Source organism: Cellulomonas sp. KH9 (assembly GCF_900114185.1).
In the GTDB taxonomy this organism is placed as follows: Bacteria; Actinomycetota; Actinomycetes; order Actinomycetales; family Cellulomonadaceae; genus Cellulomonas.
Genome location: NZ_FOSE01000003.1, coordinates 287,878 through 343,668, shown reverse-complemented (window position 1 = coordinate 343,668; position 55,791 = coordinate 287,878). Strand labels below are relative to the sequence as shown.

55 protein-coding genes and 1 tRNA gene (2 of these 56 cut by a window edge) are annotated in these 55,791 nt (G+C 74.8%); 24 read left to right on the top strand and 32 right to left on the bottom strand.

Going from position 1 to position 55,791, the window contains the following annotated elements; genetic code table 11:
- The 3 genes in view from BMZ16_RS11480 to BMZ16_RS11470 are tightly spaced (at most 37 nt apart) and all read right to left on the bottom strand, a layout consistent with a single transcriptional unit that may run on beyond the window.
- A protein-coding gene (locus BMZ16_RS11480) for an ABC transporter permease (RefSeq protein WP_089800553.1) crosses the window boundary here: on the bottom strand, positions 1-722 show its 5' portion. The gene continues 169 nt to the left of window position 1, outside the view; 722 of the gene's 891 nt are visible here — the first part of the coding sequence; its start codon is at positions 720-722; its stop codon lies off the left edge, out of view.
- Positions 719-1,699 (bottom strand): ABC transporter permease, encoded by a 981-nt coding sequence (locus BMZ16_RS11475; protein WP_089800551.1) that lies wholly within the window; start codon positions 1,697-1,699, stop codon positions 719-721. The genes BMZ16_RS11480 and BMZ16_RS11475 overlap by 4 nt, the downstream gene beginning before the upstream one ends.
- A 37-nt stretch (positions 1,700-1,736) precedes the next feature.
- Entirely contained in the window at positions 1,737-3,305 is a 1,569-nt protein-coding gene (locus BMZ16_RS11470) for an ABC transporter substrate-binding protein (RefSeq protein ID WP_177199673.1), read from the bottom strand.
- 199 nt (positions 3,306-3,504) lie between these two features.
- Between BMZ16_RS11470 and BMZ16_RS11465 the strand changes: the two genes are divergently transcribed.
- The 9 genes from BMZ16_RS11465 to BMZ16_RS11430 all read left to right on the top strand — a co-directional run bounded on the left by BMZ16_RS11465 (position 3,505) and on the right by BMZ16_RS11430 (position 11,280).
- A complete protein-coding gene (locus BMZ16_RS11465; protein WP_089801071.1) occupies positions 3,505-3,807 on the top strand; it encodes an urease subunit gamma in 303 nt (100 codons plus the stop codon).
- A 44-nt stretch (positions 3,808-3,851) separates the two neighbouring features.
- Positions 3,852-4,190: an urease subunit beta gene (gene ureB / locus BMZ16_RS19775; protein ID WP_255366579.1), complete on the top strand. Its 339-nt coding sequence runs from the start codon at positions 3,852-3,854 to the stop codon at positions 4,188-4,190.
- Positions 4,191-5,894, top strand: coding sequence for an urease subunit alpha (locus tag BMZ16_RS11460; protein ID WP_255366578.1), 1,704 nt, complete (start codon positions 4,191-4,193; stop codon positions 5,892-5,894).
- An 11-nt stretch (positions 5,895-5,905) separates the two neighbouring features.
- Positions 5,906-6,745, top strand: coding sequence for an urease accessory protein UreF (locus tag BMZ16_RS11455; RefSeq protein WP_255366577.1), 840 nt, complete (start codon positions 5,906-5,908; stop codon positions 6,743-6,745).
- On the top strand, positions 6,738-7,502 hold the full coding sequence (ureG, locus tag BMZ16_RS11450; RefSeq protein ID WP_089800548.1) for an urease accessory protein UreG: 765 nt from the start codon (positions 6,738-6,740) through the stop codon (positions 7,500-7,502). Before BMZ16_RS11455 ends, ureG begins: the two co-directional genes overlap by 8 nt.
- Before the next feature lie 41 nt (positions 7,503-7,543).
- On the top strand, positions 7,544-8,332 hold the full coding sequence (locus BMZ16_RS11445) for an urease accessory protein UreD (RefSeq protein WP_089800546.1): 789 nt from the start codon (positions 7,544-7,546) through the stop codon (positions 8,330-8,332).
- A 145-nt stretch (positions 8,333-8,477) separates the two neighbouring features.
- Positions 8,478-9,323, top strand: a complete 846-nt coding sequence (locus BMZ16_RS11440; RefSeq protein WP_089800544.1) for an urease accessory protein UreD — start codon at positions 8,478-8,480, stop codon at positions 9,321-9,323.
- 99 nt (positions 9,324-9,422) lie between these two features.
- Complete coding sequence (locus BMZ16_RS11435; protein WP_089800543.1) at positions 9,423-10,655, top strand: pyridoxal phosphate-dependent aminotransferase; 1,233 nt, start codon at positions 9,423-9,425, stop codon at positions 10,653-10,655.
- Between the two features lie 94 nt (positions 10,656-10,749).
- Positions 10,750-11,280 carry a hypothetical protein gene (locus tag BMZ16_RS11430; protein ID WP_089800541.1) on the top strand — a complete coding sequence of 177 codons (531 nt, stop codon included), beginning with the start codon at positions 10,750-10,752 and terminating at the stop codon, positions 11,278-11,280.
- Between the two features lie 82 nt (positions 11,281-11,362).
- Here the strand turns inward: BMZ16_RS11430 and groL are convergent, their stop codons facing one another.
- Complete coding sequence (gene groL, locus BMZ16_RS11425; protein WP_089800539.1) at positions 11,363-12,988, bottom strand: chaperonin GroEL; 1,626 nt, start codon at positions 12,986-12,988, stop codon at positions 11,363-11,365.
- Positions 12,989-13,218: 230 nt separating this feature from the next.
- On the opposite strand from groL, the gene BMZ16_RS11420 reads away from it, so the two are divergent.
- On the top strand, positions 13,219-14,733 hold the full coding sequence (locus BMZ16_RS11420) for a glycoside hydrolase family 15 protein (RefSeq protein ID WP_089800537.1): 1,515 nt from the start codon (positions 13,219-13,221) through the stop codon (positions 14,731-14,733).
- Between the two features lie 97 nt (positions 14,734-14,830).
- Here BMZ16_RS11420 and BMZ16_RS11415 read toward each other — a convergent pair whose 3' ends face one another.
- The 3 genes from BMZ16_RS11415 to BMZ16_RS11405 form a co-directional block, all read right to left on the bottom strand.
- Positions 14,831-15,034 carry a cold-shock protein gene (locus BMZ16_RS11415; RefSeq protein ID WP_089800535.1) on the bottom strand — a complete coding sequence of 68 codons (204 nt, stop codon included), beginning with the start codon at positions 15,032-15,034 and terminating at the stop codon, positions 14,831-14,833.
- Positions 15,035-15,199: 165 nt separating this feature from the next.
- Positions 15,200-15,814: a LytR C-terminal domain-containing protein gene (locus BMZ16_RS11410; protein ID WP_089800533.1), complete on the bottom strand. Its 615-nt coding sequence runs from the start codon at positions 15,812-15,814 to the stop codon at positions 15,200-15,202.
- Positions 15,815-15,916: 102 nt separating this feature from the next.
- The gene (locus BMZ16_RS11405) at positions 15,917-16,228 is read right to left on the bottom strand and encodes a DUF3263 domain-containing protein (protein WP_089800531.1); all 312 of its coding nucleotides are present in this window, start codon (positions 16,226-16,228) and stop codon (positions 15,917-15,919) included.
- A gap of 99 nt (positions 16,229-16,327) precedes the next feature.
- On the opposite strand from BMZ16_RS11405, the gene BMZ16_RS11400 reads away from it, so the two are divergent.
- Together BMZ16_RS11400 and BMZ16_RS11395 are read left to right on the top strand one after the other, a co-directional pair.
- Complete coding sequence (locus tag BMZ16_RS11400) at positions 16,328-17,002, top strand: uracil-DNA glycosylase (protein ID WP_089800529.1); 675 nt, start codon at positions 16,328-16,330, stop codon at positions 17,000-17,002.
- Positions 17,003-17,067: 65 nt separating this feature from the next.
- Positions 17,068-17,919 carry an SGNH/GDSL hydrolase family protein gene (locus tag BMZ16_RS11395; RefSeq protein WP_089800527.1) on the top strand — a complete coding sequence of 284 codons (852 nt, stop codon included), beginning with the start codon at positions 17,068-17,070 and terminating at the stop codon, positions 17,917-17,919.
- 32 nt (positions 17,920-17,951) lie between these two features.
- On the opposite strand, the gene BMZ16_RS11390 is transcribed toward BMZ16_RS11395, so the two are convergent.
- Positions 17,952-19,121 (bottom strand): sensor histidine kinase, encoded by a 1,170-nt coding sequence (locus tag BMZ16_RS11390; protein WP_089800525.1) that lies wholly within the window; start codon positions 19,119-19,121, stop codon positions 17,952-17,954.
- A gap of 80 nt (positions 19,122-19,201) precedes the next feature.
- Between BMZ16_RS11390 and BMZ16_RS11385 the strand changes: the two genes are divergently transcribed.
- Positions 19,202-19,873: a response regulator gene (locus tag BMZ16_RS11385; RefSeq protein WP_089800523.1), complete on the top strand. Its 672-nt coding sequence runs from the start codon at positions 19,202-19,204 to the stop codon at positions 19,871-19,873.
- Between the two features lie 40 nt (positions 19,874-19,913).
- Positions 19,914-20,675 (top strand): deoxyribonuclease IV, encoded by a 762-nt coding sequence (locus BMZ16_RS11380; RefSeq protein ID WP_218143351.1) that lies wholly within the window; start codon positions 19,914-19,916, stop codon positions 20,673-20,675.
- 13 nt (positions 20,676-20,688) lie between these two features.
- On the opposite strand, the gene BMZ16_RS11375 is transcribed toward BMZ16_RS11380, so the two are convergent.
- From BMZ16_RS11375 to BMZ16_RS19770, 4 genes are all read right to left on the bottom strand, one after another.
- Positions 20,689-20,765 (bottom strand) — tRNA-Thr (locus BMZ16_RS11375).
- 70 nt (positions 20,766-20,835) lie between these two features.
- Positions 20,836-21,756 (bottom strand): DsbA family protein, encoded by a 921-nt coding sequence (locus BMZ16_RS11370; protein WP_089800521.1) that lies wholly within the window; start codon positions 21,754-21,756, stop codon positions 20,836-20,838.
- Between the two features lie 59 nt (positions 21,757-21,815).
- Positions 21,816-22,325, bottom strand: a complete 510-nt coding sequence (locus BMZ16_RS11365; protein WP_089800519.1) for a hypothetical protein — start codon at positions 22,323-22,325, stop codon at positions 21,816-21,818.
- Positions 22,326-22,380: 55 nt separating this feature from the next.
- Positions 22,381-24,594, bottom strand: coding sequence for a serine/threonine-protein kinase (locus BMZ16_RS19770; RefSeq protein WP_255366576.1), 2,214 nt, complete (start codon positions 24,592-24,594; stop codon positions 22,381-22,383).
- A gap of 109 nt (positions 24,595-24,703) precedes the next feature.
- On the opposite strand from BMZ16_RS19770, the gene BMZ16_RS11350 reads away from it, so the two are divergent.
- The 4 genes from BMZ16_RS11350 to BMZ16_RS11335 all read left to right on the top strand — a co-directional run bounded on the left by BMZ16_RS11350 (position 24,704) and on the right by BMZ16_RS11335 (position 29,656).
- Positions 24,704-26,140, top strand: a complete 1,437-nt coding sequence (locus BMZ16_RS11350; protein ID WP_089800517.1) for an alpha,alpha-trehalose-phosphate synthase (UDP-forming) — start codon at positions 24,704-24,706, stop codon at positions 26,138-26,140.
- Complete coding sequence (otsB, locus tag BMZ16_RS11345; RefSeq protein WP_089800515.1) at positions 26,137-26,940, top strand: trehalose-phosphatase; 804 nt, start codon at positions 26,137-26,139, stop codon at positions 26,938-26,940. The genes BMZ16_RS11350 and otsB overlap by 4 nt, the downstream gene beginning before the upstream one ends.
- Positions 26,941-27,141: 201 nt before the next feature.
- The gene (locus BMZ16_RS11340) at positions 27,142-28,266 is read left to right on the top strand and encodes an ABC transporter ATP-binding protein (RefSeq protein WP_089800513.1); all 1,125 of its coding nucleotides are present in this window, start codon (positions 27,142-27,144) and stop codon (positions 28,264-28,266) included.
- Between the two features lie 100 nt (positions 28,267-28,366).
- A complete protein-coding gene (locus tag BMZ16_RS11335; protein WP_089800512.1) occupies positions 28,367-29,656 on the top strand; it encodes a DUF4032 domain-containing protein in 1,290 nt (429 codons plus the stop codon).
- Positions 29,657-29,731: 75 nt separating this feature from the next.
- Here BMZ16_RS11335 and rlmB read toward each other — a convergent pair whose 3' ends face one another.
- The 4 genes from rlmB to BMZ16_RS11315 are packed head-to-tail and all read right to left on the bottom strand — an operon-like array spanning position 29,732 to position 34,191.
- Positions 29,732-30,733, bottom strand: coding sequence for a 23S rRNA (guanosine(2251)-2'-O)-methyltransferase RlmB (rlmB, locus tag BMZ16_RS11330; RefSeq protein ID WP_089800510.1), 1,002 nt, complete (start codon positions 30,731-30,733; stop codon positions 29,732-29,734).
- Positions 30,733-32,172: a cysteine--tRNA ligase gene (gene cysS / locus BMZ16_RS11325; RefSeq protein WP_089800508.1), complete on the bottom strand. Its 1,440-nt coding sequence runs from the start codon at positions 32,170-32,172 to the stop codon at positions 30,733-30,735. Before cysS ends, rlmB begins: the two co-directional genes overlap by 1 nt.
- Positions 32,173-32,230: 58 nt before the next feature.
- Positions 32,231-33,481, bottom strand: coding sequence for an alanine racemase (locus tag BMZ16_RS11320; RefSeq protein ID WP_177199672.1), 1,251 nt, complete (start codon positions 33,479-33,481; stop codon positions 32,231-32,233).
- A complete protein-coding gene (locus tag BMZ16_RS11315; protein WP_089800506.1) occupies positions 33,478-34,191 on the bottom strand; it encodes a TetR/AcrR family transcriptional regulator in 714 nt (237 codons plus the stop codon). The genes BMZ16_RS11320 and BMZ16_RS11315 overlap by 4 nt, the downstream gene beginning before the upstream one ends.
- 142 nt (positions 34,192-34,333) lie before the next feature.
- On the opposite strand from BMZ16_RS11315, the gene BMZ16_RS11310 reads away from it, so the two are divergent.
- Positions 34,334-35,680, top strand: coding sequence for a D-arabinono-1,4-lactone oxidase (locus BMZ16_RS11310; RefSeq protein ID WP_089800504.1), 1,347 nt, complete (start codon positions 34,334-34,336; stop codon positions 35,678-35,680).
- Positions 35,681-35,790: 110 nt separating this feature from the next.
- A complete protein-coding gene (locus tag BMZ16_RS11305; protein ID WP_177199671.1) occupies positions 35,791-36,711 on the top strand; it encodes a quinone oxidoreductase family protein in 921 nt (306 codons plus the stop codon).
- On the opposite strand, the gene BMZ16_RS19285 is transcribed toward BMZ16_RS11305, so the two are convergent.
- The 4 genes from BMZ16_RS19285 to BMZ16_RS11290 all read right to left on the bottom strand — a co-directional run bounded on the left by BMZ16_RS19285 (position 36,701) and on the right by BMZ16_RS11290 (position 38,902).
- On the bottom strand, positions 36,701-36,838 hold the full coding sequence (locus BMZ16_RS19285; RefSeq protein ID WP_177199670.1) for a hypothetical protein: 138 nt from the start codon (positions 36,836-36,838) through the stop codon (positions 36,701-36,703). The two genes, BMZ16_RS11305 and BMZ16_RS19285, sit on opposite strands and share 11 nt — an antisense overlap.
- Positions 36,839-37,099: 261 nt before the next feature.
- The gene (ispF, locus tag BMZ16_RS11300; protein ID WP_089800501.1) at positions 37,100-37,588 is read right to left on the bottom strand and encodes a 2-C-methyl-D-erythritol 2,4-cyclodiphosphate synthase; all 489 of its coding nucleotides are present in this window, start codon (positions 37,586-37,588) and stop codon (positions 37,100-37,102) included.
- Positions 37,585-38,328, bottom strand: a complete 744-nt coding sequence (ispD, locus tag BMZ16_RS11295; protein WP_089800499.1) for a 2-C-methyl-D-erythritol 4-phosphate cytidylyltransferase — start codon at positions 38,326-38,328, stop codon at positions 37,585-37,587. Before ispD ends, ispF begins: the two co-directional genes overlap by 4 nt.
- A 91-nt stretch (positions 38,329-38,419) precedes the next feature.
- Entirely contained in the window at positions 38,420-38,902 is a 483-nt protein-coding gene (locus tag BMZ16_RS11290) for a CarD family transcriptional regulator (protein WP_046530074.1), read from the bottom strand.
- Positions 38,903-39,340: 438 nt separating this feature from the next.
- Here BMZ16_RS11290 and BMZ16_RS11285 point away from each other — a divergent pair, with 438 nt between their 5' ends.
- The gene (locus BMZ16_RS11285; RefSeq protein ID WP_089800497.1) at positions 39,341-39,913 is read left to right on the top strand and encodes a hypothetical protein; all 573 of its coding nucleotides are present in this window, start codon (positions 39,341-39,343) and stop codon (positions 39,911-39,913) included.
- 117 nt (positions 39,914-40,030) lie between these two features.
- Here the strand turns inward: BMZ16_RS11285 and pstB are convergent, their stop codons facing one another.
- From pstB to BMZ16_RS11255, 6 genes are all read right to left on the bottom strand, one after another.
- Complete coding sequence (pstB, locus tag BMZ16_RS11280; protein ID WP_089800495.1) at positions 40,031-40,810, bottom strand: phosphate ABC transporter ATP-binding protein PstB; 780 nt, start codon at positions 40,808-40,810, stop codon at positions 40,031-40,033.
- A gap of 34 nt (positions 40,811-40,844) precedes the next feature.
- Positions 40,845-41,909 carry a phosphate ABC transporter permease PstA gene (gene pstA / locus BMZ16_RS11275; protein ID WP_089800493.1) on the bottom strand — a complete coding sequence of 355 codons (1,065 nt, stop codon included), beginning with the start codon at positions 41,907-41,909 and terminating at the stop codon, positions 40,845-40,847.
- A complete protein-coding gene (gene pstC / locus BMZ16_RS11270) occupies positions 41,909-42,910 on the bottom strand; it encodes a phosphate ABC transporter permease subunit PstC (RefSeq protein WP_089800491.1) in 1,002 nt (333 codons plus the stop codon). Before pstC ends, pstA begins: the two co-directional genes overlap by 1 nt.
- Before the next feature lie 126 nt (positions 42,911-43,036).
- The gene (gene pstS / locus BMZ16_RS11265) at positions 43,037-44,149 is read right to left on the bottom strand and encodes a phosphate ABC transporter substrate-binding protein PstS (protein ID WP_089800489.1); all 1,113 of its coding nucleotides are present in this window, start codon (positions 44,147-44,149) and stop codon (positions 43,037-43,039) included.
- Positions 44,150-44,323: 174 nt separating this feature from the next.
- Positions 44,324-45,034, bottom strand: coding sequence for a response regulator transcription factor (locus tag BMZ16_RS11260; RefSeq protein WP_089800487.1), 711 nt, complete (start codon positions 45,032-45,034; stop codon positions 44,324-44,326).
- A complete protein-coding gene (locus tag BMZ16_RS11255) occupies positions 45,031-46,290 on the bottom strand; it encodes a sensor histidine kinase (protein WP_177199669.1) in 1,260 nt (419 codons plus the stop codon). The genes BMZ16_RS11260 and BMZ16_RS11255 overlap by 4 nt, the downstream gene beginning before the upstream one ends.
- Before the next feature lie 151 nt (positions 46,291-46,441).
- Between BMZ16_RS11255 and phoU the strand changes: the two genes are divergently transcribed.
- Positions 46,442-47,116 (top strand): phosphate signaling complex protein PhoU, encoded by a 675-nt coding sequence (gene phoU, locus BMZ16_RS11250; RefSeq protein ID WP_089801064.1) that lies wholly within the window; start codon positions 46,442-46,444, stop codon positions 47,114-47,116.
- Between the two features lie 90 nt (positions 47,117-47,206).
- Here phoU and BMZ16_RS11245 read toward each other — a convergent pair whose 3' ends face one another.
- The 5 genes from BMZ16_RS11245 to BMZ16_RS11225 all read right to left on the bottom strand — a co-directional run bounded on the left by BMZ16_RS11245 (position 47,207) and on the right by BMZ16_RS11225 (position 52,566).
- Positions 47,207-47,947 (bottom strand): phosphoglyceromutase, encoded by a 741-nt coding sequence (locus BMZ16_RS11245; protein ID WP_089800483.1) that lies wholly within the window; start codon positions 47,945-47,947, stop codon positions 47,207-47,209.
- A 156-nt stretch (positions 47,948-48,103) separates the two neighbouring features.
- Positions 48,104-49,438, bottom strand: a complete 1,335-nt coding sequence (locus BMZ16_RS11240) for a glycosyltransferase (protein ID WP_089800481.1) — start codon at positions 49,436-49,438, stop codon at positions 48,104-48,106.
- 76 nt (positions 49,439-49,514) lie between these two features.
- Positions 49,515-50,015, bottom strand: a complete 501-nt coding sequence (locus tag BMZ16_RS11235) for a pyridoxamine 5'-phosphate oxidase family protein (RefSeq protein WP_143082807.1) — start codon at positions 50,013-50,015, stop codon at positions 49,515-49,517.
- Complete coding sequence (locus tag BMZ16_RS11230) at positions 50,012-51,106, bottom strand: lactonase family protein (RefSeq protein ID WP_089800477.1); 1,095 nt, start codon at positions 51,104-51,106, stop codon at positions 50,012-50,014. The genes BMZ16_RS11235 and BMZ16_RS11230 overlap by 4 nt, the downstream gene beginning before the upstream one ends.
- 122 nt (positions 51,107-51,228) lie before the next feature.
- Complete coding sequence (locus tag BMZ16_RS11225; protein ID WP_255366575.1) at positions 51,229-52,566, bottom strand: ROK family transcriptional regulator; 1,338 nt, start codon at positions 52,564-52,566, stop codon at positions 51,229-51,231.
- A 100-nt stretch (positions 52,567-52,666) separates the two neighbouring features.
- On the opposite strand from BMZ16_RS11225, the gene xylA reads away from it, so the two are divergent.
- Both xylA and xylB read left to right on the top strand, forming a co-directional pair.
- Positions 52,667-53,857 (top strand): xylose isomerase, encoded by a 1,191-nt coding sequence (xylA, locus tag BMZ16_RS11220; RefSeq protein ID WP_089800475.1) that lies wholly within the window; start codon positions 52,667-52,669, stop codon positions 53,855-53,857.
- Between the two features lie 147 nt (positions 53,858-54,004).
- Positions 54,005-55,444: a xylulokinase gene (gene xylB / locus BMZ16_RS11215; RefSeq protein WP_089800473.1), complete on the top strand. Its 1,440-nt coding sequence runs from the start codon at positions 54,005-54,007 to the stop codon at positions 55,442-55,444.
- Positions 55,445-55,529: 85 nt separating this feature from the next.
- Here xylB and BMZ16_RS11210 read toward each other — a convergent pair whose 3' ends face one another.
- Positions 55,530-55,791, bottom strand: the 3' portion of a protein-coding gene (locus tag BMZ16_RS11210) for a histone-like nucleoid-structuring protein Lsr2 (protein ID WP_089800471.1). 86 nt of this gene lie beyond the right edge of the window; 262 of the gene's 348 nt are visible here — the last part of the coding sequence; the start codon falls outside the window, past its right edge; its stop codon occupies positions 55,530-55,532.

Below are 55,791 nucleotides of genomic sequence, written 5' to 3'. Positions count from 1 at the left end.
ATGCCCAGGAACCCGAGCGTCGCCTCGAACAGGATCAGCGCCGCCATGTCGAGGACCGCCAGCACCGCCAGCGGCGCCAGGGCCGCCGGCAGCAGGTACTTGCGCAGCACCCGCAGGTTCCCGCCGCCGAGGATCTTGATGCCCTGGACGTAGTTCGCGTCCTTCTCCAGCCGCGTGGAGCTGCGCACCGCCCGGGCGTACGCCGGCCACACCGCCAGGCACAGGACGAGCGTCAGGGAGACGTAGCTGGGCTCCGCGATCGACAGGATCATCACGGCGAGCACGATGAACGGCAGCGCCATCTGGACGTCGGTGAGCCGCATGAGGACCGTCTCGACGGCGCCCCCGTAGTAGCCGGCCACCAGCCCGACCAGCAGGCCGATGCAGATCGCCGCCGCGACGGCGGATCCGGAGATGAGCAGCGACGCGCGCAGGCCGCCGGCCACCCGCAGCAGCATGTCCCGCCCGATCTGGTCGGTCCCCAGCAGGTGCCCGTCGCTCAGCGGCGGCAGGTACGCCCGGCCGGGGTCCACGCGGCCCGCGTCCTCGGGCGCCAGCAGCGGCACCAGGAAGGCGAGCGCCGCCGTGGCGAGCACCACGCCGTACCCGGTGAGCAGCAGCGCGCTCTGGCGCCGCCACCAGCGGACGACGGGGTGCCGTCGCGGTGCCGTCGTGCCGGCCGGCGACGTCGCCGGCGATCGCGTGCCCACGTCCGCGGTCATGCTGCGCTCCCTCCTGCCGTCGCGACGGTCGCCGTCGCGCGCGGCGCACGTGCCGGCCGGCGACGCGCCGGCCGCATCCGGGGGTCGAGGTACCCGTGCGACAGGTCGATGACCAGGTTGAGCAGCACGAAGACCAGCGCCGTGGTGATCGTGATCGCCTGGATCAGCGGGTAGTCGCGGCGCAGCACGGCGTTCAGCGTGAGCAGCCCCAGACCCGGGTAGTTGAAGATGTACTCGATCACCACGGCCCCGCCGAGCAGGAAGCCGAGCTGGACCCCCAGCAGGTTGGTCACGGACACCGCCGAGAGGCGTGCGCCGTGGCGCAGGATGATCTGCCAGACCGACGCACCCCGGGACCGCAGCGCCTCGGTGAGGCTCCCGTCGAGCGTCGTGACGAGGTTGTTGCGGATGCTCTGGGTCAGCAGACCGACGAGCGAGACGGCCAGCGCGATGCTCGGCAGGACGAGCGAGACCGGACCCACGTACCCGACGGTCGGCAGCGACAGCGCCGACGCCAGGACCGTGATCCCCAGGAGCGCGATGAGGAAGTTCGGCGTCGACTGCGCGACGATCGAGAAGCCGAGGACCGCACGGTCCGTGACGGCCCGGCGGTGCCGCGCCGCGAGCGCGCCGAGCGGCATCGAGACCAGCAGACCGAGGACGAGCGCCGTCACGACGAGGTACAGCGTGTACGGCAGGGCGTCGCCGATCAGCCCGAGCGTGCTGCCGTCGAAGAAGTAGGACGTCCCGAAGTCCCCGGTGACGAGGTCCCGCAGGTAGGTGAGGTACTGCACGCCGAGCGGCTGGTCGAGCCCGAGGGAGCGCCTGACCTCGGCCTGCACCTCCGGCGAGCTGGTGGGGGCGATGACCCGCGCGGGGTCCCCGGGGATCAGACGCAGGGCGAAGAACACCAGCGTCGCGACCCCGAGGAGCACCACGAGGGTCTGCCCGACGCGTCGGGCGATGGATCTCAGCATTCGACAGATCTCCTTTGATCCTTCGAGGTGCGGCGGCTCACTTCGCGAGGAACGCGTCCTCGATGCGGTGGTACGAGGTGGGGGGCACCTCGAGGTCGCGGACGTTGCGGGAGTAGGCCGTGATGAGCTCGCTCGTGAACATGGGGAACTCGAGCATCGACTCGTCCAGCGCGGACATCAGCTGCTCGTCGATGAGCTGCTGCCGCTCGGTCCCGTCGAGGGCCGCCATCTGCGCGGCGAGCGCGTCGTCCACGTCGGGGTCGTTCACCGAGGTGACCAGCGCGTTGCCGAAGAGCGACATCATCACGCTGTTGGCGTCGTACGAGCCGAGGAACCAGCCGTGGTCGTACAGGTCGCCCATCTCGGGGTCGAACAGGCCCTGGTTGTACCGGGCCGTCTCGAGGGTCGTGAGCCTGACGTCGATCCCGACGTCGGCGAGGTTCTGCACGATGACCTCCCCGTACTCCTTGGTCATCGGGTAGAAGCCGACGGAGACCATGAGGTCCAGCGTCCGGAGCCCCTCACCCCCGGGGTACCCCGCCTCGGCCAGCAGCTCGCGTGCCCGCTCCGGGTCGTACGTCGGGAAGGTGGGCGAGTCGCTGTGGAACTCGTGGCTCGGGGAGAAGTACGACGTGTTGACGGTCCCGCTGCCCTGCAGGACCACCTCGACGATCTGCGGCACGTCGATCGCGTGGGCGATCGCCCGACGCAGCAGGGCGTTGTCCATCGGCGGCTTGGCGGCGCGGAACGCGAGCCACTTCGACTCGACCGTCGGGGTCCGGGTGATCGCCAGGCGCGGGTCGCTCTCGACGTCCGCGACCTGGTGCGGCTCGACCCGGTCGATGATGTCCGCCTGCCCGGAGCGCAGGGCGGCGAGCCGGGTCTGGCTGTCCCCCACGTACCGGAAGACGTAGTCCTTGATCTTGGGCTCCTCGCCCCAGTAGTCCTCGTTGACCGTGAGGTGGACGCCCTTCGCCTCGCTCTCGTACGACACCCAGCGGTACGGCCCCGTGCCGACGAACTTCTCGTCGAGCCGACCCGCCTCGATGAGCTCGGACGGTGCCACGACACCGGCGGCACCCGTGGCCAGCAGGCCCGCCATGGGCGCGAACGGCTCCCCGGTGTGGATGTCGACCGTGTGGTCGTCGACCACGTCGGCGGTGAACGGGCGCGGGAACGCCAGGGACCAGGCGACCTCGGGGCTGGACACGTACTCGATCGACGCCTTGACGTCCTCGGCCGTCATCGGGGTCCCGTCGTGGAACGTGACGCCCTCGCGCAGCTCCAGGCGCCACGTCGTCGGTGCGATGTTCTCCCAGCTCAGCGCGAGGCCGGGCTGGAAGGCGCCGTCCTCGTCGACGCGGACCAGCGTCTCGTACGCGGCCCGCTGCAGCCGGTCCTGGGCGAGGATCGTGTGGTCGAAGGGGTCCCAGTCGCCGGACAGGTTCTCCGCCGACAGGAAGGTCACCTTCCCCTCCGGCTCGGCCGGCGGCGCCGCGTCCGCGGGTGCCACCGCCATGTCCTGCGCGGGGGCGCAGGCCGTGACGACGAGGGCCGCGACGGCGGCGAGGCAGGACAGACGGATGCACCGACGACTCAGATTCACCATTGACTCCGAAGTTGGGTTTTGGGATCCCATCTGCCAGGAGTATGTCCGACGTACGTGACGTACGCAACACCCGCCCCGCCCGGATCAGGACCGAGGTCCCTCGACGCGGTGCGCCCGAGGCACCCGGTGTAAACATTCCGTTTCGGCTGTATACGTCTGCGGATACCGCGTCGCGCGGGGACCTAGGGTGCCCGTCATGAGGCTCACCCCCGCCGACACCGAGAAGCTGCTGCTGGCCGTGGCCGGCATGGTCGCGCGCGACCGGTTGGCCCGCGGCGTCCGGCTCAACCACCCCGAGACCGTCGCGCTCCTGAGCACCTGGGTGATCGAGCGCGCCCGCGACGGCGTGGGCGTCGAGCAGCTCATGACCGACGGCAGGTCCGTGCTGCGCCGCGACCAGGTGATGGCGGGCGTGCCGGAGATGCTGCACGACGTGCAGGTCGAGGCGACGTTCCCCGACGGCCGCAAGCTCGTCACCCTGCACGACCCGATCGCCTGACGGCACCGGCCCTCGACCACGCGCACCCACCCCGGAGGACACACATGGCAGGCACGTCCGGCGACGGCCCCGGTGCGGTGCGCACCCGCGAGGGCACCGTGGTGCTCAACGGCGACCGAGCGGAGCACGAGCGCCTCACCCTCGTCGTCGAGAACACCGGTGACCGACCCGTGCAGATCGGCTCGCACCTGCACCTGCCGGACGCGAACGCCGCACTCGCGTTCGACCGTGCGGCCGCCCACGGGTACCGGCTGGACGTCCCGTCCGGGACGTCGCAGCGGTTCGAGCCGGGCGCGTCGCGGACCGTCGACGCCGTGGCGATCCGCGGGGCGCGGCGCGTGCCGGGGCTGCAGCGCGGCAAGACGGACGGGGGTGCGCTCTAGATGGTCGCGATCCCCCGCGCCCGCTACGCGGCGCTGTACGGCCCGACGACCGGCGACCAGGTGCGCCTGGGCGACACCGACCTGTGGATCGAGGTCGAGGACGACCTGACGGTCGGCGGCGAGGAGGCCGTCTTCGGCGGCGGCAAGTCGATCCGCGAGTCCATGGCGCAGGGGTCGACGACCCGCGCCGAGGGTGCGCCCGACACCGTGATCACCAACGCCCTCGTCCTCGACTGGTGGGGTGTGGTCAAGGCCGACGTCGGCATCCGCGACGGGCGCATCGTGGCGCTGGGGCGCGCGGGCAACCCGGACGTCGCCGACGGCGTGCACCCGGACCTGCGCATCGGCCCGTCGACCGACGTCATCAGCGGCGAGGGGCGCATCGTCACCGCGGGCGGCATCGACGTGCACGTGCACTTCCTGTCCCCGTCGCAGGTGCACGAGGCCCTGGCGACGGGCCTGACGACGCTCGCGGGCGGCGGGACCGGGCCGTCGGAGGGGTCCAAGGCGACCACCGTGACGCCCGGCGCGTGGCACCTGCGGGCGCTGCACCGCGCGCTCGACACCACGCCGGTCAACCTGCTGCTGCTGGGCAAGGGCAACACCGTCAGCGCCGAGGGCCTCGCCGAGCAGGCCCTGGCGGGCGCCGGCGGGTACAAGGTCCACGAGGACTGGGGGTCCACACCCGCCGCGATCGACGCCGCGCTGCGTGCCGCCGACGACTGGGGCCTGCAGGTCGCGCTGCACTCGGACTCGCTCAACGAGGCCGGGTTCGTCGAGTCGACGATCGGCGCGATCGCGGGCCGGTCGATCCACGCGTTCCACGCCGAGGGCGCCGGCGGCGGGCACGCCCCCGACATCCTCACGGTCGCGTCGCTGCCCCACGTCATCCCGGGGTCGACCAACCCGACGCTCCCCCACACCGTCAACACCGTGGCCGAGCACCTCGACATGCTCATGGTCTGCCACCACCTCAACCCGGCCGTGCCGGAGGACCTCGCGTTCGCCGAGTCCCGCATCCGCGCCACGACGATCGCCGCGGAGGACGTCCTGCACGACATGGGCGCGCTGTCGATCACGTCGTCGGACGCGCAGGCGATGGGCCGCATCGGCGAGGTGATCACCCGCACGTGGCAGGTCGCGCACGTCATGAAGCACCGCCGCGGCCCGCTGTCCTCGGCGCTGCCCGCGGACAACGAGCGCGCCCGCCGGTACGTCGCGAAGTACACGATCAACCCGGCCGTCGCGCACGGCATCGACCACGTCGTCGGGTCCGTCGAGGTCGGCAAGATGGCGGACCTCGTGCTGTGGGACCCGCGGTTCTTCGGCGTCCGGCCCGACGTCGTCGTCAAGGGCGGGTCGATCGCCTGGGCGGCGCTGGGCGACCCGAACGCGTCGATCCCCACGCCGCAGCCGGTGCTCATGCGTCCGTCCTTCGCGGACGCGACGGGCGCGGACGTGTCGGTGTCGTTCGTCGCGCCCGCCGCCCTCGAGGACGGGCTCGCGGACCGGCTGGGCCTGCGCCGCCACCTCGAGGCGATCCGCCCGACGCGTGACGTCGGCAAGGCGCAGATGGTGAACAACGACGTCCTGCCCCGCATCGAGGTCGACCCGGAGACGTTCACGATCCGCGTCGACGGCGACGTCGTCGAGCCCGCGCCCGCCGACGTCCTGCCGCTGGCCCAGCTCTACTCGATGTTCTGACCGGACCCGTCGTGAGCACACCCCCCGCCACCCCGCCCGGGCCGGCGCCCTCGCGCCCGCACGCACCGCCACCCCCGGCGCGAGAGGTCGACCCGGCCACGGGCCCGGCGGCGCTCCTGGTGCTCGCGATGCTCGCGGACGCCCGCCTGCCGACGGGCGCCCACGCCCACTCGGCCGGTCTCGAGCCCGCCGTGCAGGCGGGCCTCCTCACCACCACCCACCCGCGAGAGGTCGATCCCGCCCCGGGCTCGAACGACCCCTCGGCGAGGATGAGAGGGCGGGCCGGCGCCGAGGACGTCACCCGCGTCCCCGCGCTGGCGCGCACGCGGCTGCGGACCGTGACCGCGACCGAGGCGGGGGCGGCGGTCGTCGCGCGTCACGTGTGGCTCGACCGTGGCGACCTGCGGCCGGTCGAGGACGCGTGGGCCGCGCGCACGCCGAGCCCGGCGGTGCGGGACGCCGCACGGCGGCTCGGCCGCGGGTACCTGCGGCTCGCGCTCGCCCTGTGGCCGGACGCCCTGGCGGGTGCGTTCGTGCCGCGCACCGCTCCCCCGCGCCCGCTCGTCGCGGGCGCGATCGGCGCCGTGACCGGCCTCGACGCGCTGCAGGTGGCGCTGCTCGTCGGGTACGACGACGTGCAGACCATCGCGTCGGCCGCGCTCAAGCTCGCCCCGCTGGACCCCGCGACGACGACCCGCTGGGTGCTCGACCTGCACCCCGACGTCGCCGACATGGCCCGCGGCGTCGCCCACCTGACCGACCCGGACGACATCCCGTCGGCCGGGGCACCGATGACCGACGCGTGGGCGCAGGCCCACGCCCGCACCACCCGGAGGCTGTTCCATGGCTGAGCCCGTCACCACCACCCCGGCCCGCGCGTTCCGGCTGGGCGTCGCGGGGCCCGTCGGCACCGGCAAGACGTCCCTGATCGCGCTGCTGTGCCGCGAGCTCGCCGACGAGATCGAGATGGGCGTCGTCACCAACGACATCTACACCGACGAGGACGCGCAGATCCTGCGCGCGGCGGGCGTGCTGGAGATCGACCGCATCCGCGCGGTCGAGACCGGCGCCTGCCCGCACACCGCGATCCGCGACGACGTCACGCCCAACCTCATCGCCGTCGAGGACCTCGAGGCCGACCACGGTCCGCTCGACCTCGTGCTCGTCGAGTCCGGCGGCGACAACCTCACCGCGACGTTCTCCCCCGCGCTCGTGGACGCGCAGATCTTCGTGCTCGACGTGGCCGGCGGCGGCGACGTGGCGCGCAAGGGCGGGCCGGGCATCGCGCGCGCCGACCTGCTGGTGGTCAACAAGACGGACCTCGCGCCGTACGTGGACGTCGACGTCGCGCGCATGCTGCGGGACGCGTCGGCGGCCCGCGAGGGCGGGCCCGTGATCGGCCTGTCCCGCCACGACCCGGCGTCGGTCGACGCGCTCACGGACTGGGTGCGCCGCATGACGGCGGCGGTCCGCGAGGGCCGGCACACGCCCGTGGACCCCGGCCCGATGGCCCCGCACAGCCACGCGGACGAGGACGGCCACGTCACGGTCCACAGCCACGACCACGACCACGGCCACGACCACGGCCACGAGCACGCCGTCCGCTGAGCGGCGCGGGCACGGGGACGCCGGGCACGGGGACGCTGGGCATGACGGCTGCAAGGGCGCGAGGCACCGGCCGGGACGGCGGCACGCGGGTGGCCGTCGCGCGCGCGGCCGACGGTCGGGTGCGCGTCGACACGGCCGGGGGGCTGCTCGCCTGCCGCCGGCTGCCCGACGAGGACCGCACGGTCCGTGTCGCCCTGGTCGCCACCGAGGCGCTGCTGCTGGCCGGTGACGACGTGCGGGTCACGGTCGACGTCGGCGACGACCTCGCGCTCGAGGTCGTCGAGGTCACCGGCACCGTCGCCTACGACATGCAGGGCGGGTCGGCGACGTGGGCGGTCGACGTGCGCGTCGGCGCCGGGGGTCTGCTGGTGTGGGACGCGCTGCCGTTCGTCGTCGCGACGGGTGCCCACGTGCACCGGACGGTGACGGTCGACCTGGCGGAGCGGGCGGGCGCGGTGCTCCGCGAGACCGTCGTGCTGGGCCGCACGGGCGAGGTCGGCGGTCACCTGACGACCACGACCCGCGCGCACCTGGCGGACCGGCCGCTGCTGGTCGAGACGCTGGTGGTGGACCCGGCGGCGTGGGCCGACCCGGCGGTGCTGGGCGGCAACCGGTGCCTCGACACGGTCACGGTGCTGGGTGCCCGGCTGGACGGCGACGACCTGCCCGGTGCCGACGACGTCCCCGGGCGCGACGTCCTGCAGCTGGGCCGCCCGGGCACCCTGGTGCGGGCGGTCGGCACGCGCGCGCACGCGGGTGACCTCGCCGAGGTGGTGACGCTCGCACGGCGCGCGGCGACCCGCGGGCGCCCGGCGCTCGGGGCGGCCTGAGCGCACCACCCCACCGCTGCGGGCCGCCGTACCCCGGGGCGTGCGGCCTGCGCACCGGTGCCGCCCCTGCGATGGCGGGACCCCGGGCCCTCGGTGACCATGGCGCGAGCCCGACGCCCGGAGGCGGCGGCACCGGCACCCGGGGGTGGACGTCCTGCAGGCCACGACACGCACGCACCCCGACGCCGGGGCGACGCGCACCCGCGTCGTCGTCACCGGTGACGGCGACGTCGAGCTCGACGGCGACGTCGCCCGCGCACGCCGGCTCCCCGACGAGCACGGCCGCGTCCGCGTGGCGCTCCTCGGCCCCGCCGGACCGCTCGGCGCCGGGGGCGACGTCCGCATCGCGGTGGACGTGGCACCCGGCAGGTCCCTCGAGCTCGTGGAGCTCACCGGTGCGGCGGCGCACGACATGGCCGGCGGCCGGGCCACCTGGATGGTCGACGTGCGCCTCGGCGCCGACGCCGTCCTGCTGTGGCCGAGCCTGCCCTTCCTCGTCGCCGACGGTGCCGACGTCCTGCGGCTCACCCACGTCGACCTCGCGCCGGGCGCCCGGGTGGTGCTGCGCGAGACCCTCGTGCTGGGCCGCCCCGGGGAGCGGGCGGGCCGGGTGCGGACCACCGTGCGGGCGCGGCGGGCGGCGCAGCCGCTCCTGGCGGAGACGGTCGTGCTGGAGCCGGCGCCGGCGCTCGACCCGCTGCTCGCCGACGGGGGACGTCACCTGGACACCCTGCTGCTGCTGGGCGCCCGCCTCGACCTGCCGGGTGCGCTGCAGCTGGAGGGTGAGGGCACCATGGTCCGCACGGTCGGCGGGCCGGCGACCGACGCGCACCTCGCGGGCGCGCTGACGGCCGCCGTGGGGGTCGTGTCGTCGGTCGTCCCCCCGCGGTCGCGCAGCACGGCCCACGACGCCCGTCGGCACAACGCGGCGCCGGGCCGCCCGCGGGCGTGGGACACGGACCGGCCCGAGGTCGCGCACCACGGCGGCTGACCGGACCCACCCGCCGGCCCGCGGGCGCCCGCCCGACCAGGCCACCTCCCCCCAGGTGGCCGCTCCGCGCACCCAGCGGCCGGGTTTACGCTGCAGGGCATGACGCTGCGCCCCCTCGACCAGTCCGCCAAGCTCAAGGGTGTCCTCTACGAGATCCGCGGCAAGGCACTGGACGAGGCAGCACGCATGGAGGCCGAGGGCCGCCGCGTCCTCAAGCTGAACACCGGCAACCCGGCGGCGTTCGGGTTCGACGCACCCCACCAGATCGTCGCCGACGTCATCGCGGCCGTCCCGTACGCGCACGGGTACACCGAGTCCCGCGGCATCCTGCCGGCGCGGCGCGCGATCGTCACCCGCTACGAGACGGTGCCGGGCTTCCCCACGTTCGACGTCGACGACGTGTACCTCGGCAACGGCGTCTCCGAGCTCATCACCATGACGCTGCAGGCGCTGCTCGACGAGGGCGACGAGGTGCTCATCCCGTCCCCCGACTACCCGCTGTGGACGGCCATGACGAGCCTGTCCGACGGCCAGCCCGTGCACTACCGCTGCGACGAGTCGAACGGCTGGGAGCCGGACGTCGAGCACATCCGCGAGCAGATCACGCCGCGCACCAAGGCGATCGTCGTCATCAACCCGAACAACCCGACCGGTGCGGTGTACCGCCGCGAGGTGCTCGAGCAGATCGCGGACATCGCCCGCGAGCACAGCCTGCTCGTCCTCGCCGACGAGATCTACGACCGGATCCTCTACGACGGCGCGCAGCACATCCCGATGGCGAGCGTCGCACCGGACCTGCTGTGCCTGACGTTCAACGGGCTGTCGAAGACGTACCGGGTGGCGGGCTACCGCGCCGGGTGGGTCGTCGTCACCGGGCCGCAGGCGCACGCCAAGGGGTTCCTCGAGGGCATGACGCTGCTCGCGTCGACCCGGCTGTGCCCCAACGTGCCCGCGCAGCACGCGATCCAGGCGGCGCTCGGCGGCGTCCAGTCGATCGACGCGCTCATCGCGCCCGGCGGCCGGCTGCACGAGCAGCGGCAGGTCGCGTGGGAGGGGCTGAACGCCATCCCCGGCGTCTCGTGCACCAAGCCCGACGGCGCCCTGTACCTGTTCCCGCGCCTCGACCCCGAGGTCTTCGGCATCGTCGACGACGCCCAGCTGGTCTACGACCTGCTCGTCAGCGAGCAGATCCTGCTGGTCCAGGGCACGGGGTTCAACTGGCCCACCCCGGACCACCTGCGCATCGTGACGCTCCCCGAGGCCCGCGTGCTGGCCGAGGCGGTCGAGCGCATGGGCAACTTCCTGTCGTCGTACCGGCAGACGCCGCGCTGAGACCGCCCCCGGTCCGACGCCCCGGACGGCGGCAGCCGTCCGGCCCGGCCGGGCGGTAGCCTTCCCGCGCCCACAGGCCCGAGAAGGAGCATCCATGCACACCGGCACGTACGACTACTCGACCTACGACACGGGCCCCGGTGCCGGGGAGGTGGTGGGGATCGTCCTCGTGGGCGCCCTGTACGTCGCCGTCCTGCTGTTCGGCATCTACCTGTACATGCGGGTCGCCCGCAAGGCGGGGTGGACGATCTGGCACGGGCTGCTCATGCTGGTGCCGCTGGCGAACGTGGTCTTCATCATCATGTTCGCGTTCACGGAGTGGCCGGTGGAGCGGCGGCTGCGCGAGGCCGAGGCCCAGCTCGCGCTGGCCACCGGCGAGATGCCCGGCGACGGCACGGCCGGCTACCCCGGCGCCGCGCCGTACGGCTACGGCGGCGGCTACGGCACCGGCTACGGCGCCCCTGCCCCGGCGTACGGCGCCACCACCCCGGCCGCCCCGGCCTACGGCGCCCCGACACCCCCGGCGTCCCCCTACGACCCCTCCCCCGCCGGCCCGGTCCCGCCGGCCCCCGGCGCGTCGCCGTGGGAGCCCCCGGCCGCGCCGCACGCACCCGGGGAGCGCTGAGCGCACCGGGCAGGAACGCCGACGGCCGGCCACCCCAGCGGGGTGACCGGCCGTCGGACCGTTCAGGTGGTGCTCAGCCGCGTCAGAAACCGCCGCCGAAGTCCTCGCCACCGCCGGGGCCGGCCGGGGCCGACTTCTCCGGCTTGTCGGCCACGACGGCCTCCGTGGTGAGGAACAGGGCCGCGATCGACGCCGCGTTCTGCAGCGCGGAGCGCGTGACCTTCACCGGGTCGTTGACGCCCGCGGCGAGCAGGTCCTCGTACACGCCGGTCGCGGCGTTGAGGCCCTGGCCGGCGGGGAGGTTGCGCACGCGCTCGGCGACGACGCCACCCTCGAGACCGGCGTTGATGGCGATCTGCTTGAGCGGGGCCTCGATCGCGTACTTCACGATGTTGGCACCGGTCGCCTCGTCACCCTCGAGCTCGAGCTTCTCGAACGCGACCTTGCCGGCCTGGATGAGCGCGACGCCACCACCGGCGACGATGCCCTCCTCGACGGCCGCCTTGGCGTTGCGCACGGCGTCCTCGATGCGGTGCTTGCGCTCCTTGAGCTCGACCTCGGTGGCCGCGCCCGCCTTGATGACGGCCACGCCGCCGGCGAGCTTGGCGAGGCGCTCCTGGAGCTTCTCGCGGTCGTAGTCCGAGTCCGAGTTCTCGATCTCGGCGCGGATCTGGTTGACGCGACCGGCGATCTGGGTCGCGTCGCCGCCACCCTCGACGATCGTGGTCTCGTCCTTGGTCACGACGACCTTGCGCGCGGTGCCGAGGACCTCGAGGCCGACCTGGTCCAGCTTGAGGCCGACGGTCTCGGACACGACCTGGCCACCGGTGAGGACGGCCATGTCCTGCAGCATCGCCTTGCGGCGGTCGCCGAAGCCCGGCGCCTTGACGGCGATGGACTTGAAGATGCCGCGGATGCGGTTGACGACGAGCGTCGCCAGCGCCTCGGACTCGACGTCCTCGGCCACGATGAGCAGCGGCTTGCCGGACTGGATGACCTTCTCCAGCAGCGGCAGCAGGTCCTTGACGTTCGAGACCTTGGACTCGACGAGCAGGACGTACGCGTCCTCGAGGACCGCCTCCTGGCGCTCCGGGTCGGTCACGAAGTACGCCGACAGGAAGCCCTTGTCGAAGCGCATGCCCTCCGTGAGCTCGAGCTCCAGGCCGAGGGCGTTCGACTCCTCGACGGTGATGACGCCCTCCTTGCCCACCTTGTCGAGGGCCTCGGCGATGAGCTCGCCGATCGCGGGGTCGCCGGCGGAGATGGCGGCCGTGGCGGCGATCTCCTCCTTCGTCTCGATCTCCTTGGCCTGGGCCAGGAGCTGCGTCGTGACGGCCTCGACGGCCTTCTCGATGCCCTTCTTCAGGGCGATCGGGTTGGCACCGGCGGCCACGTTGCGCAGACCCTCGCGCACCAGGGCCTGGGCCAGGACGGTCGCGGTCGTCGTGCCGTCACCGGCGACGTCGTCCGTCTTCTTCGCGACCTCCTTGACGAGCTCGGCGCCGATCTTCTCGAACGGCTCCTCGAGCTCGATCTCCTTGGCGATGGAGACGCCGTCGTTGGTGATCGTCGGCGCGCCCCACTTCTTGTCGAGCACGACGTTGCGGCCCTTCGGGCCCAGGGTGACCTTGACGGTGTCGGCGAGCACGTTGAGCCCGCGCTCCATGCTCCGCCGGGCCTCCTCGTCGAAGGCGATGATCTTGGCCATGGGGCTGTGATCCTTCTTCCGGTTCGTGGGTGGCCGGTCGGTGCCCGCGACGGACGGACCGTCACGGGCGCTCACGTCACGCCCACGACGACCCTCACCTGACGGCCGGTTGTGATTCTGTCACTCTCACCTGGAGAGTGCTAACTCCATGGTTAGCACTCGACCCCTCCGAGTGCAAGCAGCTGGGGGGACCTGGACATCCGCCCTGGGCGAAGCCCTAGTGTTTCGGTGTGCCCGACGCCGTCGTCGTGAGCCGCGCCCGGCGCCTGCGCGCCCGCGCGGTGCTCGTGCTGGCCGGGGCGCTGCTCGGCGCCGCCGCGAGCACGGGCGCGCCCTCGGCCGCGCGACCGCCGGCGCCGACGGACGCGACCCGCCTGGACGCCACCGGATCGGGGGCCGTGGGCGGGGTCGGCGCGGGGGTGGGCCGCACCGCGGTCGACGTGACCGCCACCACGGCCCACGCCCGGATCGCCCTCTACCAGCAGGCGGTCTCGGTGCTGCCGGGCGGCGCCCGGGCGGAGGTCCCCGCCGACGCCCTCGCCGTCTTCCTGCCCGGCACCCGCGTCCCGGACCCGGCCGCCGCCGTCCTGGCCGGGGCCCTGGGTGCGACGCCGACCACCGTCGCCGCCCTGGGCCCCCGCGCCGCCACGGACGCCGCCGGTGCGCAACGCACCTGGCTGGCGACGGGTGACGTCCCCGGTACGGGCGGCCCGTACGAGGAGCTGGCCCGCGCGGCGTTGCTGGACCTGCACTCGTTGACCGTGGGCGAGGGCGTGGTCGTGGCCGGCTGGTCGGAGAAGTGGCGGTACGTGTGGCCGCGCGACTCGTCGTTCGTGGCGGTGGCGCTGGCCCGCACCGGGCACGTCGAGGACGCCCTCGACGTCCTCGACTTCCTGGCGCGCGTGCAGGAGGCGGACGGGTCGTTCGAGGCGCGCTACCTGCCCGACGGGTCGGGGCCGCCCGACGGCCGCGGCCTGCAGACCGACGGCACCGGCTGGGCCATGTGGGCGGCCGGGCTCGTGCTGGCCGAGGTACCGGGCGACCGGCGCGCCGCCACGGCCGAGCGGCTCGCCCCGCTGGTGGAGCGCTCGGCCGGGCGCGCGCTCGCCCTCGTGGCCGGCGGGCTGCCGCCGGCGTCACCGGACTACTGGGAGGTCCCCGAGGACGAGGTCACGCTGGGGACCGCCGCACCGCTGGTCGCTGGGATGGAGCAGGCCGCGGTCGTCCTCGACGCCGCCGGCCGCCCGGGCCCCGCCGCCGACGCCGCCGCGGGGGCCGGGCGCGCGCGGCAGGCGGTGGTCGACGCGTTCGGGCCGACCGGGTACGGCCGCTACGCGACGCGGGGCGTGCCCGACGCCGCGAGCGCGTTCGTCCTCACGCCCTTCTGGTCGACCGCCCCGCACGAGGGCGCCGCGGCCTGGCGAGGCTCGGTCACGTCGATGCTGCGCCCCGCGGCCGGTCTCGCGCCGGGCGGGGCCTGGCGTCGTGACGGGGTGTCCTGGACGCCGCAGACCACCCTGTACGCGTGGGTGGCGGCCGAGCAGGGCGACGTCGCCGGGGCCCGGCGGTGGCTCGACGTCGTCGACCGCCACCGCACGTCGTCGGGCGCCATCCCGGAGAAGGTGCTCGCCGACGGCAGCCCCGCCGCCGTCGCGCCGCTGGGGTGGAGCGCGGCGTGCGTCCTGCTGGCGATCGACGCGCTGGAGCACGCGAGCACCGAGCCGGTGCCGCGCCGCGGCACCTGACGTCGCCGCGCGACCTGACGTCGTCGCGCCGGGCCTGCGACGACGTCAGGCCCCGCCGGCGGACGCGGCCGAACGGGTCGGCTACGCCTGCCGCGGGTCAGACGGGGCGCACCTGCTCGGCCTGCGGGCCCTTGGTGCCCTGGCCGACCTCGAAGTCGACGGCCTGACCCTCGTCGAGGGTCCGGTACCCGTCGACCTGGATCGCGCTGTAGTGGACGAAGAGGTCCTGGCCACCGCCCTCCGGGGTGATGAACCCGAACCCCTTCTCCGCGTTGAACCACTTGACCGTGCCCTGGGCCATGCCGCGCTCCTCGACGTCCTGGTGACCGGGACGCTCCGCTGGCACCCGGTTGCGAGGGAGCCTAGCCGCGCGGGCCGACGCTCGAAAGGGTCTGCGCAGGAGGGACGTGCGGCGGGCGGACCGACCCCGGGACGGCCCGGCCGGGTCGGCTCGGGCCCCGGCGGCTCAGGCGTCCGGGTCGGTGACGAGCAGGACGACGATGCCGCCGCCGGCGCGGTCGGGCGCGACCTCGACGGTCGGGACGTCGATGGTGGCCGCGACGAGCTCGGCCGTCGGCCGCAGCTCCTCCGACGCGACGTACACGGTGGACTCCGCCGGCAGCGCGCTGGACGCGTTGTCCGGTGTCACGTCGGTGAAGCCCGCCGCGGTGAGCTCGTCCGCCACCCGGCCCGCCAGGCCGGACACGCGCGCACCGTTGAGCACCGCCACGGGCGTCGTCAGGACCGGCTCGGGTGCGGGTGCGGTCTCCTCCACGGGAGGCTCGGCCTCGCCGCCGGGCTCCTCGGTGCCGTCACCGGCACCCTCACCCGCCGCCGGGTCCTCCTCGGCGGGGACCTCCGGCTGCTCCTGCGCCGTGCCGCCGCCGGACTGCGGCAGGTCACCGGTGCGCGACAGGTACTCGACGGCGCCGTACGCCAGCACCGGCACGACCAGCAGCACCAGGAGGAAGGGCCACCACCGGCTCCACGCGGACCGGGGCGCACGGTGGACGCCGGTCGGCGCGTCGGGCGAGATCGCGTCGAACTCGTCCTCGGGGTAGGGGTAGTCGGCCTTGCTCACGGCCGCAAGGCTAACGGCTCGTCACACCGGCCCGGGCGCGCCCCGCCGCCGGGCGTGCCGGAACCCGCGCCGTTCCGGGACGTACCGGGCACCCGGGGCGACTCAGGCCTCGGCGCCCAGGCGACGGGCGGTACGCGCCCGCTGACGGGACGAGCGCATCCGACGCAGCCGCTTGACGAGCATCGGGTCGTGCGCGAGCGCGGCGGGGTCGTCGATCAGCGCGTTGAGCAGCTGGTAGTAGCGGGTGGCCGACATGTCGAAGAGCTCGCGGACCGCCTGCTCCTTGGCGCCGGCGTACTTCCACCACTGCCGCTCGAACGCCAGGACCTGCCGGTCCCGCTCGCTGAGTCCGTCGGTGCCGCGCTCGTCGTCGCGCAGGTCGCCCGCGACCGCGTGGGTGGCCGTGCCGTCCATGGCTCCTCCTCGTCGCGCCGTGCCGTCGGTGCTCCGCCCGGCATCGTACGCGGCGAACCACACGGGTGTCATTCGACCGCGCGGGTAGCGTGCCACCCCGTGGAGGCACCTCTGGACGACCTCGTCGCGCCCGACTGGGCGCGCGCCCTGGCCCCCGTCGAGCCCGCGCTGCGCGCCGCGGGACTGTTCCTGCGCGAGGAGGTCGCCGCCGGGCGCGGGTACCTGCCCGCGGGGGACGACGTGCTGCGCGCGTTCCGCCGCCCGCTGGCCGACGTGCGCGTGCTGGTCGTCGGGCAGGACCCCTACCCCACCCCCGGCCACGCGATGGGCCTGTCGTTCTCGGTGCAGCCGGACGTCCACCCGCTGCCGCGCTCGCTGCAGAACGTCTTCCGCGAGCTCGTGGCGGACGTCGGTGTGCCGCAGCCCACCAGCGGCGACCTCTCCCCCTGGGCGGACCGCGGCGTCATGCTCCTCAACCGCGTCCTCACCGTCCGGCCCGGCGCCCCCGCGTCGCACCGCGGCAAGGGCTGGGAGCAGGTCACCGACCGCGCGGTCGCGGCTCTGGTCGAGCGGGGCGGACCGCTGGTGGCGGTGCTGTGGGGGCGCGACGCGCAGCAGCTGCGGCCGGCGCTCGGTGACGTCCCGGTCGTCGCCGGCCCGCACCCGAGCCCGCTGTCGGCGTCCCGCGGGTTCTTCGGGTCCCGTCCCTTCTCCGCGGTCGACGCGTTATTGCGCGAGCAGGGGGCCGAGCCCGTGGACTGGCGGCTGCCCTGAGCGGGCGCGACGGTGCGCAGGCCGATCCGACCTCCCCGCCGCCCGGTCCGTCGCATGATGGGGGGATGACGTCCGCACCCGACGCGTCCGACCCGCCCACGACGCCCCACCCCCCGACCCCACCCGCGGACGCACCCCGGTGGACGCGCTACGTCGCCTGCGGCGACTCGTTCACCGAGGGCCTGTGGGACGCACCGGCGGGGCCCGAGGCACCGCTGCGCGGCTGGGCGGACCTGCTGGCCTCGCACCTGTCGCGGCGCCGCACCGCCGCCGGGCTCGCGCCGCTCGAGTACGCGAACCTGGCCGTCCGTGGCCGCCTCATGCGCCCGATCCTCACCGAGCAGGTGCCCGCGGCGCTCGCCATGGAGCCGGACCTGGTGAGCATCGTCGGGGGCGGCAACGACATCCTGCGCCCGGCCGTGGACGTCGACCGGGTGGCCGCCGACCTGGAGCGCGCCGTCGCGGCCGTCCGCGCCCAGGGCGTCGACGTGCTGCTGAGCACGGGCTTCGACGCCCGCGAGAGCCCCCTGGTCCGCGCCACGCGGATGCGGGCCGGCGTGTTCAACGCGCACGTGTGGTCCATCGCGCGGCGCCAGGGCGCGTACGTGGTCGACCCCTGGGGCATGCGCAGCCTGCTGGACTGGCGCCTGTGGTCCGAGGACCGGATCCACCTCACCACCGACGGGCACGCCCGCGTCTCGCAGGCGGCGCTGGTCGCGCTCGGGCTGCCGCCCGACCGGGAGGACTGGGACGACCCGCTCGCCCCGCTGCCGCCCGTGCCGCGCATGGTGCAGGCCCGCGCCGACGCCCGCTGGCTGCGCGAGTACGCGTACCCGTGGGCGACGCGACGCCTGCGCCGCACGTCGTCGGGGAACCTTCGGGTGCCGAAGAGACCCGAGCTGGCCCCCGTGGAGTGAGGTCCCGCCGGCTCCGGGACGCGGGGGACGGATCAGCCGCCGTCCGGGGGCAGGACGCCCAGCGGCAGGGCGGCCTCCACGACCGCTCCCGTCGGCTCGCGCCGCGACACCGCCAGCCGCCCGCCCGCCAGCCGCAGCCGCTGGTCCAGGCGCGACGTCCCGGAGACCGGGTCGCGCACCGCAGGCGGCTCGAACGGGGCGCCGTCGTTCTCCACCCGCACGAGCAGCTCGTGGTCCACGACGTCGAGCCGCACCTCCACCGCGGACGGCGGACCGTTCTTCAGCGCGTTGGTCACCGCCTCCTCCACCACCCGCACCGCGAGCAGCCGCTCCGCGATCGTGAGCCCGACGAGCGAGGGGTCGTCGACCTCCCGCAGCCCGGCCCCGACGTCCAGGCGGGTCGCGATGGTCGCCGGCAGGCGGCTGAGCAGCGCGCGCACCGCCGGCGCGACACCCATCTCCAGCCGCTCGGGGTACAGCAGGCGGCTGACGCGCCGCACGTCGCGCTCGCGGGACTCCGCCAGCTCGGCGCGCGCCCACCCGATCTCGTCCGCGACGGACGGCACGCTCTGCGAGGCGGCGTCCTGAGCGGCCGCCAACCGTGCGTCGACGAGCAGCAGCCGCTGCTGCACCGTGCCGTGCAGCCCTTCGGCGACCTGGCGGCGGACCCGGATCTCCTCGGCCTCCAGCGCACGCAGCGCGAGCTCCACGCTCATCGCCTCTCGCTCGGCGGCCCGCGCCGATGCCCGGGCCCGGCGGCCCGCCACCATCGCCCAGGCGCCGGCGGACCCGGCGATCACCGCGATGACCGCACCCGTGACCAGCTCGGCGCTCAGGGACCGCACGCCGTCGGCCGGGTGCACGCCGAGCAGCACCTGCAGCACCGTGCGCAGCCACGCCATGGTGGCCGCTGCGATCACCAGGCGTGCCGCGATCGTCGGCAGCCCTCGGACCCGGTGCACCCCCAGCACGGCGAGCGCCCCGACGAGCCCGACCACGGCGACGCCGTTGGCGGCCAGCCGGCGCCACAGCTGCACGTCCGCCCAGTCCGGCACGAGCTCCGCGTAGATCCAGGCGCTCTGCACGGACGCACCGACGGCGTACCCCAGGGCGATGACGCCGGCGCCGCGCAGGAGAGTCCCCCGGTCGGCCGCCTCGTCCTGCTCGCGCACGCCGGCAGGCACGTCACGGACCACCGCCATCTGCCCCCCTCCGGTCCCGCGGGCGGACCGCGTCGCGCGTCGTCGGTCACGGCGGCCCCGCCGTGACCATACTGGTCACGATGATGCCGACCTCCCAACGCCGCCTGCGCGTCGCCCTCGTCGAGGACCAGCCGCTCTTCCGCTCCATGCTCGAGCGCACGCTCACGGACTCGGGCGACCTCGAGGTGGTGGCCGCCGTCGGCACCGTGACCGAGGCCCGCCGCGTGCTGACGCCCGGCACGGCCGACGTCGTGGTGCTCGACATCGACCTGCCCGACGGCAACGGCATCGCCCTGGGCGTCGTGCTGCGCCGCTCGCAGCCCGACCTGGGTGTGCTCCTGCTCTCCGCGCACGACGCGATGGAGCTGCTGCTGGACCTGCCGCGGGACGTGGCGCACGGCTGGTGCTACCTGTCGAAGACGAGCACCACCAGCGAGTCCGCGCTGCTGCACGCCGTCCGCGCGGCGGCCGTCGGGGAGACGGTGCTCGACCCCGCGCTGCTGGAGCGTGTGTCGCCCCGCGCCGGGTCGGCGGTCGCACGGCTGACGCACCGGCAGTACGAGGTGCTGCGCCTGCTCGCGCAGGGGCTGTCGAACGCGGGCATCGCCGAGCGGCTGAAGATCACCGAGAAGTCGGTGCAGAACCACGTGTACGCGGTGTACTCGACGCTCGGCATCGACGCCGCGCCGTCGCTGAACCCCCGGGTGAGCGCGGCGCTGCGTCTGCTGGAGGAGACCGGTCCGTCCCTGTGACCGCCGCGCACGAGCGGTGCGCGGCACGAAGGAGGCTCTCGTGGTGCTGATCGGGGCGCACGTGCGCGGCGAGGAGCCGCTGGTCGAGGCCGAGCGCGTCGGCGCGGACGCGGTCCAGGTGTTCCTCGCCGACCCCCAGGGCTGGAAGAAGCCGGTCCGCCGGCCGGACGCCGACGACCTGGTCGCCTCCGGGCTGGGGATCTACGCCCACGCGCCGTACCTCGTGAACGTCGCGTCCACCAACAACCGGATCCGCATCCCGAGCCGCACCATGGTCGCGCAGCACGCCGCGGCCGCCGCGGACCTGGGCGCGCGGGGCCTGGTGGTGCACGGCGGGCACGTCGGCGACGGCGACGACGTCGCCACGGGCATCGACAACTGGCGCAAGACGTTCGAGCGCGCCACGTTCCCGGTGCGCGTGCTGGTGGAGAACACCGCGGGCGGGGAGAACGCGTGCGCCCGCACGCTGGACCGCTGGGCGATGCTGTGGGACGCGATCGGCGGCTACGACGTCGGCGTGTGCCTCGACACCTGCCACGCCTGGGCGGCGGGCGAGGACCTCGAGACGATCGTCGAGCGCCTGACCGCGATCACGGGCCGCATCGACCTCGTGCACGCCAACTCGTCGCGGGACCCGCAGGGGTCGAGCCGGGACCGGCACGCCGGCTTCGCCGACGGCACGATCCCGCCCGAGCTGATCGCGCACGTCGTGCGGGAGGCCGGCTGCGACGCCGTCGTCGAGACGCCCTCGCAGACGCAGGCCGACGACATCGCACGCCTGCGCGAGGCGCTCGGGGCGTGACGCCCCGAGCCCGTGGAGCCCCCTGTCGGATTCGAACCGACGACCTGCTGTTTACAAGACAGCTGCTCTGGCCAGCTGAGCTAAGGAGGCGAGGCGGCCAGGGTACCGGCCGGGACGCGACCGGCGCCCGCCCCGCAGGACGGGCGCCGGTGGCGTGCGGTCAGCCCTTGGCGGCGACGGCCTCGAGCACGGCCTGCGTGAGCGGGCCGGGCGTGTACAGGTCGCCCTCCCACTTCTTGCCGTCGATGAGGACGGTCGGGGTGCTGAGCCCGCCGAGGTCGGTCGCGGCCTGCTGGGTGGCCGAGGCGACGAACGGCGCGTACCGGCGCCACGTGCCTTCGCGCTCCTCGGTCGCGTCGTCGGACGTCGCGACCTGGTAGGTGCCGTCGACCGTCTCGGTGAAGGTGTCGGCGACCTTCTGCGGCACGCCGACCTCGACCGCGATCTCCGCGAGGCGGCTGTCCTTGATGCCGGCGGTGCCCTCCTGGGGCTCCTCCTCGAAGACGGCGGTCACGAAGTCGCTGTAGTGCTCCGGGTCCTCCGCCGCGACGACGGCCGCGGCGTTGGCGGCACGGGTCGAGAAGAACGTGCCCTGGGACTGGCCGTCGAGGAACGCGATGTTCTTGTAGACGACCGTGACGCCCTCGCCGGCGGCCAGCGCGTCGAGCTCGCCCGAGTTGGCGCGGTCGAACTTCCCGCACCACGGGCACATGAAGTCGAAGTACACCTCGACGACGACGTCGTCCTCGCCCGCCTCCCCGACGCCGGCGGCGCTGATCGGGATGCCACCGGCGGCGTCGGCGGCCTCCGGGGCGTCGACGTCCTCGGGTGCCGGGACCACGGTGTCCTGGGTGCCGGCGGCGTACACGACGTCCGCGTAGGCCTCGGCGTTCGCCTGGCCCTGGCGGACGATGGCGAAGATGACGGCACCGAGGACGAGCACGGCGGCGACCAGGCCCGTGATCGCGATCATGCGGGTTCGCCTGGCCTTGCGCTCCTGCTCCTGGCGCATCGCGAGCGCCTTGGCGCGGGCGTCGTCGCGGCGCTGCGACTTGGTGGGACGGGGGGCGTTGCTGGGCATGGGTGCTCCTGGGTTCGGGGGGCCGGGACGTCCCGGCCGGGGGTGCGGGCGAGGGCGCGTCAGTGCGCCGGCGGCCCGCGCCGGGGACGTGCGGGGTCGTGGCGGCGGTCGTGCCGGACCCGTGCGGGCAGGGCCGGGGGCACCGCCGCGACCCGGCCGGCGAGCACCGGCAGGCCCGCCGTCGCGGGACCCGGCAGCAGGCGTGCTGCCACCCGGGCGGCAGCGCGCAGACCGCGGCGCGCCACGACGCCGAGGCCGAGGCCGGCGGCCGTCAGCAGCAGGTGCGCCGCCACGACGGGCGCCGCGACGCTGAGCAGCAGGACCGCGCCGTGCGACGCGGGACCGAGGCCGAGCGTGCCGTCGGGGCACTCCACCGCCGAGCGCAGGACCGCGAGCCGGACGCCGAGCGACGCGAGAGGGCCGTCGGCCGTGACGCACTGGTGCAGCAGCACCCGCCCGTGGACCCCGAGCACGACCGACGCGAGCGCCACCGCCGCACCGAGCGCACCCGTCACGCGGGCGCGCGCGTGCAGGCCGGCGGCCGTCCGCAGGTCCGAGGTCACGTGCACGCGACCCAGGGTAGAGGCAGGTACCCGGCCCGGACCCCCGCGAAAGGTCCCGGGCTCAGCCGGCGGGCAGGCGCGGGGCGTCGACGGGCCACCAGCTGATCGGCCGGACGTCGAGCACACCGTCGGCCAGCAGCAGCGCACCCACCAGCGCCAGCACGACGACGACCAGGGCACCGACGGGGCCGGGCGCGACCACGGCCAGGGTCCGCCGCGCCCCGGTGCGCGTCATGCGCGACAGCGGGCCCCACCACAGCAGGACGACCGCGAGCACGACCAGCGCGCCGACGACCAGCATCGCCGTGTGCCCCTGCGGCTCCGCACCGGGCGGCGAGCCGCCGATCTCCCAGCGCCCCGACCCCAGCAGCCACCACCCGATGCCCGCGACGATGACCACGACGGCGCCACCGACGAGGACCGCGGGCAGCACGCCCAGCACGGCGCGCAGCAGGTACCAGGGCGTCCCCATGAGGGCGACCGGCACGTCGGAGCGCCGCACCCCGCGGCGCTCGCGCCGGGTGTGCATCGCCTCGACGGCCGTGCCGACCGTCCGGACCACCACCACCAGGACCAGCACGACGGCCAGCGTGAGCAGCGGCGCGCGGGTGCCCGCGAGCGCGACCACCAGACCGAGGGCGAGCAACGACCCCCAGCGACGACGCGCGGGCGGGCGGGCGTACCCGGACCCCTCGCCCTCCGGGCCCTCCGAGCGGTCGAGGTCGTCCTCGAGCCACCCGACGCCGTCCGGGTCCTGGACGCCGTCGTCGCCCTCGTCCTCGAGGTCGTGGCCGTCGGGCTCGTCGTCCCCCCTCGGGGGCGGCACGGACGCGGGACGGCGCACCGGCACTGCCACGGTGTGGCCGTCCCGCACCGGCGCCTCGGCGGGCGCGACCAGCGGCGTCGTGGCCGGCGGCACCGTGGTGGTCGCGGCGGCCCCGCCCGCGTTGGCGACGGCCACCGTGCGCAGCGTGTCCTGCGGCGACGGCCGCTGCGCCACGAGCTCCGTGGCGAGGTCGTCCTCCTCCCACCGCTCCTCGTCGTCGGGGTCGTCGTCCAGGTCGTCGTCGTCCAGGTCGTCGTCGTCCAGGTCGTCGTCGGCGTCGACGGTGCCGCCGTCGGCTTCCAGGTCGTGGTCGTCGTCGAGGTCGGCGAGGTCGTCGTCGTCGAGGTCGTCGTCGTCGAGGTCGTCGTCGTCCAGGTCCTCGTCGGCGAGGTCGTCGTCGGCGTCGGGGGCGACGTCGCCCGCGTCGACGTCGTCGGCCGCGTCGTCGTCGGCCGCGTCGGTGCCGTCCGCGTCCTCGGTGTCCGCGCCATCGTCGGCCGCATCGTCCGCGTCCGTCCCCGTGCCGGCGACCGCCACCCCCGTCGCACCGGCGACGGCCGCGGCGACGGCGGCACCGCCGAACGCCCCGTGCCCGCCGGCGGGCACGACTGCGGCGGCCGCGCCGGCGGGCAGGTCACCCTCGGCGACGACGGTCCGCAGCGCGGCCACCACGTCGTCCGGGGCCGTCCGGTCGGCCGGCTCCGGGCGCAGCGCGCCGGCGATCGCCGCCGCCGTCAGCGGCCCGACGCCCTCGAGGTCCACCTCACCCGACCGCGCACGTGCCAGCACCGCCTCGACCGGCCGCGAACCGAACGGGTCACGGCCCGTGGCGGCGAACGCGAGCAACGCGGCCCAGCCCCACAGGTCCGTCGCCGGACCGGCCTCGCCGCCGTCGAGCAGCTCGGGCGCCAGGTACCCGGGCGTCCCCAGCACGAAGCCCGCCGAGGTGAGGTCGGCGTCGTCGTCGACGCCCTGCGCCAGGCCGAAGTCGATGAGCACCGGGCCGCCGTCGGTCACCAGCACGTTGGAGGGCTTGAGGTCGCGGTGGACCACACCGGCCGCGTGCACGGCCGCGAGCGCCGAGCGCAGCCCCTCGGCCAGGGTCAGCAGGTCCCGCGGACCCAGCGGCCCGTGCTCGCGCACGTGCTCGGTCAGCGTGTCGCCGGCCACCAGCTCGGTGACGAGGAAGGCCTCGGTCGAGTCCGCCTCGGCGTCGAGCACGGCCGCCACGGCGGGGTGCCGCAGCCGCTGCAGCGCGGCCACCTCCCGCATGAGCCGCGCCCGCACGACGGCGTCGGACCCCACGTGGGGGTGCAGCATCTTCAGCGCGACGCGGGTGCCACCGCCGTCCACCGCCCGGTACACCGTCCCCATGCCGCCGGAGCCCAGCGGCGCGACGATCGTGTACCCGCCGACCTCCGACCCCGGCGTCAGACCGATCCGCTCCATGACGCCGAACCTAGCCGGTCGGCGGGCGAGACGGTGGGGCCCCACCCCGAGCGTGTCACCCCTGGGACGACTAGGGTCGTTCGGCGAGACCCTGCAAGGAGTTGATCTGGTGCCCATCGAAGCACCGCGCGACGGCCAGGAGCTGGTCGTCGTCGCGAACCGCCTGCCCGTCGACGTGACCCTGGACGAGGAGGGCGAGCCGAGCTGGACCCGGTCGCCCGGCGGGCTCGTCACCGCGCTCGCCCCCGTCATGTCCCGGACCAGCGGGGCCTGGGTCGGGTGGGGCGGGTCCCCGGGGCTCGAGCTCGAGCCGTTCGAGGTGGACGGCACCGAGCTCGTGCCGGTGATGCTCACGGAGACCGACGTCGAGCGGTACTACGAGGGCTTCGCCAACGACACGCTGTGGCCGCTGTACCACGACGTCATCGCACCCCCGCAGTTCCACCGGCAGTGGTGGGACGCCTACCGGCGCGTGAACGAGCGGTTCGCGCAGGCCGCCGCGGCCAACGCGGCGCACGGCGCGACGGTGTGGGTGCACGACTACCAGCTGCAGCTGGTGCCGGCGTACCTGCGGGCGCTGCGCCCGGACCTGCGCATCGGGTACTTCCACCACATCCCGTTCCCCCCGCTGGAGATCTTCGCGCAGCTGCCGTGGCGCAAGCAGGTCGTCGAGGGGCTGCTCGGTGCGGACCTCATCGGCTTCCAGCGCGGTGGCGACGCCGCCAACTTCGTGCGGATCGTGCGGCGGCTGACGGACCTGACGACGCGGGGGCAGATGATCACGGTCGACGAGGGCACGCCCGACCAGCGCCACGTCCGCGCCGCCGCGTTCCCGATCTCCATCGACTCGCACGCGTTCGACCAGCTCGCGCGCACCGAGGCGGTGCAGCGGCGCGCGAAGGAGATCCGCAGAGAGCTGGGCGACCCCGAGCACCTGCTGCTCGGCGTCGACCGCCTCGACTACACCAAGGGCATCCGGCACCGCATCAAGGCGTACGGCGAGCTGCTGGAGGACGGCCGGCTGTCGGCGACCTCCACGACCCTGGTGCAGGTGGCGAGCCCGAGCCGGGAGAACGTCGGCGCGTACCAGCAGCTGCGTGACGACGTCGAGCTGCTGGTGGGACGCATCAACGGCGACCACGGTCAGGTCGGCCACGCCCCCGTGCAGTACCTGCACCAGTCGTTCCCGATGGAGGAGATGGCCGCCCTGTACCTGGCCGCGGACGTCATGCTCGTCACGGCGCTGCGCGACGGCATGAACCTGGTCGCCAAGGAGTACGTCGCCGCGCGGTCCGACGAGCGCGGGGCGCTGGTGCTCAGCGAGTTCACGGGCGCCGCGGACGAGCTGGTCGGGGCGGTGCTGGTCAACCCGCACGACATCGACGGCATGAAGGACGCGATCACGTACGCCGTGCACATGGACCCGCGCGAGTCCCGCAAGCGCATGCGCCGGCTGCGGCGCCGGGTGCTGACGCACGACGTCGCCGCGTGGTCCGAGCAGTTCCTCGCGACCCTGACCGCCGTCCCCGTGCGGGACGACGCATGAGCGGCGGCGTCCCGACCGACCTGCTCGACCGGCTCGCGGCGGTGGCGGGCGACCCCGCCGCGCGCCCGCTGCTCGTCGCGCTGGACTTCGACGGCACCCTGGCACCCCTGCAGGACGACCCGACCGCGTCGCGCATCCTGCCCGGGGGCGTCACGGTGCTCGCCGCCCTCGCGGCCCGGGACGACGTCGCGCTCGCGCTGGTCTCCGGCCGGGCGATGGGCGACCTGCACCTGCTGGCCGAGGTCCCCGCCGGCACGTTCCTGGTGGGCAGCCACGGTGTCGAGCGCGCCCGGACCACGCAGTTCGGCCTGGACCGCGACGTGGTGGAGCTCAGCCACGAGCAGGCCGACCTGCTCTCCGCGCTGGGGGCGCGCGCCGCGGCGGTCGCCCGCGGGCGCGACGGCGTCTGGGTGGAGACCAAGCCGACCGCCGTCGTGGTGCACACCCGGCTCGCCGAGCCGGTCGACGCGGAGCCGGCCGAGGCGGAGGCCATCGCCCTGGGCACCGAGCTCGGGGTCGGGACGCTGCACGGCAAGGACGTCGTCGAGCTGACCGTCCTGGCGGCCGACAAGGGCACGGCGCTGCAGTCCCTGCGCCACGAGCTCGGGGCACCCGTCGTGCTGTACGCCGGCGACGACGTCACCGACGAGCACGCGTTCGAGGCGCTCGACCCGACGGACGTCACGGTCAAGGTCGGTGCCGGACCGACGGTGGCGCGCCACCGCGTGGCCGACCCCGCGGCCGCCGTGGCGGCGCTCGAGGCGCTGCTCCGGGCGCTGGACGAGGCCGACGGGACCTGAGCCGGACGGGCGACGGGAGTGTCGGGACCGGACAGCTCCTTGTGCCATACTGGCCGCGACCGAGGGAGGCCCGATCGGACCCCCCTCGTTCCGTGTCAGCGGAGACACAAGGGCTCAGCAGCGCCGCGTCCCCGCGGTGCTGCGTTGACACTCTTCACGACGGATCGTCCGGCACGTACCTGCCGGTGAAGGGACTGAACCATGGCTACGGTCACGTTCGACCACGCGACCCGGATCTACCCGGGGACCGAGCGCCCCGCGGTGGACGCGCTCAACCTCCACATCGAGGACGGCGAGTTCCTCGTCCTCGTCGGCCCCTCGGGCTGTGGCAAGTCGACCTCCCTGCGTATGCTCGCGGGTCTCGAGGACGTCAACGCCGGGCGCATCCTCATCGGTGACCGCGACGTCACCGACGTGCAGCCCAAGGACCGCGACATCGCGATGGTCTTCCAGAACTACGCGCTGTACCCGCACATGACGGTCGCCGACAACATGGGCTTCGCGCTCAAGATCGCCGGCACGCCGAAGGCGGAGATCCGTCAGCGCGTCGAGGAGGCTGCCAAGATCCTCGACCTCACCCAGTACCTGGACCGCAAGCCGAAGGCCCTCTCCGGTGGCCAGCGTCAGCGCGTCGCCATGGGCCGCGCCATCGTGCGTCAGCCCCAGGTGTTCCTCATGGACGAGCCGCTGTCGAACCTCGACGCCAAGCTCCGCGTCCAGACGCGTACGCAGATCGCGTCGCTGCAGCGCCGCCTCGGCGTCACCACGGTCTACGTCACGCACGACCAGACCGAGGCCCTGACCATGGGTGACCGCATCGCGGTCCTCAAGGACGGCATCCTGCAGCAGGTCGGCACGCCGCGTGACATGTACGACACCCCGGCCAACGTGTTCGTCGCCGGCTTCATCGGCTCGCCGGCCATGAACATCGGCACCTTCCCGGTGCTCGAGGGCGCCGCGTCGGTCGGCCAGTCCCGTCTGGCGCTCCCCCGCGACGTCATCACGCGCCTGACGGACGACGACAAGGGCCACGTCACGGTCGGCTTCCGCCCCGAGTCGCTCGACGTCGTGCCGCAGGGCACGCCGGACTCGTTCCCGGTCGAGGTCAACATCGTCGAGGAGCTCGGCTCGGACGCGTTCGTCTACGGCTCGCTGACCAACGACTTCGGCCAGGCCAGCCAGGTGCACTCCGGCGCCGGCGACGCGCAGATCATCGTGCGCGTCGACCCCCGCCAGGTCCCGCCGAAGGGCGGCACCATCTACGTGCGCATCCGCCCCAACGAGCAGCACCTGTTCCACGCGGGCTCCGGCGAGCGCATCGCCTGACGTCCTGCACAGCGCGACGAGGCGGGTCCGGCACGTCCGGGCCCGCCTCCCGCGCGTCCGGGGTTCGTCGGATGTCGGCTGCACCTGAGAGGATCCGGCCATGAGCGGTACGGCACAGCGTCTGCAGATCACGGCAGCCAACCCCGATCCGGCGCTGCTGGACCTGCCGTGGCACGTGCCGCTGGAGGAGTGGCCGGCGGAGACCCTCGCGGCCCTGCCCCGCGGCATCTCCCGGCACGTCGTGCGGTTCGCCCGCATGTCCGGGCGGGTCGTCGCGATCAAGGAGATCGGCGAGACGGTCGCGTACCGGGAGTACGAGCTGCTGCGCCAGCTGCGCAAGCTCGACGTCCCCAGCGTGGAGCCGGTCGGTGTCATCACCGGTCGGCGCGCCCCCGACGGCGAGCCGCTCGAGGCGGTGCTCATCACGCAGCACCTGCAGTTCTCGCTGCCCTACCGCGCGCTGTTCAGCCAGGCGCTGCGGCCGGACACCGCGACGCGCCTCATCGACGCCCTCGCGGTCCTGCTGGTCCGCCTGCACCTCGCGGGCTTCTACTGGGGCGACGTCTCGCTGTCGAACACGCTGTTCCGGCGCGACGCCGAGACGTTCGCCGCCTACCTCGTCGACGCCGAGACCGGCGACCTGCACGACCGCCTCACCCCCGGTCAGCGCGGGTACGACCTCGAGGTCGCGCGCGTCAACATCATCGGTGAGCTCATGGACCTGCAGGCCGGTGAGTTCCTCGACGAGGCCGAGGACGCCGTCGCCATCGGCGAGGCGCTGGTCGTGCGGTACGAGGAGCTGTGGCGGGCGCTGACCGAGACCGAGTCGTTCGGGTTCGGTGAGCGGTGGCGGGTGCAGGCCCGCATCGACCGCCTCAACGACCTGGGGTTCGACGTCGGCGAGCTCGACATCACCACCGACCTCGACGGCACGTCCGTGCGGATCCAGCCCAAGGTCGTCGACGCCGGGCACCACTCGCGTCGCCTCATGCGGCTCACGGGGCTGGACGTCCAGGAGAACCAGGCCCGCCGCCTGCTGAACGACCTCGACGAGTTCCGCGCCGCCACCGACCGGCAGGCCGACGACGAGGCGTTCGTGGCGCACGACTGGCTCACCGACGTCTTCGAGCCCGCCGTGCGCAGCGTCCCGCGCGAGCTGCGCGGCAAGCTCGAGCCCGCGCAGATCTACCACGAGCTGCTCGACCACCGCTGGTTCCTGTCGCAGCAGCAGCACCGCGACGTGCCCATGCCCGAGGTCGCCGCCGGCTACGTGCGGGACATCCTCCCGACCCGCCCCGACGAGCAGGCCGTGCTCGGCACCCGCGCGGAGGACCTGCGCGACGGCGACGGTGGCGAGGACGACGTCGACCTCGACCAGATGATCGGCTGACGCGCCGGGAGCCCCGGTGCGGCGGCGCCCGCCGAGCGGCGGTGCCCGCAGGGATCCCTGCGGGCGCCGCTGCCGTCAGACGGCGCGCTGGCGCGCGACCTCGTACAGCGCGATGCCGGCGGCCACGCCCGCGTTGAGCGACTCGACGGCCGACGCGATGGGGATCGAGACGATCGCGTCGCACTGCTCGCGCACGAGCCGGGACAGCCCCTTGCCCTCGGAGCCCACGACCAGCACCAGCGGGTCCGCCGCGAACGGCAGCTCACCGAGCGGCACGTCGCCGCCCGCGTCGAGACCGACGACGAACACGCCGGCACGGCGGTAGTCCTGCAGCGCACGGGTGAGGTTGGTCGCGCGCGCCACGGGCACGCGGGCGGCCGCACCGGCCGAGACCTTCCAGGCGGAGGCCGTGACACCGGCGGCACGCCGCTCGGGGACCAGCACGCCGTGCGCGCCGAACGCCCCCGCGGACCGCAGCACCGCACCCAGGTTGCGGGGGTCCGTGATGCCGTCGAGCGCGACGACGAGCGGAGCCGTGCCCGACGCCTCGGCGGTGTCCAGCAGGTCGTCGGGCTCGAGGTACTCGTACGGCGGCACCTGGATCGCGACACCCTGGTGGACGCTGCCGTCCGTCAGCCGGTCGAGCTCGGCACGGCCCACCTCGAGCAGCGGGTAGCCCGCGTCCGCGGCGGTCGAGATGATCTCGCGCGTGCGGTCGTCGGCCTCCAGGCGCGACGCCAGGTAGACGGTCGCCACCGGGATCCCGGCACGCAGCGCCTCGACCACGGAGTTGCGGCCGGAGACGATCTCGTGCGTCGAGGAGGTGCGGCCCCCGCGGGAGCCGGACGCCCCGCGGGCGGCGCGCGCCGACGGGCGGCCCGACGCGCCGGACGCGCCCGTGCCCTTCTCGGCCGCGACCTTGCGCTTGTGCGCGACGTGGTACGGGCGGTCCTCCGCCTTGGGCGTGGGCCCCTTGCCCTCGAGCGCGCGGCGGCTGTGCCCGCCGGTGCCGACGCGGGCGCCCTTCTTGCTCCCCGGCTTGCGGGTCGCGCCTCGGCGCTGGGAGTTGCCGGCCATCAGTCCTCCGTGGTGTGGGTCGCGGGCGCGGCGAGCGTCCAGCGCGCACCCGTCGGGGAGTCCTCGACGACGACTCCCGCAGTGGTCAGCCGGTCGCGGATCGCGTCGGCGGTGGTCCAGTCGCGGGCGGCACGTGCCGCCGCGCGCGCGTCGAGCTCGGCGCGCACCAGCGCGTCGAGAGCCCGCGCGGTGCGCCCGTCACCGGCCGCCGTGCTCCACTGGGGGGAGCCGGGGTCGAGGCCGAGCACGTCGAGCATGCCGCGCAGCGCCACCATCGCGGCGCGCGCGGCGGCGTCGTCACCCGCTGCGAGCGCGCTGTTGCCCGCGCGCAGCGTCTCGTGCACGGCCGCGAGCGCGGCGGGCACGTTGAGGTCGTCGTCCAGCGCGGCGGCGAAGGCCGCGGGCAGGTCGACGTGCGCCACCTCGTGGTCCGACGCAGGCCCCACACGCTCCGCGGCCCGCTGCACGAACCCGGCGAGCCGGTCCCACGTCGCCTCGGCCTCGGCCAGGGTGTCGTCGGTCCACTCGAGCATCGACCGGTACTGCACCGCGGTGAGCGCGTAGCGGACGACGGCCGCCGGGGCCTTCTCCAGCACCGTCGTCACGAGCAGCCCGTTGCCGAGCGACTTGCTCATCTTGGCGCCGCCCTGCGTCACCCAGCCGTTGTGCAGCCAGTACCGCGCGAACCCGTAGCCCGCGGCGCGCGACTGCGCCTGCTCGTTCTCGTGGTGCGGGAAGCGCAGGTCGAGACCGCCGCCGTGGATGTCGAACGACTCGCCCAGGTACCGGTGCGCCATGGCCGAGCACTCGAGGTGCCAGCCGGGCCGACCCCGCCCGTAGGGGGTGTCCCACGACGCGGTCGCGGGCTCCCCCTCCTTCGGGGCCTTCCACAGCGCGAAGTCGTGCGGGTCGCGCTTGCCGGTGCCCGCGTCCTCGGGGACGTCGGTCATGTCGTCGACGCGCTGGTTGGTCAACGAGCCGTACTCGGACCAGGAGCGCACGTCGAAGTACACGTCGCCGGAGCCGGCGGCGTAGGCGTGGCCGCGCGCGACGAGCCGGTCCATGAGGTCGAGCATCGCCGGCACGTGCCCGGTCGCCCGGGGCTCGTAGTCCGGCGGCAGCACGCCCAGCGCGTCGTAGGCCGCCGTGAACGCCCGCTCGTTGGTCAGCGCCCAGGCCCACCACTCGCTGCCGGCGGCGGCGGCCTTGGCCAGGATCTTGTCGTCGATGTCGGTGACGTTGCGGACCAGCGTGACGCGCACGCCCTTGCGGCGCAGCCAGCGGACCAGCACGTCGAACGCCACCGCGGAGCGGACGTGGCCGATGTGCGGCGGCGCCTGCACGGTGGCACCGCACAGGTAGATGCCGACCCGACCCTCGACGAGGGGGACGAAGTCGCGCACCGCCTGGGTGCCGCTGTCGTACAGCCGCAGGTTCACCGCCCCAGGTTACCGGGGCGGGCTGCCCGCGCCCGACCGGCACGGTGGGGCGCGGCGCTCAGCCTGCGCAGACGCCCTCGCCGCGGTAGGTGGGGACGGTCTCCTCGACGCGGTCACCGCGCACCAGGTGCACCTCGGAGAAGCGCTCCATGACCTCGCCGGCCTTGGCGTGACGGAACCACACGCGGTCACCGATGCGCAGGTCCGCGCGGGCGGGGACGCGCAGCGGCGTCTGGACCTCACCGGCGCCCTCGCGTGCCTCGAGCCGCAGCCCTGCCGGCTGCACGGGCCGGGGCAGGCGACCCGGCCCCGGCGGCCCGGACGCGACGTAGCCGCCCCCGAACACCGTGGCCCACCCGTCGGCCGGCAGGCGCACCACGTCGAGACCGATGTAGGCGGCGGGCCGCGGCGTGAAGGCGCGGTACCCGTCGAACAGCGTGGGCGCGAACAGGCCCGACCCCGCGGTCACCTCCGTGACACCCGGTGCGGCCGCGCTGACCTCGAGCGAGCCCGTCCCCCCGGAGTTGACGAGGTCGGTCGGACGTCCCGTCGCCTCGGTCACGGCGGCCACGACGTCGGCCCGGCGGCGGGCCAGCTCGCGCGCCGACACGGCCTTGAGCAGCCGCACGCCGGCGGACGTGTCCGGCAACCCGGCGATCTGCGCCTCGTAGAGCATGACGCCGCGGACGTCGAGGCACCCGCGGCGTTCGACCGCGCGGGCCAGCGCCGCCGCGTCGGCGGGCGTGCGCACCGGTGAGCGGCGCACGCCGACGTGCACTGTCAGCGGGCCGCGTCCCAGCCGCAGCGACGCGTCCACGTCCAGGCAGACCCGCAGCCGGCGGCCGTGACGGCGGGCGGCAGCGGCCAGCAGGTCGGCCTGGACCGTGTCGTCGACCATGAAGGTCACCGCGTCGGCGGCCTGCGGGTCCGCGGCGACGGCGTCCACCGCGGCCGCGTCGACGGTCGGGTACCCGAGCAGGACGTCGCGCACGCCGTGACCGGCGAGCCAGCGCGCCTCCGAGGCCGCGTACGCCATGACCCCGGCGAACCCGGGGCGCGCCAGCACCTGCTCGAGCACGTGACGCACCCGCACGGACTTGCTGGCGACGCGCACGGGCGTGCCGCCGGCCCGCCGCACCACGTCCGTCGCATTGGCCTCGAGAGCATCGAGGTCCACCACGACGAGCGGTGCGGACAGGCCGGCGGTCGCCGTGTCGAGCCGCTCCCCCAGCGTGCGTGTCACCGCACCCGTGGACGACGCCGCGCCGGCGCTGGTGCCGGCGCCGCGCGCCGCGGTCGGTGCGGTCATGCCAGGGCGGTCACCCCGGCCGGGGCGACGGGCGGCGCGATCGAACGCACCTCCGCGGTCCGCTCCTGCGGGGCCTGGTCCGCCACGGTCAGGTCGCCCAGCAGGGCGGCCTCGTCCAGCGGCACGGCCAGCGTCACCAGGTGCTCGGCGAAGAGCCGCAGACCCTGGTAGCCGGCGTCCGCGTCCCCGTCGACGAGCCACGCGAGCGAGAACCCGTCGATCGTCGCGATGATGGAGCGGGCGACGATGTGCCGCGGCACGCGCCACGTGACACCGGCGGCCCGCTCGATGTCCTCGAGGAACTGCTCGGCCGCGGCCCAGCTGACGACGTACTGGTCGATGCCGACCTGCTGGAGCTCGGGATGACGCAGCGACGTCGTCGTCAGCTCGTACGTCAGCAGCTGCGGCCCTCGGGTGGCGCGGATGTTGGCCCACAGCCCGTCGAGCACACCCATGATGAGGTCGCGCGCGGGCGCGGTGGCCGGCATCTCGGCCATCCCGCGTCCGAGGTTACGTTCCGTGATCGTGTGCGCCATCGCACGCAGCAGCTCGTCCTTGTCACGGAAGCAGTAGTGCACGACACCCAGGGAGACACCCGCCTCGGCGGCGACGGCGCGGACCGTCGCACCGTCGATGCCCTCCCTGCTCGCCACGTTCAGTGCTGCCTCGATGAGCTGCTCACGACGCTCGGCGACCGGCAGACGGCTCATTGCTCCTCCTCGTGGACGTCGGACGAGCACACCCCCCCGGCAGCCGTCGACGCCTCTCGTGGTTCATCTCATCGGTAGTCGTGACGATAGTCAAGGATTTCGCGCACTTGACTTGGACGGACGCCCAGCCGATTCTGCTGTGATGGGAGCACGTGGGCCCGTGAGGGCCGGCGGCCCGACGTGGCGCAACTGGGCGCGGACACAGTCCGGGACGCCGCTGCGCGTGGCCCGCCCCCGCGACCTGGGGGCGCTCGTCCAGGAGGTGACCGCCGCGACGGCCGCCGGCCGGCGGCTGCGCGCAGTGGGCTCCGGGCACTCGTTCACCGGGGCCGCCGTGACCGACGGCGTGCAGGTCCACCTCGACGCGCTGGCCGGCGTCGAACGGGTCGAACCCCGCCCGGACGGCCTCACGCAGGTCACGGTCGGGGCCGGCACCCGCCTCGCCGACCTCAACGCCGCCCTCGCGGCGCGTGGCCTGGCGATGCGCAACCTGGGCGACATCGACCGCCAGACCGTCGCGGGGGCGATCAGCACCGGCACGCACGGCACGGGCGTACGCCTCGGCGGGCTCGCCACCCAGGTCGTCGGCTGCCGCCTGGTCACCGCGGCCGGCGACGTGGTCGACGCGTCCCCGGCGCACGACCCGGAGCTCTTCGAGCTGGCCCGTCTCGGTCTGGGCACCGCGGGCGTGCTCGCCGCGGTGACGCTCGAGGTCGTCCCCGCCTTCCGCCTGCGCGCCCGCGAGGCACCGATGCCCCTCGCGGACGTGCTCACCCGGATGGACGACCTGGTCGACGCCAACGACCACTTCGAGTTCTTCTGGTTCCCGCACACCGACCGCGCCCTCACCAAGTGCAACAACCGCCTGGACGACGACGAGGCGGACCGGCCGCTGCCACCGCTGCGGCACCTCGTCGACGACGAGGTCCTGTCCAACGGCGTCTTCGCCGTGACCAACCGGATCGCGGCGGCCTACCCACCGGCCGTCCCGCCGCTCAACGCCGTGGCGGGACGCGCGCTGGCCGGACGCACGTACACCGGCGCGTCGGCCGACGTCTTCGTCGCGCGGCGCCGTGTCCGGTTCCGCGAGATGGAGTACGCCGTGCCCCGCGAGCACGTCCCCGACGTGCTCCGCGCGGTCGACCGCTGGCTGCGCAGCACGCGCGAGCCGGTGCCGTTCCCCCTCGAGGTGCGCTTCGCCGCCGCGGACGACCTGTGGCTGTCCACCGCGCACGGCCGCGCGACCGGGTACGTCGCCGTGCACCAGTACCACCGCATGCCGCACCGCCGGTACTTCGACGCCGTCGAGCGGATCGTCGCCGAGGTCGACGGCCGGCCCCACTGGGGCAAGCTGCACGGCCTGGACCACGATCGGCTCGCCGCGCTCTACCCCCGGCTCGCCGACGCCAACCGCGTCCGGGCCCGGGTCGACCCCACGGGCACGTTCCGCAACGACTACGTGGACCGGGTCCTGGGCCCGCTGCCCTGACGTCCGGGCCGTCAGGCCGGACGTTCAGGCGAACGGGCTACCCGGCGGGTCTGGTCAGACGCGCCGTCGCCCGGAAGGCTGAGCGGGTGGCGGACCAGGGACGGGCAGTCGTGGCGAGCGCGCTGGGCGGGCCCGAGGTGCTGCGGGTGGTCGAGGAGGACGTCCCACCACCCGGGCCGGGCGAGGTGCGCGTCCGCGTGCACGCGGCAGGCGTCAACCCGTGGGACTGGAAGTCGTACGCGCCGGGGTCCGGCGCCACGGCGCCGGTCCGCCTGGGGCTCGAGGTGGCCGGCGTCGTGGAGGCCGTCGGCCCGGGTGTGCGCTGGTACTCCCCCGGCGACGAGGTCGTGGCCTCACCGGTCACGGGCGGCTACGCGGACGTGGTCACGGCGCCGCAGGACGTGCTGGTGCGCCGGCCGGACGGGCTGGACACGGTCCGCGCGGCCGGGCTGCTGGCCGCGGGCGTGACGGCCGTGCACGCCGTGGAGGCCACCGCGGTGGACGACGGCGACGTGGTGCTGGTGCACGGGGCGGCCGGCGGGGTCGGGCGCATGGCGGTGCAGCTCTCGGTGCTGCGGGGCGCCCGCGTGCTCGCCACGGCGTCACCGCGGTGGCACGACTGCCTGCGACGGCTGGGCGCGGAGCCGGTCACCTACGGGCCGGGCCTGGCCGACCGGGTCCGCGACCTCCTCGCGGGTGACGGACCGCTCACCGTCGCGATCGACACGGTCGGCACGACCGAGGCGCTCGACACGTCCGTCGAGCTCGTCGCCGACCGCTCCCGCGTCGCGACGATCGTGGCGCTGGAGCGGGGCGTGCGGCTCGGGGTACGGGCCCTGGGGTACGGGCCCGGGGCCGAGCCGGGCACGGCGGTCCGCCAGGCGGCGCGCCCGCAGCTCGCCGCCCTGGCCGCGGACGGGACCCTCGACGTGCAGGTCACCGGCACGTACCCGCTGGAGGAGGCGGAGGCCGCGCACCGGCGCAGCCGCGAGGGTCACGCCGGCGGGAAGCTGGTCCTGCTCACCCGGTGACGCGGGACTGCGCGCCCGTCACGGGCGGCCACAGGTCGGGCGGGGGTGTGCGGGGCGTCGCAGGGCGGGCGGTGTCGTCGATCTGCTGCAGGCCCGCGAACGTGGCCTCCAGCGTGTCGAGCGACACGCGGTTGCGCTGCCGGACGGGCAGTGTGGCGGGTCGTCGGGGCAGGCCGACCGGGCCCGCCGCCGGGGGCGCGCCGAGCGCGGGAACGCGCTCACTGTCTGTCGGTGGGACCGTCACGTGGAAGGACGGTACCGGCGATTCGTCCGGTTGGCGACGGACGTCCAGCCCGGTGGGCACCACCACCGCGGTCACCCGGACGAGTTCACCCGAGCGGGTGGTGGCGTTCCCACATCGTGAGCGACCTGCCCACGCCGCGCGCCGCTAGCCGGCGTCGCTCGTCACGAGGGCCGTGGCGATCGCCGCGACGCCCTCGCCCCGCCCCGTCAGCCCGAGCCCGTCCGTGGTCGTCGCCGCCACCGTGACGGTCGCCCCGCAGGCCATCGACAGCACGGCCTGCGCCTCGATGCGGCGCGGGCCGAGCTTGGGCCGGTTGCCCACCACCTGCACGGCGACGTTGCCGATGGTGAAGCCGGCGGCCCGGACGCGGCGCGCGGCCTCCGCGAGCAGCGCCGCCCCCGACGCGCCGGCCCATCGCGGGTCCGCGGTGCCGAACTGCTGCCCGAGGTCGCCGAGGCCCGCGGCGGACAGCAGCGCGTCGGCCGCCGCGTGGGCGGCGACGTCCGCGTCGGAGTGCCCGGCGAGCGGCCGCTCCCCCGGCCACTCCAGGCCCGCGAGGTGCAGCACCGCGTCGGGCGCGGGGTCGGGGTCGTAGGCGTGCACGTCGATGCCGATGCCGGTGCGCAGGTTCACGCCGGGGCTCCCGTCGTCAGGGCCTGCGCGACCATCAGGTCGCGGGCCGTCGTCACCTTGGCGGCGCGCTCGTCGCCGGGCACCACCCACACCCGCACGCCGGTGGCCTCGACCAGCCCTGCGTCGTCGGACGCCGCCGTCGCCTCGTCCGCGCCGCGGCCGGACCCGACGGCGTGCGCCCGCTCCAGGACGTCGCGGGCGAAGCCCTGCGGGGTCTGCACCGCGACGAGGTCGCCGCGCGGCACGGTCTCGAGCACGGGCCGGCCGGTGCCGTCGCCGGCCCCGACCCGCTTGACCGTGTCGACCACGGGCAGCCCCGGCACCACGGCGTCGTGACCGGAGCGCACCGCCTCCACGACCCGCGCGACGAGGGCCGGGGGTGCGAACGGCCGTGCCGCGTCGTGCACCAGCACGACGTCCACGTCGTCCGCGAGCTCCGCGAGCCCCGCGGCGACCGACTCCTGCCGCGTGCGCCCGCCGCCGACCACGTCGAGCCGGACGTCCGCGGCGGCCTCGTCCACCACCTCGCCGACCAGCGCGGCGACGGCGTCGAGGTGGGCGGACGGCGCCGTGACGACCAGCTGGGTCACGGACGAGCCGTCGGCGGTGCGGGCGGCCAGCAGCGCGCGGGCGGCGTGCACCACGAGCGGCACCCCGGCCACGGGGACCACGGCCTTGGGAAGCTCGTGACCCAGGCGCGAGCCGCTGCCCGCGGCGGTCAGGACGGCGGCGATGGTCATGGGGGCATCGTGCCTCGCCGGTGCGGCCCCGGCACAACGCGACACAGCAAACGGCCCGGGTGCGGGGCACCCGGGCCGTCGTGCGGGCCGTTCAGGAGGCGAGGACCTCGTCGAGGATGGCCTCGGCCTTGTCCTCCTCGGTCTTCTCGGCCAGGGCGAGCTCCGAGACGAGGATCTGACGGGCCTTGGCGAGCATGCGCTTCTCGCCGGCGGACAGGCCGCGGTCGGCGTCACGGCGCGACAGGTCGCGCACGACCTCCGCCACCTTGATGACGTCGCCCGACTGCAGCTTCTCGAGGTTGGCCTTGTAGCGCCGCGACCAGTTGGTCGGCTCCTCGGTGTACGGGGCGCGCAGCACCTCGAACACCCGGTCGAGCCCTTCCTGGCCGACGACGTCGCGGACACCCACGAGATCGACGTTCTCCGCCGGAACCTCGATCGTCAGGTCGCCGTGAGCGACCTTCAGCTTGAGGTAGATCTTCTCCTCGCCACGGATGGTCCGGCTCTTGATCTCTTCGATCTTGGCTGCACCGTGGTGCGGGTAGACGACGGTCTCCCCAACAGTGAAAGTCATCTGTCGGTGTCCCCTTTCGCAGACGTGTATGGTATCACGTCCCACCCCTGCGCATTCCGGTCACCGGAACATGTCCGCGCTGGTCAGCGTGCTGCTCGGCCACCGGTCACGCCGCTGGTCAGCGGCGCCCGCCGGGGTCGCGACGGGCGCCGGACGCCGCACCGCGGCCCCCGCGCGCAGGGCGCGCACCGCGCCGCGGTGCGACCAGCGCACCACCCGCGCGCGCCCGCGGGCACGTCGTCCGTCACGTCGGCCGCCCGGCACGCGCGCGCCCGGCAGCCCGCCGCGCACCTCGCCCCGCGGCTCCGGGTGCCCGCCGACGGTAGGCTGACCTGCGGCTCGTCCAGCGTGCGACCGGCGCCCCGGCACCGGCACGTGGCCCGGCCCGCCCCACCCGCACCCGCCGCCTCCGCGCGCGAGACCCGAGCAGGAGCCCTCGTGACCCGCCTCCGCACCCGCACCGCCCGGACCGCCGCCGCCGGCCTGGTGGCCGCCGCAGCGCTCGTCCTGACCGGCTGCTCCGCGACCAACCCGATCACCACCATCGGGGAGTACGAGGCGTCCGACGGCGCCGGCACGACGCTCGACGACGTGCGCGTGCTCAACATGCTGGTCGTCGCGGCCGAGCTGGACGGGCCCGGCGTGCTCACCGGAGCCGTCGCCAACGACTCGGGCGACGCGCAGGAGGTCACGCTGCAGGTGGGCGACGAGGAGCCCACGAGCCTGGACGTGCCCGCGGGCGGCACCGTGCTGATCGGCACCGCGGACGCACCCGCGCGCTACACCGCGGTCGACGTGCCGGTGGCCGCGGTCGCCGCCCGCCCCGGCGGCCTGATCCCCCTGAGCATCACGACCACCACCGGCGGCACCGTCGAGCTGATGATCCCCGTGCTCGACGGCGCCCTGCCCGAGTACGCGGCGCTGCTGCCGGGCGCGACGCCCAGCCCCGCGACGACGCAGGACGCCTCGGAGCCGCAGCCCGAGGAGATCGTCGAGGAGAACCAGGGCTGAGCACGACGCACCACGAGGGGCCGACCACCGCGAGGTGGTCGGCCCCTCGTGCGTCCCGGGGCGTGCGTCGCTGCGCGGCCGCCCCCTCCGCGGCCGCCGCACCGACCGGCGCGCCGGTCAGCCGAAGCGGCCCGAGATGTAGTCCTCGGTCGCCTGCTCGCGCGGCGAGGAGAACATCGTCGCGGTGTCGTCCATCTCGATCAGGCGACCCGGCTTGCCGGTGCCCTCGATGTTGAAGAAGCCGGTGCGGTCGGACACCCGCGCGGCCTGCTGCATGTTGTGCGTGACGATGACGATCGTGTACTCGGACTTCAGCTCGGCGATGAGGTCCTCGATGGCGAGCGTCGAGATCGGGTCGAGGGCCGAGCACGGCTCGTCCATGAGCAGCACCTGCGGACGCACGGCGATCGCCCGCGCGATGCACAGGCGCTGCTGCTGCCCGCCGGACAGGCTCGAGCCGGGGCGCGCCAGGCGGTCCTTCACCTCGTTCCAGAGGTTGGCGCCACGCAGCGAGCTCTCCACCAGGTCCTGCTGGTCGCTCTTGGACATGCGGCGGTTGTTGAGGCGCACACCGGCCAGCACGTTGTCCGCGATGGACATCGTCGGGAACGGGTTGGGGCGCTGGAACACCATGCCGACGAGCCGGCGCACGGTCACCGGGTCGACGTCGGGGGCGTACAGGTCCTGCCCGTCCATGAGCGCCTTGCCCTGCACGCGCGCACCGGGGATGACCTCGTGCATGCGGTTGAGGGTCCGTAGGAACGTCGACTTGCCGCACCCCGACGGGCCGATGAGCGCCGTGGCCTGCCGCGCCTCGATGGTCATGGTGACGCCCGCGACGGCGAGGAAGTCGCCGTAGTAGACGTCGAGGTCCGAGACGTCGATCCGCTTGGACATGGTGGGTCCTTCCTGAGGAGTCGGTGGGCCCGCGTCAGCGGGCGCCCCGGGGGGCGAACCAGCGGCTGACGAGCCGGGCCACGAGGTTGAGGAGCATGACGACGAGGATCAGCGTGAGCGCCGCGGCCCACGCGCGGTCGATGCCGGTGCCGCCCTGCTCGTACTGGCGGTACGCGAAGACGGGCAGCGTCGCCATGCGCCCGTCGAAGAGGTCGGTGTTGGTCTGCGTGATCAGGCCGACCGTGAGGAGCAGGGGCGCCGTCTCGCCGATGACGCGGGCGACCGCGAGCATGATGCCCGTGACGATGCCGGCGGCGGCGGTGCGCAGCACGACCTTGATGATCGTCAGCCACTTGGGCACGCCCAGCGCGTACGACGCCTCGCGCAGCTCGTGCGGCACCAGGCGCAGCATCTCCTCGACGGAGCGGATGACGACGGGCGTCATGAGCAGCGCGAGCGCGACGGCACCCATGACCCCCGAGCGGTACGCCGGGCCCATGATCAGCGTGAACAGCGCGAACGCGAACAGGCCCGCGACGATCGACGGGATGCCGGTCATGACGTCGACGAGGAACGTGATGCCGCGCGCGAGCGGGCCGCGCCCGTACTCCACCAGGTAGACGGCCGTGAGCAGGCCGACCGGCACCGAGATGGCGGCCGCCGCGGCCGTCACCAGCAGCGTCCCGATGAGCGCGTGGCGGATGCCGCCGGACGTCATCTCCCCGAAGACGCCGACCATGTCGGTGGTGAGGAACTCCCAGCCGAACGCGTCGGACCCGCGCGTCACCACCAGCAGGACCAGCGAGACCAGCGGCACGAGCGCGAGCAGGAACGCCCCGGTCACCAGCGTGGTGGCCAGCCGGTCGGCGGCACGGCGGGGACCCTCGACGACGCGCGAGGTGATGCTCGAGACGAGCACGAACAGCACGGCACCGAGGACGACGACGCCCGGGGTGGACGCCGAGCCCGTCGCGAGGAGCACGACGAGCGACACGGCGAGCGACCCGCCGGCGAACGCCCAGGTGCTCCACCGCGGCAGCCGACGGTGCGCGTCCCCGGTGAGCAGGCCCGCGGGGGCGGTGGGCGCGTCGGCGGTCATCAGTTGGCTCCCGAGAACTCGGCGCGGCGCGCGATGATCCAGCGCGCGACGAAGTTGACGACGAAGGTGATGACGAACAGCGCCAGGCCCGTGGCGACCAGGACGCTGACGCTCAGCCCGCTGGCCTCGGGGAACTTCGAGGCGATGTTCGCGGCGATGGTCTGCTGCTGGCCCGGCTTGAGCAGGAAGAACGAGAACAGGAACCCGGGCGAGATGACCATGAGCACGGCCATCGTCTCGCCCAGCGCGCGGCCCAGGCCGAGCATCGAGGCGCTGATGACGCCCGAGCGCCCGAACGGCAGCACCGCCTGGCGCACCATCTCCCACCGGGTGGCGCCCAGCGCGAGCGACGCCTCCTCGTGCAGGCGGGGCGTCTGCAGGAAGACCTCGCGCGACACCGCGGTGATGATCGGCAGGATCATGACCGCCAGCACGACCGACGCCGACATGATGTTCTTCGCCGGCGCCTGGTAGTCCGCGAAGAACGGGATGAACCCGAGGTTCGTCGACAGCCACGTGAACACCGGGTCGAGCCGCCCGATGAGCCACAGCGCACCCCACAGGCCGTAGACGACCGACGGGATCGCGGCGAGCAGGTCGATGAGGTAGCCCAGGCCCTGGGCCAGCCGGCGCGGCGCGTAGTGCGAGATGAACAGCGCGATGCCGACCGACACGGGCACGGCCATCGCCAGCGCCAGCAGCGACGCCAGCAGCGTGCCGAAGACGAGCGGCCCGACGTACTCCAGGACGGAGCCGCCGGAGAACCAGGAGATCGCGTCGAGCTCCTCGCGGGACGCGGTGAGCGCCGGCCACGCCCGGGCGACCAGGAAGACGGCGACGGCCGCCAGCGTCACGAGGATGAGGATGCCCGCGCCGGTGGACAGGCCGGCGAAGACGCGGCCGGCGAGCCGTCCGGTGGACGCCGCGCGCACGGCCTCGGCCGCGTCGGCGCGCGTCGGCGGTGCGGCGTCGCGCGGGGGTGGGGTGGTGGTCACAGCCACGGCTGCTCCGTCGGTCGGGGAGGGTGGGAGCACCGCGCGGCCCGTCCCGGACCGGGCGTGGTGCCCGGTCCGGGACGGCTGTGCGGTCCTCGGGGAGGTGCGGGTCGTGCGGTGGTGCGTGGTGCGTCAGGCGCCGGTGATCGAGTCGATCGCCGCCTGGACCTCGGTACGCAGCTCGTCCGAGATCGGGGCGGCCCCGGCGACGCTCGGGTCGGCCGCCCGCTCCTGGCCCGCCTCGCTGGCGACGTAGGTCAGGTACGCCTTGACCTTGGCGGCGTCCGCCTCGTCCGCGTACGTGGAGCACGCGATGGAGTACGAGACCAGGACCAGGGGGTAGGCGCCCGCCTCGGTGGTCGTGCGGTCCAGCTCGACGACCAGGCGCTTGTCCGTCGCGTCCTGCGCGCGCGGCGACGCGTCGACGACCTTCGCGGCGGCCTCCGCCGAGAACGGCACGTACGCGTCGCCGACCTTCAGCGCGACGGTGCCCAGGTCGCCGGCGCGCGAGGCGTCGGCGTAGCCGATGGCCCCCGTCGCACCGGAGACCGTGTCGATGACGCCCTGCGTGCCCTGGCCGGACTGCCCACCGGACAGCGGCCAGTCGCCCGAGGCCTCGTGGGGCCAGGCGCCGTCCGACGCCGCCTCGAGGTACTCGGTGAAGTTCTCCGTGGTGCCGGACTCGTCCGAGCGGTTGACCGGGATGATGCCGGTCGACGGCAGCGTGACGCCGGGGTTCTCGGCGGCGATCGCCGGGTCGTCCCACGTGGTGATGTCGCGGTTGAAGATCTTGGCGAGCGTCGCCGCCGACAGCTGCAGGTGCTCGGTGTCGAGGTCGGGCAGGTTGTAGACGACCGCGATGGGGCTGATGTACAGCGGCAGCTCCAGGGCCTCGCCCCCCTCGCAGCGCTCGGACGCCGCCGCGAGCTCGTCGTCCTTCAGGGCGGCGTCGGAACCCGCGAGCTGGACGGCCCCGGCGAGGAACTGCTCACGCCCGCCGCCCGACCCGACGGCGTCGTAGCTGACGGCCACGTCGGGGTACGTGTCGTTGAAGCCGGCGATCCAGCCGGCGACCGCCTTCTCCTGCGAGGAGGCACCCGCGGCGGCCAGCGAGCCGCTGAGACCTTCTGCGGACGCGTCGCCGCCGTCCGCGGAGGAGCCGGAGCTGCACGCGGCGAGCGTCAGCGCGAGCGCCGTCCCCGCGAGAACCAACGCACCGCTACGGCTGTGGGGAGTGAGCTTCACTGTGTCCCGTCCTGTCGGTCCGCGCGCACCGGTCGGTGCGCGGCCGACGCCGACGGTAGGGACCGCAGGTGACCGCACCGGCGGCCCCGGGTGAACCCCGGGTGAACGCTGGTCGACCAGACGCGACGCCGCGGGCCGCCGGGGCCGCGCCGGGCCGCGCCGGTGCGGCGTGCGTCACTCCGGGGTGCCGTCCGACAGCTTGTAGCCCAGCCCGCGCACGGTCGTCAGGAGCACGGGGTTGGACGGGTCCGCCTCGATCTTCGCGCGGATGCGCTTGACGTGGACGTCGAGCGTCTTGGTGTCGCCGACGTAGTCGGAGCCCCAGACCCGGTCGATGAGCTGCCCGCGGGTCAGCACCCGGCCGGCGTTGCGCAGGAGCATCTCCAGCAGCTCGAACTCCTTGAGCGGGAACGGGACGAGCTCACCGTCGACGTGCACCGTGTGCCGGTCGACGTCCATCCGGACCCCGCCGAGCTCCAGCACACCGTCGTCGACGGCGTCGTCGGCGGTGGCCCGGACCACCGGCTCGCGCCGCCGCAGCACCGCCCGGATCCGCGCCAGCAGCTCGCGCGACGAGTACGGCTTGGTGACGTAGTCGTCGGCGCCGAGCTCCAGGCCGACGACCTTGTCGATCTCGTCGTCCTTCGCGGTGAGCATGATGACGGGCACGTCGGACTCCAGACGCAGCCGCCGGCAGACCTCGGTGCCCGGCAGGCCGGGGAGCATGAGGTCCAGCAGCACGAGGTCGGCGCCGTGCTCGGCGAAGCGCTCCAGGGCCTCGGGGCCGGTGGCCGCGGTGACGACGTCGTAGCCCTCCCGCCCCAGCTGGTAGGACAGCGGGTCGCGGTAGGACTCCTCGTCCTCCACGAGCAGGATGCGGGTCACGGGGTGCTCCTCGGGGCGTCGGGCGGGGCGGGCGACGGGGGCGGGTCGGTGGCCGGGGGTGCGGGCACGTCGGGGGCGGCGGGGTCCGTGAGCGGCGGCCCGCCGGAGCCCGCGACGGGCAGGCCCCGGGCGTCGGCCACGGGCAGGCGCAGCGTGAACGTCGAGCCCCGACCGGGCTGCGACCACACCGACACGTCACCCCCGTGGTCCGCGGCCACGTGCTTGACGATCGACAGGCCCAGCCCGGTGCCGCCGGTGTCCCGCGAGCGCGCGGGGTCCACCCGGTAGAACCGCTCGAACACCCGGTCCTGGTCGTCGGCGGCGATGCCGATGCCCTCGTCGACCACCGCGATCTCCACGAGGTCGCCGTCGCGGCGCACGCCGACGCTGACCCGGGCACCCCCCGGCGAGTACGTGACGGCGTTGTCCAGCAGGTTGCGCACGGCCGTCACCAGGAGGTTGCGGTCGCCGTACACGGTCACGTCGCGGTCCCCGCCGGCCACCACGCGCACGAGCTTGGCGTCGGCGACGGTGCGCGTGCGGTCGACCGCCTCGGCCACCACGTCGTCGACCGCGACCGTGGTGACGTCCTCCAGCGCACCGGCCACCTGCAGCCGCGACAGCTCGATGATCTCGTGCACCAGCGCCGACAGCCGCGCCGCCTCGGCCTGCATCCGGCCGCTGAAGCGGCGGACCGCCTCGGGGTCGTCGGCGGCGTCCTGCACCGTCTCGGCCAGCAGCGACAGCGCGCCGACGGGCGTCTTGAGCTCGTGCGACACGTTGACGACGAAGTCCCGGCGGATCGCCTCGAGCCGGCGCGCCTGGGTGAGGTCCTCCGCGAGCAGCAGCACGTGCTCGGGGGTCACCTGCGCGACGCGCACCTGCAGCAGCAGCCGCGCCGGGCCGACGGGCCCGCGGGGCACGTCGAGCTCCTCGTCGCGGATGACGCCGTCGCGACGCACCGCACCCACCATGTCCCGCATGGCCGCGTGCACCAGGCGACCCTCGCGCACCAGGCCCAGCGCGTGCGCCGGCGGGCTGGCCCGCACCACACGGTCATCGGCGTCGAGGACGACCGCCGCCGAGCGCAGCACCGCCAGGGTCCGCACCAGCCCGTCCTCGAGCTCGGGCTCGGGCTGCGGCGGCACCGTGCGCTGCTCGCGCTCGCTCCACCGGAACGCCGCGACGGCCACAGCGCCCACCAGCACACCGACGACGCCGACGAGCAGCGGGCCACCTTCCACGATCCAGTCCACGACCGCCACACTAGGCCGGGTGGACGCACCGGCGACGACGCCGTCGCGCCCGGACGCCGAACCGCCGCCGCCCGTTCACCTGGCGGGTGTCGGTCGTTCACCGGCGCGTGCGAGCGTGTGGGCCGCCACACCGCCCGAGAAGAGGGAGCACATGCGGGACATCTTCGAGGCCGAGCTCACCCAGCTCGGTCAGGACCTGGTCACCATGAGCGGCCGGGTCGAGCAGGCCATCAGCAACGCGGGTGTCGCGCTGCTCACCGCCGACCTCCGGCTCGCCGAGTCCGTCATCGCGGACGACCTTGCGATCGACGCGCTGGAGCGCGACCTCGACGAGCGGTGCGTGCGGCTGCTCGCGCAGCAGCAGCCCGTGGCCACGGACCTGCGGGTCGTCGTCTCGGCCCTGCGGATGAGCGCGTCGCTGGAGCGCATGGGCGACCTGGCCCGCCACGTCGCCCAGGTGGCGCGCGCCCGCTACCCGGTCGTCGCCGTGCCGTCGGACCTCGCGGAGACGTTCACGCAGATGCAGGACGCCGCCGTGCGCGTCGCGCGCCGCGTGACCACGCTGCTCGGCACCCGGGACATGGCGCTGGCGGAGTCCATCCAGCAGGACGACGACCTGCTCGACGAGCTGCACGCCGGCACGTTCACGGCGATGCTGTCCGGCCCGTGGAGCCGCTCGGCGCAGGAGACCGTGGACGTCACGCTGCTCGGGCGGTATTACGAGCGGTTCGGGGACCACGGCGTGTCCGTGGCACGGCGCATGGTCTACCTCGTCACCGGTGACGTGGCGGACGCGCTGGACCCGGCCGCGGTGCGCGGCGCCTGACCGCACCCACGAGCGCGGGACCCGGTCCCGCACACGCGAGAGGCGCCCGTCCCGGGGAGGGGGCGGGCGCCTCTCGTCGTGCCGGTGGGGTCAGCGACCCTGGTTGGCGACGGCCGCGATGGCGGCCTTGGCGGCCTCGGGGTCGAGGTACGTGCCGCCCTTGGTGACGGGCTTCAGCGTCTCCTCGTCCAGCTCGTAGAGCAGCGGGATGCCCGTGGGGATGTTGATGCCGGCGATGGTCTGCTCGTCGACGTCGTCGAGGTACTTGACGATCGAGCGGATCGAGTTGCCGTGCGCGGCGACGAGGACGGTCTTGCCGGCCTTGAGGTCGGGCACGATCTCCGCGTCCCAGTACGGCAGCGCGCGCTCGAGGACCTGCGCGAGCGCCTCCGTGCGGGGGATCGGCTCGCCCGCGTAGCGCGGGTCCGCGTCCTGCGAGTACTCGGAGCCCAGCTCGATCTCCGGCGGCGGGACGTCGTACGAGCGACGCCAGAGCATGAACTGCTCCTCGCCGTACTGCTCGAGCGTCTCCTTCTTGTTCTTGCCCTGCAGCGCGCCGTAGTGACGCTCGTTGAGGCGCCACGAGCGCTTGACGGGGATCCACAGGCGGTCGGCGACGTCGAGCGCGTAGTTCGCGGTGGTGATCGCGCGGCGCAGCAGCGACGTGTGCACGACGTCCGGGAGCACGCCCGCGTCGGTCAGCAGCGTGCCGCCGCGCTTGGCCTCCTCGACGCCCTTCTCCGACAGGGGCACGTCCACCCAACCGGTGAACAGGTTCTTGGCGTTCCACTCGCTCTCGCCGTGGCGGAGCAGCACGAGGGTGTAGGTCATGGTTCCCATCCTGCCGCAGCCCGCGGGGACCCGCAGGGACGTCCGTCCCGCGGTCCCCCCACCTCGCGAGACGTCGATCCAGCCCCACCCCCACCTCGCGAGAGGTCGATCCAGCCCGTCGCTGTGCCGGATCGACGCCTCGACGTCACGCGGGGGTCAGCGGGTCGGCTCGGCCGCGACCGCGTAGACCTTGAGGACCTGGTCGGCCGCCGTGGACCAGGCGTAGCGCTCCGCGACGCGGCGGGCGCCGACGGCCCAGCGCGCGCGACGCGGCGCGTCGGCCAGCGCGTCGGCCATCACGTCGGCCCACACGCGCGGGTCGTGGCCGGGGACGAGCCGCCCCGACACCCCGTCGTCGACGACCGTGCGCAGACCGCCGACGTCGGCCGCGAGGACCGGGGTCCCGCAGGCCTGGGCCTCGACGGCCACCAGGCCGAAGGACTCCGAGCGGGACGGCATCGCCACGAGGTCGGCGGCGTGGTACCAGGCGGCGAGCTCGTCGCGCGGGGCGGGCGGGCGCACCACGACGTCGTCGTCGACGCCGAGCGTGACCGCGAGCGCACGCAGCTCGCGCACCGCGGTGGGACGCCCCGACGGGCCGCCGAGCACCACGAGCAGCGGCACCGGACGTCCGCTCGCGCGCAGCTCCCCCACCGCCCGCACCAGCACGTCGGGCGCCTTGAGCGGCTGCACGCGTCCCGCGAACAGCACGACCGGGCGGTCCGTGGGCAGGCCGAGCCGGCGGCGGGCGTCGTCGCGGGCCCCCGGTGCGCCGGGGCGGAACCGCTCGAGGTCCACGCCGGGCTCGACGACGTGCACCCGCGCGGGGTCGGCGTCGTACAGCTCGACGAGCTCGCGCGCCTCGACGGGCGTGGACGCGATGAGGGCGTCGGCGTCGGCGACCACCTGCTCCTCGCCGACCACCCGGACGCTCGGCTCCGGGGTGTCGCCCGGGCCGAGGCTGAGGTTCTTCACCTTGGCGAGCGTGTGGGCCGTGTGGACGAGCGGGACCTCCCACCGCTGCGCGGCGATCGCGCCGACCTGGCCGGAGAGCCAGTAGTGGGAGTGCACGACGTCGTACCAGCCGGGCCGGCGCGCGGCCTCGGAACGCAGCACGCCCGCGGCCATGCCGCACAGGACGCCGGGCAGGTCGTTCTTGTCGAGCGCCTCGAACGGACCGGCGGGCACGTGGTGCACCAGGACGGGCGGGGTGACGCCGGCGGGCACGACGTCGGCGAGCAGGACGTCGCGCGCGGCGTCCGCCGACAGCGGGCGGCCGGCGGCGTCGGCCCCGTCGAGCACGACGGTCTCCGGGACGTCGGACCGCGTGGCGCGCGTGAAGACCTCGACGCGGGCACCGCGGGCCGCGAGCGCGTGCGCGAGCTCCAGGACGTACACGTTCATGCCGCCGGCGTCGCCCGTGCCGGGCTGGTCGAGCGGTGACGTGTGCACCGAGAGCATGGCGACGCGCGGCGCTCGGTCGGTGGTCACGGCCCCATTGTGACCCGGCCACGCGACGGCGCACCCGCGACGGCGCGCCCGCAGCGGCGCGTCCGCGCGGCGGTGCTCAGCCGCGGGCGACGGGGACCCTGCCGCGGGCGCGCTCGGTGTCGAGCATCGTGCGCAGCGGAACGCCGACCCCGTACGTCACGAAGTCCCCGTGCGGCGTCAGGCGGACCATCACGGTCCCGGCCGCGACGGCCTTCTCGACGTCCTGGCCCATCAGCAGGCGCCGACGCACCGTCGCGGGCGCCCGGTCGACCGGGAGCACCTCCGCGGTGGCGCGGCACGTGATCGTCGCGGGCGGGATCGGCGCGACGAGCGCGAGCACGCCGCCGCGCCGCACGGGCACCGTCAGCGACACCTCGGGCTGGTGGCGCAGGTGGTCGACCTTCCAGTCGGTGCCGTGCGCCGCGAACCACACGGTGTCACCGTCGACGGCCGGGCTGACCCCGACGCTGCGTCCCTCGCCGCGCCGGTTCACCATCGCGACGACGAGGAAGGACTGCCGGGCCAGCGTCGTCCACACCCGCTGCGACGTCAGGCGCGCACCTCCGGCGGCGCTCACGCGCGGGCCCCGGCGGGTGCGACGGGGACGACGCACGCGGGCGACGGCAGCTCGACCCGCGACACCTGCGCACCGTGCGCGTCGTGCACGACCAGCGCGTGGGCGTCCTGCAGCGCCACCACCGTCCACCCGTGCACCACGGCCAGGTGACGGGGCGTCGCACCGCCCAGCGGGTGCGTCACCGGCGCGCCGAGGGTGCCGCCGGGCCGCACGTCGAACGTGCTCACCGCGTCCGGGCCCCGCAGGCCCAGCGCGCGCACGCCCAGCAGCAGCCGGTCCCCGTCGAGCAGCACGTGCGACGGTGAGCGGCGCACGCCGTCGGCCGTCTCGGACTCCGGCACCGCCGGGACGCGCTGCAGCTCGGTCCCGGTCGCCGACCCCGCGTGCCAGTCCAGCACGTGCACCGCCGCGTCGAGCTCGCCCACCACGTACAGGCGGCTGCCGTCGGCCGCGAACGTGACGTGCCGCGGGCCGGTGCCCGGCGGCAGGGTCGCGGCGACGCCGTCCGGTGCGAGCCGCCCGTCGGCGGCCCGCGCGTACCGGCGCAGCTCGTCGGTGCCGAGGTCGGCGACCAGGACGTGCCGGCGGTCGGGCGTCAGGGCGGCGAAGTGCGCGTGCGGGCCCTCCTGCCGGTCGGCGTCGGGACCGCTGCCCGTGTGCCCGAGCACCTGCGCGGGGCGGCCGGACGCGACGGCGTCCGGGGTGAACGCGCCGTCGGACGTCAGCGGCACCACGCCGAGCACGCCGTCGACGTAGTTCGCGACGTACAGCGCGTCGTCCACGACGAGGAGGTGGCACGGCGCGACGCCGCCCGACGCGACCGTGCCGCGCGCGGTCAGCCCACCGTCGTCGTCGACCTCGAACGCCGTCACCGAGCCGGGGTCGCTCTCCCCCACGGCGTAGAGCCACCGCCCCCCGGGGTGCGTCGCGACGAACGTCGGCGCGGGGGCCTGCACGACGAGCCGCGGCGCACCCAGCGCGCCCGTCGCGGGGTCGAGGTCCACCCGCCACACGCCTTCGCCGAGCCCGGCCTCGGTGCCGATGCCGGCGTGCGGGAAGGTGCCGATCCACAGGGGTGTCGTCGCGCTCACCCGCCGACCCTACGCAGCCGGCGCGTGCGGGGCGGACGAACGCCGGGCCACGGGCACGGCCATCCGTCGCGCGAGACCGGGCCCGCGGGGGTCGCGCCCCGGGTGCGGGACGGTCGGTGGCGTCAGGTCGCCGCGGGGGCGAACCAGACGGTCGGGTCCGCGACGACCGTGCGCAGCACCGCGAGGGCGCCGCCCGTCATCGCCGGGTAGTCGCCCGCGGCCGCCCGCGTCACCGACGGCGAGGACCAGTCGGAGAAGATCACCCGGTCGGCGAGCGTCTCGCTCACGACGTCGTGGACGTGGTCGAACACGCGCCCGAACGTCCCGCCGAGGACGATCTCGCTGACGTCGACGACGTTGGCGACCGTCGCCACCGCGAGCCCCAGCCAGCGCGCCGCGTCCCGGACGGCGTCGCGGGCGCGGGCGTCACCGGCGGCCAGGGCGGCGACGACCTCGGCGAACGGGGCGCCCGCCGCGAGGCCCGCGGCGCGGGCGATGGCGTCCTGGCCGGCGTGCTGCTCGAGGGAGACGGGGCGCGTCCCGCCGGGGCCGCCGTCGACGACGACGTGCCCGATCTCCCCGCTCCACCCGTGCCGCCCCAGGAAGATCTCGCCGTCGAGCACGAGCGCACCACCGACGCCCACCTCGCCGGACACGTAGAGGAACGACGGGGCGACCGTGCCGCGGCGGGCGTGCGCCTCGGCGCGGGCCGCGAGGTTGGCCTCGTTGGCGACCCGCGGCGGCAGCTCGGCGAGCACCGGGTGGGCGGCGAGGCGCGCGACGACGTCGACGTCGCGCCAGCCCAGGTTGGGGGCGAAGCGCAGGGGGCCGGTGATGCGGTCGACGAGGCCGGGCAGGGCGAGCGCGGTGCCGGCGACCCGCACACCGTCGGCCGCGAGCGCGGCCAGTGCCGGCGCGGCGAGCGCGGCCAGCCTGTCGAGCGCCTCGTCCGGGTCGCTGCCGCGCAGGTCCACGCGCTCGACGGTCTCGACGAGGACACCCCCGGCGAGGTCGACGGCGCGCAGCCCCAGGTAGTCGACGTTCACCTCCATGCCGACGCCCGCGACGCGGCCGGGCGTCGGGGCCAGCGGCACGGCGGGACGTCCGGCGCGTGCGACGGCGACGGGCGCCAGCTCGCGCACCAGCCCCGCCTCGATGAGCACGTCCACCAGGCTGGTGACGGCGCCGCGCGACAGCCCGGTGGCGGCGGCGATCTGCGCGCGGGACGGCGCCGACGTCGCGTCGACGACCTGCCCCAGCGCGACCGACAGGTTGTGGACCCGCATCTGCGCCTGCCGGGCGGCGCGCGACGGGTCGGGCACCTGCTCCGCGGCCCGCCCCTGGCGGGTCCGGGGACGGGCGCCGACGACGACGTCGGGGGACGCGCCCAGGGTGTCGTGCGGGGTCACCGGGGCGGCGTCGTGCACTGCGGCACCCGTCACCTCGTCGACCGTCGGCATGGCTTGACCCTACCGATCTCCGGGGATAAATTCATCCCGAGAACAAAACCCGGTCGCTCGGCAGCCGCGCGCCCGGTCCGCACTCGACGTGGAGGCGTCCATGGTTCGCAAGCCCACCCCCGAAGACAAGTTCTCGTTCGGCCTCTGGACGGTCGGATGGAACGCGCAGGACCCGTTCGGCGCCGCCACGCGCCCGTGGCTCGACCCGGTCGAGTCCGTGCACAAGCTCGCCGAGCTCGGCGCCGCGCACGTGACCTTCCACGACGACGACGTGGTGCCCTTCGGCTCCTCGGACGCCGAGCGCGAGAAGATCCTCGACCGCTTCCGCGGCGCGCTGGCCGAGACCGGCATCACGGTCGAGATGGTCACGACCAACACGTTCACGCACCCGATCTTCAAGGACGGCGCGTTCACCTCGAACGACCGCCGCGTGCGTCGCTACGCGCTGCGCAAGATCCTGCGCAACGTCGACCTCGCCGCGTCGCTCGACGCCGACACGTTCGTCATGTGGGGCGGCCGCGAGGGCGCCGAGTACGACTCGGCCAAGGACCTGTACGCCGCGCACCAGGCGTACGCCGACGGCATCGACACCGTCGCCGCGTACATCAAGGAGAAGGGCTACAAGCTCCGCATCGCGCTGGAGCCCAAGCCCAACGAGCCCCGCGGCGACATCCTGCTCCCGACGATCGGGCACGCGCTCGGCCTCATCGCCAAGCTCGAGCACGGCGACATCGTCGGCCTCAACCCGGAGACGGGCCACGAGCAGATGGCCGGCCTGAACTACACGACCGGCCTCGCGCAGGCGCTGTGGGCGGACAAGCTCTTCCACATCGACCTCAACGGCCAGCGCGGCATCAAGTACGACCAGGACCTGGTCTTCGGCCACGGCGACCTGTTCTCCGCGTTCGCGACGGTCGACCTCGTCGAGAACGGCTTCCCGGGTGGCGGTCCCAAGTACACGGGCCCGATCCACTTCGACTACAAGCCGTCGCGCACCGAGAACTTCGACGGCGTGTGGGAGTCGGCTCGCGCCAACATGGCGACCTACCTCCTGCTCAAGGAGCGCGCCATCGCGTTCCGCCAGGACCCCGAGGTCCAGGAGGCCCTCGAGGCCGCCGGTGTCTTCGAGCTGTCCAAGCCGACGCTGAACGAGGGCGAGACCCTGGCCGACTTCCTGGCCGACCGGTCCGCGTTCGAGGACTTCGACGTCGAGGGCGTGGCCCAGCACGGCTACGGCTTCGTGCGCCTCAACCAGCTCGCGCTCGAGCACGCGCTCGGCGCCCGCGGCTGACCTGAGCACCACCCGACGCCCGGGGAGCCTCGTGCTCCCCGGGCGTCGCCCGTCCCCGGCCCCGACGTCCGATCGGGCCGCGGGACGTCACCCCTCGGACACCCAGCGCCCGGCAGGCCGGGCACCCTCGGCAAGGGAGCACACGCGATGACGCTCGTGGCAGGTGTGGACTCGTCCACGCAGTCGTGCAAGGTGGTCGTGCGCGACGCGCAGACCGGTGAGCTGGTCCGGCAGGGCCGCGCCAGGCACCCGGAGGGCACCGAGGTGCACCCCCACCACTGGTGGGACGCCCTGCAGGCGGCCATCGCGGACGCGGGCGGTCTCGACGACGTCGAGGCGATCTCGGTCGGCGGGCAGCAGCACGGCATGGTCGTGCTCGACGCCGACGGCGAGGTGATCCGCGAGGCGCTGCTCTGGAACGACACCCGCTCGGCGCAGGCCGCGCGCGACCTCATCGCCGAGCTCGGCGACGGCGACGCCACCGCCGGGGCGCAGGCGTGGGCCGACGCGGTCGGCTCGGTGCCCGTCGCGTCGCTGACGATCACCAAGCTGCGCTGGCTGCGCGACAACGAGCCGGAGAACGCCGCACGCGTGGCCGCGGTGGCGCTCCCCCACGACTGGCTGACCTGGAAGCTCGCGGGCGGCATGGCCGAGGTCGGGTTCGACGGGCTGATCACGGACCGGTCCGACGCGTCGGGCACCGGCTACTGGTCGCCGATCACCGAGGACTACCGCCCCGACCTGCTCGAGATGGCGCTCGGCAGCGTGCCGCGCCTGCCGCGCGTGCTCGCGGCCAACGAGGCCGGCCCGGTCGCCCCCGCGTTCGCGATGAAGCCCGTGCTGGGCCCGGGCGCCGGCGACAACGCCGCGGCCGCCCTCGCGCTCGGCCTGCTGCCCGGTGACGTCGCGGTGTCCCTCGGGACGTCGGGCGTGGTCTCGGCCATCTCGGCCGCACCCATCGCCGACGGCACCGGCCTGGTCACCGGGTTCGCCGACGCGACCGGCTCGTACCTGCCGCTGGCCGTGACGCTCAACGCGTCGCGCGTGCTCGACGCGGCCTGCCGGATGCTGGGCGTCGACCACCCGGGGCTGTCGCAGCTCGCGCTGTCGGCCCCCGCGGGCGCCGACGGCCTCGTGCACGTCCCGTACCTCGAGGGCGAGCGCACGCCGAACAAGCCGCTGTCCACCGGCGCCCTGCACGGCATGCGCCTGGCCAACACGACGCCCGCGCACGTCGCGCGCGCGGCGGTCGAGGGCATGCTCTGCTCGCTGGCCGACGGCATCGACGCGATGCGCGCCGTGGGCGTCCCGGTCGAGCGGGTGTTCCTCATCGGCGGCGGTGCGCAGTCCGAGGCCGTGCGCCGGATCATCCCGTCGATCATGGGCGTCGACGTGCAGGTGCCGACGCCCGGCGAATACGTGGCCGACGGCGCCGCCCGCCAGGCCGCGTGGGTGCTGTCCGGCCAGGACGCTCCCCCGGCGTGGTCCGCGTCGTCCGGCGCCGAGGTCATGACGGGCGAGCCGACGCCGGTCGTGCGCGATCAGTACGCGGCGGCCCGCGACCTGACGGTCGACCGCCCGGCCTGACCGGGACGACGAAGGGGCCGGCACCTCACGGTGCCGGCCCCTTCGTCATGCGTCACGCCCCCCGACGTGACGCGAGCGACGACGCTCAGTGGGCGTCGTCGTAGGCCTTCTTGACCTCGGCGGAGATGCGACCGCGCTCCGAGACCTGGTAGCCGTTGGCCTTCGCCCACTCACGGATCTCCTGGGCCTCGTTCGACCGCGCGGTACGCGACGTCGAGGAGGACGAGGAACGGGGCGTCGAGCGGCCGGCCGAGCGACCGCTCACCTTGCGCGCGTTCCCGACCCACTGCGCGAACGCGTCACGCAGCTTGGCGGCGTTCTCTGACGTGAGGTCGATCTCGTACGTC

Excerpts from the sequence above, each read along its gene's own strand:
- BMZ16_RS11435 (WP_089800543.1), top strand. The coding sequence starts at position 9,423 with ATGACGCTGCGCCCCCTCGACCAGTCCGCCAAGCTCAAGGGTGTCCTC.
- BMZ16_RS11310 (WP_089800504.1), top strand. The coding sequence starts at position 34,334 with ATGGGAGCACGTGGGCCCGTGAGGGCCGGCGGCCCGACGTGGCGCAAC.
- BMZ16_RS11415 (WP_089800535.1), bottom strand. The coding sequence starts at position 15,034 with ATGGCCCAGGGCACGGTCAAGTGGTTCAACGCGGAGAAGGGGTTCGGG.
- BMZ16_RS11460 (WP_255366578.1), top strand. The coding sequence starts at position 4,191 with ATGGTCGCGATCCCCCGCGCCCGCTACGCGGCGCTGTACGGCCCGACG.
- BMZ16_RS11475 (WP_089800551.1), bottom strand. The coding sequence starts at position 1,699 with ATGCTGAGATCCATCGCCCGACGCGTCGGGCAGACCCTCGTGGTGCTC.
- BMZ16_RS11430 (WP_089800541.1), top strand. The coding sequence starts at position 10,750 with ATGCACACCGGCACGTACGACTACTCGACCTACGACACGGGCCCCGGT.
- phoU (WP_089801064.1), top strand. The coding sequence starts at position 46,442 with ATGCGGGACATCTTCGAGGCCGAGCTCACCCAGCTCGGTCAGGACCTG.
- BMZ16_RS11225 (WP_255366575.1), bottom strand. The coding sequence starts at position 52,566 with ATGCCGACGGTCGACGAGGTGACGGGTGCCGCAGTGCACGACGCCGCC.
- BMZ16_RS11465 (WP_089801071.1), top strand. The coding sequence starts at position 3,505 with ATGAGGCTCACCCCCGCCGACACCGAGAAGCTGCTGCTGGCCGTGGCC.
- xylA (WP_089800475.1), top strand. The coding sequence starts at position 52,667 with ATGGTTCGCAAGCCCACCCCCGAAGACAAGTTCTCGTTCGGCCTCTGG.
- ispD (WP_089800499.1), bottom strand. The coding sequence starts at position 38,328 with ATGACCATCGCCGCCGTCCTGACCGCCGCGGGCAGCGGCTCGCGCCTG.
- BMZ16_RS11385 (WP_089800523.1), top strand. The coding sequence starts at position 19,202 with ATGATGCCGACCTCCCAACGCCGCCTGCGCGTCGCCCTCGTCGAGGAC.
- BMZ16_RS11335 (WP_089800512.1), top strand. The coding sequence starts at position 28,367 with ATGAGCGGTACGGCACAGCGTCTGCAGATCACGGCAGCCAACCCCGAT.
- ureG (WP_089800548.1), top strand. The coding sequence starts at position 6,738 with ATGGCTGAGCCCGTCACCACCACCCCGGCCCGCGCGTTCCGGCTGGGC.
- BMZ16_RS11290 (WP_046530074.1), bottom strand. The coding sequence starts at position 38,902 with ATGACTTTCACTGTTGGGGAGACCGTCGTCTACCCGCACCACGGTGCA.
- BMZ16_RS11320 (WP_177199672.1), bottom strand. The coding sequence starts at position 33,481 with ATGACCGCACCGACCGCGGCGCGCGGCGCCGGCACCAGCGCCGGCGCG.
- otsB (WP_089800515.1), top strand. The coding sequence starts at position 26,137 with ATGAGCGGCGGCGTCCCGACCGACCTGCTCGACCGGCTCGCGGCGGTG.
- BMZ16_RS11395 (WP_089800527.1), top strand. The coding sequence starts at position 17,068 with ATGACGTCCGCACCCGACGCGTCCGACCCGCCCACGACGCCCCACCCC.
- BMZ16_RS11315 (WP_089800506.1), bottom strand. The coding sequence starts at position 34,191 with ATGAGCCGTCTGCCGGTCGCCGAGCGTCGTGAGCAGCTCATCGAGGCA.
- rlmB (WP_089800510.1), bottom strand. The coding sequence starts at position 30,733 with ATGGCCGGCAACTCCCAGCGCCGAGGCGCGACCCGCAAGCCGGGGAGC.
- xylB (WP_089800473.1), top strand. The coding sequence starts at position 54,005 with ATGACGCTCGTGGCAGGTGTGGACTCGTCCACGCAGTCGTGCAAGGTG.
- BMZ16_RS11390 (WP_089800525.1), bottom strand. The coding sequence starts at position 19,121 with ATGGCGGTGGTCCGTGACGTGCCTGCCGGCGTGCGCGAGCAGGACGAG.
- BMZ16_RS11445 (WP_089800546.1), top strand. The coding sequence starts at position 7,544 with ATGACGGCTGCAAGGGCGCGAGGCACCGGCCGGGACGGCGGCACGCGG.
- BMZ16_RS11245 (WP_089800483.1), bottom strand. The coding sequence starts at position 47,947 with ATGACCTACACCCTCGTGCTGCTCCGCCACGGCGAGAGCGAGTGGAAC.
- groL (WP_089800539.1), bottom strand. The coding sequence starts at position 12,988 with ATGGCCAAGATCATCGCCTTCGACGAGGAGGCCCGGCGGAGCATGGAG.
- BMZ16_RS11340 (WP_089800513.1), top strand. The coding sequence starts at position 27,142 with ATGGCTACGGTCACGTTCGACCACGCGACCCGGATCTACCCGGGGACC.
- pstB (WP_089800495.1), bottom strand. The coding sequence starts at position 40,810 with ATGTCCAAGCGGATCGACGTCTCGGACCTCGACGTCTACTACGGCGAC.
- ureB (WP_255366579.1), top strand. The coding sequence starts at position 3,852 with ATGGCAGGCACGTCCGGCGACGGCCCCGGTGCGGTGCGCACCCGCGAG.
- pstA (WP_089800493.1), bottom strand. The coding sequence starts at position 41,909 with ATGACCGCCGACGCGCCCACCGCCCCCGCGGGCCTGCTCACCGGGGAC.
- BMZ16_RS11370 (WP_089800521.1), bottom strand. The coding sequence starts at position 21,756 with ATGCCCAGCAACGCCCCCCGTCCCACCAAGTCGCAGCGCCGCGACGAC.
- BMZ16_RS19770 (WP_255366576.1), bottom strand. The coding sequence starts at position 24,594 with ATGGAGCGGATCGGTCTGACGCCGGGGTCGGAGGTCGGCGGGTACACG.
- BMZ16_RS11405 (WP_089800531.1), bottom strand. The coding sequence starts at position 16,228 with ATGGACGGCACGGCCACCCACGCGGTCGCGGGCGACCTGCGCGACGAC.